Origin of the sequence: Cyclobacterium plantarum, assembly GCF_011290685.1 — a bacterium.
GTDB classification, from domain to species: domain Bacteria; phylum Bacteroidota; class Bacteroidia; order Cytophagales; family Cyclobacteriaceae; genus Cyclobacterium; species Cyclobacterium plantarum.
In genome coordinates this window covers 115,344-173,014 of sequence record NZ_JAANYN010000001.1, presented here as the reverse complement: position 1 = coordinate 173,014, position 57,671 = coordinate 115,344, and the positions used below count along the sequence as shown (strand labels likewise).

Here is a 57,671-nt window from a genome sequence, read left to right as displayed (position 1 = left end):
TGTGAAAGCCATCGGCGTAGGAGAATGTGCCGGTGTAGTGATCGATTTGGTGTCCACCTTGCTACTGGAAGCCCGGGAAAAGCTGGCTGATGCGGAAGATAGCCTGAAAGCAGAGAAATGGGCGGACGGAATCTACCAGTCCTACACAGGGATGGTGAATGCCGCCAAAGCCATCTTAACGGCTGAGGGAGTAAATACCAACAGCTACGCCAATATCGTCACTGAATTCGAAAACCATTTTATCGAGAGCGGTAAAATCAACCTGGGTGCTACCTTTTCAGAGCTGGTATATCAAATCAAACAAAATCCACCTACCGCATCATTTGCAGGTGAATATTATAAAACCGCAGAAAAGGTATTTGAAGCGATCAGCGAATTCAGGTCAAAAGAAGTACATGCATGATGAATGAGATCAGACCAAGGGTGACATTGGTAGGTGCGGGTCCGGGAGACCCGGAATTAATAACATTGAAGGGAGTCCTCGCATTGAACAAGGCCGATGTGGTACTGTATGATGCGCTGATTGACAGGGCACTGCTCAACCATGCTCCGGATAAAGCCATCAAGGTTTTTGTAGGAAAAAGGCATGGCAGCCGGCAACATCCCCAGGAGGATACCAATAAGCAATGCGTGTATTATGCCCAAAAATATGGTCATGTGGTGCGGCTGAAAGGAGGAGACCCTTTTGTTTTCGGAAGAGGGGCAGAGGAGTTGGATTATATCCAGCAGTTTGGAATTGCTACGGATGTAGTGCCGGGCATATCATCTACGGTTGCGGTGCCTGCATCTGCAGGAATTCCCGTGACCAAAAGAGGAGTTTCGGAAAGTTACTGGGTGATTACCGGTACTACTTCAAGTGGAGCCTTATCGGATGATTTGAAATTGGCCAGCAGGTCCAAAGCCACGGTGGTATTATTGATGGGCACCAGAAAGCTGGATGAAATTGTAGGTGTTTATGAGGATGAGGGCCTGTCCGACAAAGCCATTGCCATCATAGAAAGGGGCACTACCCGTGAGGAAAGGGTGGTAGCCGGTACCATCACGAATATTCAAAAGAAAGCAAGAGAAAGCAAAATAGGTGCTCCGGCCATAATTATTATTGGTGAAGTAGTAAAGGAAAGTCCCCAATTAAAAGCGATATTTGAAGAGCTGGTGTGCGACCACAAAATGATTTCCTGAACGTATGAATGAATTGTATCCGATCTTTCTGAAAGTACATCAGCTGGAAACCTTACTTGTAGGTGCAGGTTTTGTGGGCCTGGAAAAATTAACCTTTCTGCTCAAGTCAAGCCCTCAGGCCAAAGTGACCGTCGTTTCCATAGAAATATCCGATGAAATCAGGGATATAGCTGAGAAAAACCCCAATATTCAGCTGGTTCAGGCAGCATACCACCCCGACTACCTGGAGCGCAAGCACATGGTGATTGCTGCTACCGATGACAAAGCGGTCAACAAGACCATATACCAGGATGCCAAGAGCAGGTATTTGCTGGTCAATGTGGCAGATACGCCTGAATATTGCGACTTCTATTTGGGAGGCATCGTGACTAAGGGAAATGTGAAAATTGCCATCAGTACCAATGGCAAAAGCCCAACTACTGCCAAACGTTTAAGGCAATTGCTGGAAGAAACCATTCCGGAGGACATCAACGAAATGGTGGAGAACATCAACAGGTACAGGGATACCCTGAAAGGAGACTTTGAATACAAGGTGGAGGCGCTGAATAAGTTGACAGAAGGATTGATCAAAAAAGATTAAATAAAAAAAGAAACAAAAAAGGGGCATTTAGCCCCTCTTTTGTTTCTCACTTTTTAAATTTTTGATATATGTTTTTATCAATTTTAATTTTTCGTTTTCATTCAGCCTTAGATTCTGCTGAAAAAACGTATCTAGACTCCAATACATCTTTTTAAATGTTTAATTAACACCTAATATAAACTATTTTTAGATTTATTTGTTTAAAAAACCGAAAAAAAATTACAGAACAGATTACACGGATTAACTCAGATAAATAAAATGCTACCGGGTGCCTATGCCAATCACCTCGTTATTTCCGGAGTTATAAAGAGATAAAACTTGTAAAATGCCGCTTGTATTGCTAAATGTGTACGTTTTAAACAACGTTTATTTTACGGCTGGTTTTTGGTTTCCGGCATTACAAATGCCTCGTTCACGTAACTCATCGGATAACTGGGATGTAGATGCACCTACACCCAGTCCGGAAATTTTTATGAAGCCACCCATCCTTTTGAAATGCTTAGTACCGAGTGAAGTGGGCCACTTCATCTCAATCATAAACAAGTAAAACCCGCCAAAATACCACTTGGACCTGTCAAAAAGGTACACCACAGGTCCTCTGTGTTTGTAAACTGAATGATGGCGGTAGAATGGCCCCTTAAATGTTCTTATATTCCTTATATGGTTTCAAACTTTTAACCAAAAATAAGTTTAGAAACCCTTAAAGCTCATCCAACTTTTCCAGATACCTTTCCGCCTGCTCCAGGATTTCGTCCTTTTGCTTCATTTTCGATAGCGTATTGTACACGAATCCGATGCGGGGGTTATTTTGCAGTTTTTCCCGATTTCGCTCGTAAAAGGCCCAATACAAACTGTTGAAGGGACAGGCCTTATCACCGGTCTTTTTGGTTTTCGAATAATGGCAGCTACCACAATAGTCACTCATTTTGTCGATATAGTTGGCCGAAGATACATAGGGCTTGGTGCCCACTATGCCTCCATCAGCAAACTGGCTCATCCCACGGGTATTGGTGATTTCAACCCATTCGATGGCATCAATATAAATTCCCAGGTACCACTGATCCACCTCATCCGGATCCACACCAGCCAGCAAGGCAAAATTTCCGGTCACCATCAGGCGCTGAATGTGGTGGGCATAGGCATGATCCAGGGATTGTTTGATGGCATGGTGCAGGCAATTCATTTTGGTATTTCCATCCCAGAAAAATGCGGGCAAGGCCCTCTTATGGCCAAAGAAATTCGTGAGGGCATAATCCGGCATCTTTGCCCAATAGATTCCCCGCATAAACTCCCTCCATCCCAGAATTTGACGAATAAAGCCTTCGACCTGGGCAATGCCATATTTTCCCGGTGCCTGCTTTTGGCAGGCAGCAGCATTTTGGATCACTTCCAGGGGATGCAGCATTTTGCTGTTTAAAGCAAAACTGAGCCTGCTGTGGAACAGGAATGGGTTTTGGGAATGCATGGCATCCTGGTACCGGCCAAAATGTGGCAATACCTTATCGCAAAAATGCGCCAGCAATTCCAGGGCTTCTTCCCTGCTACAGGGCCATTGAAAGTTTTTAGGGTCCACCTCTCCAATGGTTTTGATACCTGCTTTTTTGATGGTTTCTAACAGAGGACCAATGTCCCTATTAAAAACGGGTGGCGGGGGGATTTTGGTCTCTTCCCGGAATTTGTTCCTGTTTTCATGATCAAAATTCCATTTCCCCTCCGCCGGCCTTTTGCCATCCATCAAAATGTTATATTTTTCACGCATAGACCGGTAAAATGATTCCATCAGGAATGTTTTTTTACCCGAAAAGAAAGATTTTACCGCTAGCCTGTCGCTTAAAAAATGTTCTGCATCGTAACTCTTGGTTTCGATTTCCAGCTGTTTACAGATATTCCTGAGTTGCGTATCCAGCCTGTATTCATCAGGGAGGATATAATTAAAATGTTTGAAATTATACTTTTTGATTAAAAAACGGATATTTTCCCCCAGCTCCTGCCGGTTTTCTTTGTGATCTATGCTCAGGTAAATCACCTGATGTCCCTCCTTTTCAAGCCATTGAGCAAACATCCGCATGGATTGAAAAAAGGCCAACACTTTCTGTATATGGTGTTGTACATAATCTGTTTCCTGCCTTATTTCCATCATCAGGTAAACCACCGACCCCTCCTTCTTTCCAAACCAGGAGTGTTGCTGGTTGAGCTGATCACCTAAAATGAGTCTTAAGGTTTTTCCCATAGTTGCATTTATTGTTTCACCAATAAAGCAGTGTTTCTACTCAAATGTTTACATAAAATTGGGTTTTAGCGCATTTGGATAATTACTAAAAATCAGGAGCTCATCCTGTGATCAGAATCAAGTAGCTCAATGTAGTCACTGAAATAGTGATTGAAAGTGATGATCAGGTGATTCAGATCACCGGATCTCATTTCTTGCTGGATGCTTAAGGTATCCATTCCCAACGCATCACTTAATGTTTCAGCATACTCCAGCAGGTCTTCCCCAATAATACTTACATCTTTTTGGTCAAGATGGATCTGCATGATTGCCTTTGTTTTGGACGCCATCATTTCTTCGCTTTGTTGAAAGTTAAATTATTTGTTATTATCTCACCTCTCGGGCAATGCCTACCCAAACCAAAATCTACCAATCAAAAAATTGATGGTTTTTTTACTTTAAACGCTAATTATTGTTTTATATAAAACTTTTTTTGCAATTGACTTTTTGAAATATTATTTTATGCGATTAGAATACATATTTATGAAATGCTTAAAACATGTTTTATTTTGATAAATAATAGAATAAAATTTGAATTTGCAAATTGTTTAAAAAAATAATTTTCTTGTGATTTAATAGTAAAAAACCATCCTTTATTTGGTGGATGCAAAAATGAACTTTCTCCCTTAAATTTTGAACTAAATACCAAAAAGTAGCCCATAAAAAAGGCGAAAAATTTTCGCCCTTTTTTGTTTTACAGATTAATTGATTCCTGATTCCTGAGCAGGTCTTCAAACTTTTCCCTTCGCCGTATCAGGTGATCTTTGCCGTCGAGCAGCAGCACCTCAGCCGGTCTGAATCTTGAATTGTAGTTGGAGGCCATGCTGTAGCCATAAGCGCCGGCATTTTTGATGGCCAGAATATCACCTTCTTTTACCTCTTTGAGTTTTCGGTCCGCAGCAATGGTGTCTGTTTCACAAATATAGCCCACGATGGTATACACCCGCTCAGGGCCATCCAGTTTGGAAATATTCACCACTCCATGATAAGCATCGTACATCATGGGACGCAGCAGGTGATTCAATCCCGAATCCACGCCTACGAAAGTGGTGGCCGGAGTAGGCTTTACCACATTGGCCTTTACCAGGAGGTAACCACACTCGCTGACCAGGAATTTACCAGGCTCAAACCAGATTTCGAGTTCCTTCCCGTATTCCTTACAAAACTCTTTAAATGCCAGAGATACCTTCTTGCCAACCTCTGCTATGTCTGTGGTGATATCACCTTCCTTATAACCAACTTTAAATCCCCCACCAAAATCTAAAAATTCCAGATGGGCAAATTCCCTTGCTGCATCAAACAGGATTTCTGCGCCCTTTAAAAAGACTTCTGCATCCAGTATATCAGAACCGGTATGTACATGCAAACCCACTACATTCAGCTCATAGGCCTGTACGATTTTAAGTACATGCTTTAGTTGCAAAATTGAAATACCAAACTTACTGTCAATGTGTCCTACCGAAATTTTAGAATTGCCTCCAGCCAGAATATGCGGGTTGAGCCGAATACAGATAGGTACGCTATTTCCGTATTCCGTTCCAAAATGTTCCAGCATGGGTATATTGTCCACGTTTACCATCACGCCCAGATCTACTGCCGCTTTGATTTCCTCAAAATCCACACAATTGGGTGTAAACATGATATCGCTGGGAAGGAAGCCGGCATGCAGGCAAATTTTAACCTCCTCAATGGAGACAGCATCCACCCCTGTACCAGCTTTTCGCATCAATTGTAAAATACTGATATTGGATAAAGCTTTGGTAGCGTATTTGATTTTCATATTCACAGTGGAAAATGCATTTTTTAGTGCTGCTACCTGCTGGAGGATTTTCTGCCCGTCATAAATATAAACAGGTGTATCGTATTTACGGGCCAGATCCAGGAGGGAAATCCCCTGAATGCTGTACTGCTGGTTTTTGATTTCCATAGGATTTTATTTAGCAGGCAAATATAGATAAAGCAGGTTAAACTTAAAATCAAATTCGACTGCAGCTTTGGGCGGGGAATTTTGGGCTGGTAAAATGGGTTATTACCCAAAAGGAGAAAATTTGCTCTTTCCTGCTGTATTGTGTTAAAAAAAGTTAAGGAAATGATTTAGAGCAGGATATCATTTAGATTTGTACCATGTCAAAAGCCAGCATTAAAATCATTGTCTTCCTGATGTCTTTGGCCAGCTTGGGACTGATTGCCTTTCAGTTTTACTGGGTGGGAAATGTGCTAAAGATCAACGAAGAACGGTTTGAACAAAATGTATTTCAGGCCCTTGCCTCCACCTCAGAACGATTGGAGAAAAGTGAGACCAGCGATATTCTGCTGAGTTCCCTGGCCCGGGATACCTTGTTCCAAAAAGCACTGCTTGAACCCATAGAACCCATTCAGGTACAGGTAAGACACCGGCAGGTGGCTATCAATCGGCCATCGATGGTGGATTCATTATTTGAGCTAAACATACCACAAATTTCGTCCACGTTTAAAAAGCTGATTGCTTCCAAGGAGGGAGAGCCCAAAAGTTTCAGCCAGATAGAAAAGTATTTTTACATGTCTCCCTCCGTGGCATCCACCCTTTTTACCCCTGATGAATTGGCCATTTTACTCCAGGAAAAAGAGCGTTATCTGGAATTTCTCAGCAAACAAGACAATTATATCAGCAAGCGTCAATATGCCCATAACCGACAGAATTATATCATTGAGGAATTCAATGTTTCCAGAAATGTAGCAGAAAGCATTGTACAGGCCAACATGAAAATTGAGTTGGTTGAAGTGGTGATTCACCAATTGCTCTCTCAGGGGAATCAAAATATTTTGAATCGAATTGACACTGCCCGTGTGAGAAGGGAAGTAAGGGATCAATTGGTCAATAGAAATATCGACCAGCCCTTTGAACTGGGTATCATCAATGGGCAGGACAATATCTTTGGCATAGGTGAAGTGACTGACCTGGATTTTCTTAAAACAAAAGGGATCAGGGCAGAGCTTTTTCCCAGTGATCTTTTGGGCCTGGAAAACTTTCTGGTGATCCACTTCCCGGACAAGGAAAATTACCTGATGCAGCAGGTGTTTTTACCCTTGTCCAGTTCTTTGTTATTTATGGCGATTATCATCATTTGCTTCATTTATGCCATCAGGGTCATCATCAGGCAAAAGAAGATCTCTGAAGTCAAAAATGACTTTATCAATAACATGACCCATGAATTCAAAACTCCCATTTCTACCGTAAGCCTGGCTATAGAGGCACTACAGGACCCTGACCTTTTTGATCAGACCTCAATCCGGCACAGGTATCTTGGCATTATCAAAGATGAAAATTCCAGATTGGGTAAACAGGTGGAGCAGGTACTGCAAGCCGCTACCCTGGATAAAAAGGACTTTAAACTGGAAATAGAAACCATCAATCTGATCGATGCGGTGGAAGAAGCCAAACGACACTTTGAGTTGTTGGTCGAAAAAAGAGGAGGCCTTATCTCTACCGATTACCAGGTGAAAAATGAAGAAATAGCCGCAGATCCTTTCCACTTGAATAATATTATCAATAACTTACTGGATAATGCGAATAAATATTCCAAAGATGCACCCAGAATCATTATTTCTATCCGGGAAAGCAGGGGGCAGTTTACATTGACCATTCAGGACGCAGGGATAGGAATGAACAAGGAAGTCCAGAAAAAGATATTTGATAAATTCTACCGGGTCCCAACAGGAAACATCCATGACGTCAAAGGCTTTGGTCTTGGGCTATCCTATGTAAAAACCATGGTGGAAGCTCACCACGGAAATATTATGGTGGAAAGTGAACCGGGACAAGGCAGTATTTTTACCATCAACTTACCTTCAAAACAATGAGCAAGACCAAAATTTTACTGGTAGAAGACGATCCCAATCTGGGTGATATTTTGCAGGAATACCTCGGTGTAAAAGGATTTGATGTCACCTTGTGCCGGGATGGAGAGCAGGGCTGGAACAAATACAAAAAGGATTACTACCAGCTTTGTATACTGGATGTGATGATGCCCAAAAAGGATGGCTTTACTTTGGGCAAGGAAATCAGGAAAGTAGAGGAAAATATTCCCATCATTTACCTGACAGCCAAAAACCTGAAGGAAGATGTGATCCAGGGTTTTAGAATTGGTGCGGATGATTATATCACCAAGCCCTTTAGCATGGAAGAATTGCTCATGAGAATTGGGGCCATTTTAAGGAGAACCCACCACCAGGGTGAAAAAGTAGCCTTGAAAACGTACTCTTTTGGCAATTTTACCCTGCATTATGACAAGCAGCAACTGGAAGGGCCAGATGGTTTGCACAAACTGACCTCCAAGGAAAATGAACTTTTACGGCTGTTGGCAGCGGCCCAGAATGAAAATGTCAGCAGATCCTATGCCCTTAAACAGATTTGGGGCGATGACAGCTATTTCAATGCCCGTAGCATGGATGTGTACCTCAGTAAAATACGAAAATTGCTGAAATCAGATGAAACGGTGCAAATCATTACCCTGCATGGAGAAGGGTTCAAATTGGTGGCCAATTAGGAACTTTTTCCTGTAAATTGATAAATCCGGAGATAAAGTTTTACTTTGTGGTTCATTCTAATGTGTAGATACCATGGGTAAAGAAATCATACAGTCTTCAGAAGCACCTGAGCCTATTGGCCCTTACAGCCAGGCGGTAAAGATAAATGGTGTTCTCTATGTTTCCGGACAGATTGCATTGGATGCGGCTACCGGAGACTTGATCAACGAAAACATTACCGAAGAAACCCATGCGGTAATGAAAAATCTGGAAGCCATATTGAGAGCTGCGGGCCTGACTTTTGCCCATGTGGTCAAATGCAGTATTTTCGTAAAAAATATGGATGATTTTGGAACGGTTAACGAAGCCTATGGCAGGTATTTCAAGACCGCTCCCCCCGCACGGGAAACGGTGGAAGTAAGCCGACTTCCCAAAAATGTGAACGTTGAAATTTCCTGCATTGCCGTGGCTTGAACTTTCTCCTTTCCCCTTTGTTTTGAAATGGTGAGATTGGCACCTACATACAGCGAAACATTCGTGTCCGTGATGGATCAACATCAGGTGATGGAGCGATTGAACAGGGTTACCAAAAAGGTAAATTTCCTGGATGCTGTTATAGATCAGCCAGAGGAATCCATCCTCTTTAATGGAGAACTGAAAACCCATCAATTCACAATTTCAAAAAAAATTGATAAAGCCGACAGCTTTCTTCCAAGGATCAAAGGAGAGGTATCTCCTCTGGCAAAAGGGTCCCTTATATCTCTCGATTACTCGTTTTTTCCCTCCACGGTTTTTTTCCTGAGTTTTTGGGGTGTGATTACCTTTGTACTTACCGTTTTGTTTCTGGCAGTATTTCAGGATTGGAAGCTGGCGGCATTAAGTACCATGGCTGGAATGGCAAATTATGGATTTGCCTTTTGGCATTTCCGGCGGAAGGTCAAAGAAAGTCAGTTGCTTTTTCATAGCATGATGGACCTGAAAGCAGGCAGAGGAGCTCCCTGAACAAGGATAAAACCCGGACAGATTAATGGGAAGTATTCCAGAAGGATTTATGGATTATGCCCTGTCTGTCGTATTTTAGCAGTTCAATCGTTTTAAAAATCAAATCAACCATACATGGATTTCAGGATAGAAAAGGATACCATGGGACCCGTAGAGGTTCCCGCCGACAAATACTGGGGAGCCCAGACCCAGCGATCTGTCAACAATTTTAAAATTGGAGGGGTAAAACACCAGATGCCGATAGAAATAGTGCATGCTTTTGCCATATTGAAAAAATCAGCTGCCCTGACCAATGCGGATCTCGGAGTAATGGACCAGGAAAAGGCCGATATTATTGCCAGGGCTTGTGATGAAATTCTAGCGGGCAAATTGGATGACCAGTTTCCGCTGGTGGTTTGGCAGACCGGTTCCGGGACCCAGTCCAACATGAATGTCAACGAAGTGGTAGCCTACCGCTCTCATGTGCTTTTGGGGGGTAGCCTTCAGGATGAAAAAAAGAAAATTCACCCCAATGACGATGTAAATAAATCCCAGTCCTCCAACGATACCTTCCCCACCGCCATGCACATTGCGGCCTACAAAATGGTGGTGGGAACTACCCTTCCGGGTGTGCAAAAACTCAGGAATACCCTTAAGGCAAAATCCGATTCATTTATGGAGGTGGTCAAAATCGGCCGAACCCATTTTATGGACGCTACCCCACTAACCCTTGGACAGGAATTTTCCGGATATGTAGCCCAGCTTGACCATGCCATGAGGGCGATAAAGAATACGCTGGAACACCTCTCAGAACTGGCCTTGGGTGGCACGGCTGTCGGTACCGGATTAAATACGCCGGCCGGTTATGCTGAAAAAGTGGCAGAAAAAATCGCCCATTTTTCCGGCAATCCATTTGTAACTGCTCCCAATAAATTTGAATCCCTGGCAGCCCACGATGCCATTGTAGAAACCCATGGTGCATTGAAGCAACTCGCAGTCAGCCTGATGAAAATAGCCAATGATATCCGCATGCTTTCCTCTGGCCCCAGATCAGGCATAGGCGAAATATTGATTCCGGAGAATGAGCCGGGCTCTTCTATCATGCCAGGAAAAGTCAACCCCACGCAGGCCGAAGCCATGACCATGGTATGTGCCCAGGTGATTGGAAACGACACTGCGGTATCCATTGGCGGCTCCAACGGTCATTTTGAGCTGAATGTATTCAAGCCCATGATGGTCAATAACCTGCTTAACTCTGCCCGCCTGCTGGGAGATGCCTGTGTGTCTTTCAATGACAATTGTGCCATCGGGATAGAACCGAATAAGCCTTTTATTCAGCGCCACCTTGAAAACAGTCTCATGCTGGTGACGGCCTTAAATACCCATATCGGCTATGAAAATGCGGCAAAAATAGCTAAAAAAGCCCATAAAGAGGGAACAAGTCTTCGGGAGGCGGCCATTGCCCTGGACCTCCTGACCAGTGAGCAATTTGACCAATGGGTCAAACCGGAAGACATGATCGGGAGCCTGAAATAACTTTCGGTTATATAACCAAAAAGCCCCTTCAGCAAATCCTGCGAAGGGGCTTTTATCCTACTATTCAACTGTTTCTTTCTCTTCCTCGTAAACCTCCGTAGGAATACAGCTACACATCAGGTTTCGGTCTCCGTAGGCAGCATCTATTCTTCCTACTGAAGGCCAGAATTTATTTTCCTTCACAAAGGGAAGCGGATAGGCTGCCCTTTCTCTGGAATAGGGATAGTTCCAGTCATCAGAAATGATGGTTCCGGCGGTATGAGGTGCGTTTTTAAGCAAATTGGACGATTTATCTGCCGTCCCTGCTTCTATTTCCCTGATTTCCTGACGGATGGAAATCATGGCCTCACAGAAGCGGTCCAACTCATCTTTCGATTCGGACTCGGTGGGCTCTACCATCAGGGTTCCTGCGACCGGAAAGGATACCGTCGGAGCATGGAAGCCATAGTCCATCAGCCTTTTGGCAATGTCTTCTACCTCCACTCCACATTCTTTAAAGCCCCTGCAATCCAGGATCATCTCATGGGCTGCCCGGCCCTTGCTTCCTGTATACAGAATGGGGTAATCCGCTTCCAGTCGCTTTTTGATGTAATTGGTATTCAAAATGGCCACCTTGGTAGCCTTGGAAAGTCCCTCCTCTCCCATCATGGCAATATAGGCATACGAAATGGGCAGTATACTGGCACTTCCAAATGGAGCTGCCGAAATCGGACTGATGGCCTCCGTGCCACCTGTGCGGATATAGGGATTGCCAGGCAGGAATGAAGTCAGGTGTTTGGCCACGCAGATGGGGCCCATTCCCGGTCCTCCACCTCCGTGGGGTATGCAGAAGGTTTTGTGCAGATTCAGGTGACACACATCGGCTCCGATCATACCAGGACTGGTCAATCCAACTTGTGCGTTCATATTGGCCCCGTCCATGTAAACCTGACCACCGTATTCGTGAACAATACCACATATTTCCTGGATGGATTCTTCAAAAACCCCGTGTGTGGATGGATACGTTACCATCAATGCAGCAAGCTGCTCTTTGTATTCGGCAGCTTTGGCTTTGAATGCCAGCACATCTATGTTGCCTTTATCATCACAGGGGATGATGACTACCTTCATGCCAGCCATCACTGCAGAAGCCGGATTTGTGCCATGAGCAGAGGAAGGAATCAATACAATATTTCTGAAATCCTCTCCCCGGCTTTGGTGGTAGGCCCGGATTACCATCAGGCCCGCATACTCTCCTTGCGCTCCGGAATTGGGCTGCAGGGAGGTATCCGCAAAACCAGTGATTTCACTGAGCCAGTTTCTCAATTCCTGAAACATCTCATAGTATCCAGCCGCCTGGTCCTGAGGCACAAAGGGGTGCAACTGACCGATTTCCGGCCAGGTAACAGGGATCATTTCTGCGGTTGCATTGAGTTTCATGGTACAAGAACCCAGGGAAATCATGGAATGCACCAGGGAAAGGTCTTTGTTTTCCAACCTTTTGAGGTAACGCAACATTTCGTGTTCCGAATGATACCGCTGAAACACCTCATGCTGTAAAAAGGAAGAAGCACGTTGCAGGGTCTCAGGGATGATGGCATCTATCTGATCAGGTACATCAGGAATTTCTACCTGAAGGCGATTGGTGGATTTGGCAAAAACCTCATAGATCTCCACTACGTCAGCCCTGTTTTTTACCTGATCAAAGCTGAGGAGAATGTAGTCTTTTTCATACCGGAAATTTAACTTTTTTGACAAGGCAAATGCCCGTATTTTTTCCTTTTGCACCTCATCTACCTTGATGCGGATGGTGTCGAAGAAGGTTTCGTTAACCTGTTCGTAACCCAGCCGGGACAACCAGTCTGCGGTCATGACAGCCAGACCATGGGTGCGGGAGGCAATGGCTTTAAGTCCTTTCGGGCCATGGTAAACGGCATACATGCCGGCCATCACGGCCAAAAGTACCTGAGCGGTGCAAATATTGGAAGTGGCCTTTTCTCTTTTGATATGTTGTTCGCGGGTCTGCAGGGCCATGCGGTAGGCATTTTTGCCCGATTTGTCTACAGAAACGCCGATAATCCTGCCAGGGATTTGCCTTTTGAATGATTCCTTTGTAGCGAAGAAAGCTGCATGAGGACCACCAAAACCCATAGGAACGCCAAAACGCTGACTACTGCCGATCACCACATCAGCGCCCATCTCTCCCGGAGGCTTCAGCAAAGTCAGACTCAACAGGTCGGTGCTGAAAGCGGTAAAAATACTGTTTTCATTGGCGGCTTCTACCAGTTTGCTGTAATCAATGACTTCCCCATCTGCATTGGGATATTGCAGGAGCAGGCCAAAGAGTTCCGGATCCGTCAGATCCAGGTCCTTCAGAGAACCAAAAACGAGTTCTATGCCCACGGGAATGGCCCGGGTCTTAAGGATTTCCCGGGTTTGGCCAAAAACTTTCTCATCCACAAAAAAACGATTGGCCTCCTTTTTTGACCTTGGCTTGCTCGCATGCAACATGGTCATGGCTTCACCTGCAGCGGTGCCTTCATCCAGCAGGGAGGCATTGGCCAGCTCCATACCCGTCAGTTCGCTGACCATGGTTTGAAAATTGATCAGGGCCTCCAGCCTGCCCTGGGCTATTTCAGCCTGATAAGGGGTGTAGGCGGTGTACCAACCGGGGTTTTCCAGGATATTGCGCTGAATCACACCAGGGACAAGGGTGTCATAGTAGCCCAGTCCGATATACGATTTGTATAGGGTGTTTTTTCCTGCTGTTTTTTTAAATTTCTTAAGGAAAGCCGTTTCTGAAAGGGCTTTTGGCAGTTGAAGTGGTTTTTTCAGGCGTATGCTCTGAGGGATGCTTTCGTCGATTAAAGAATCCAATGAAGAAACACCTATGGTTTCTAACATGGATTTAATATCGTTATCCGAAGGAGCAATGTGCCTGTTTTTAAATTTTTCCGAAGAAGCGAGGTTGATTTTCATATAAAGATAAAATATGATTATTTTTGGCCGAACCAAATTATCCTGAATCGAACCGCAAAGGTAGAAATATTAGCTAATTTAGGTGTTTATTTTAACCTTAAATATCTTCTTATAAACCGTTTGGGCCAGGAATAGGTTTACAGTTTACCATATTTATAATCGTTTAAACAGTCATAATGAAAAATAGACCGATGATTGCAGCAATTTTGCTGTTTACCGGGCTTTCTTTTTCCCTTTTGGGACAGGAAGACCTTTCTTTAAAATATGCCGCTACCATACAGGCAGGGGATTTGGAAAACCACCTGACTTACCTGGCCTCTGATGAGCTGGAGGGAAGGGATACCGGGGAAAAGGGGCAAAAATTGGCAGCCGAATACCTGGTGGATTTTTACCGGAAAAAGGGCCTGACCGGCCCATTGTCCGGAAGTTTCCTGCAATCTTTTGAACTCTCCAGTGTGCGTTGGGAGAAAGTGGAATTAAGAGTGGGGAAAAGGGATCTGATCCTGAATGAGGATTTTGTGTTTATTGGTGACGGGGATATGAAAAAAAGAATCAGAACCGATTTGGTGTTTTTGGGCCTGGCCTCTGAAGAAAACCTGGAAAAAGTAGCTGTGGAAGGAAAGCTGGTAGGCCTTTGGGCCATTGGTGCACGTTCTGCAGATGCCGTCAAAAAGGTGATGGATGCAGGAGCTGAGGGAGTAATTATTGTGACCATGGAAGGCCAGGCCAATTTTGACCGGATGGCCAACCGATACAAAAATCTTTCGGGCCGGGGCCGTTTGGGATTTGATCGCCCTACCGAACACAAACCGGTATTTATGGTCAGCTCCGAACAGATGGGCCAGTTGTTCGAAACCCCAGTAGAAGAACTGAAGGAGGCCGCAAAAAACAACCCGGAATCCATTGCATCCCGGAAAGTCAGGTATCGGGTACAAAAAGACAAGCAAATTGTAGGTACGGAAAATGTGCTGGCTTACCTGGAAGGAACGGATAAAAAAGAAGAAGTGCTTGTCATCTCTTCACATTATGACCATGTAGGAATCAATAGCAAGGGAGAAATCAATAATGGTGCGGACGATGATGGTTCCGGAACTGTGTCAGTGATGGAAATAGCTGAGGCTTTTGCCAATGCCGCCAAAGAAGGCAACAAACCCCGGCGCAGCATTTTGTTCCTGAATGTAACCGGAGAGGAAAAAGGACTGTTGGGTTCGGAATATTATGCGGACAACCCGGTGTTTCCCCTGGAAAATACAGTGAACAACCTGAATATAGATATGGTCGGACGCATTGATTATGAATACCAGAATGCAGAAAATCAGGACTACGTCTATGTGATTGGCTCTGAAATGCTTTCTTCCCAGCTTAAAATCATTAATGAATACAATAATATCACCTACACCAACCTGATCCTGGATTACCGTTACGATGCGGAAGATGATCCCAACCGGTTTTATTACCGCTCCGACCATTACAATTTCGCCAAGCACAATATCCCGGTGATCTTCTTTTTCAACGGCGTCCATGACGATTACCACCAGCCAACGGATACGGTAGACAAAATCGAGTTTGACCTGATGGAGAAGCGGGCCCGGTTGATCTTCCATACTGCCTGGGACCTGGCCAACCGGGAGCACAGGACTCCCGTGGATGGTACCAACACCCGTTTGGACAGGTAAAGCCTGTAAGTGGAAAAAATTCAATTGCCGCCGGATTACCTTCGGCGGCTTTTTTATTCCATTTATCTGCCAGGAAAGCCAAATGATAGATCTATCTTTTTTACTTTTTCTTCATTTTTATAAAAATTGCCCTTATATTAAAGACTTATAGACAACCAATAAACAAACGCTACTTGACCATGAAAAACCTTTGTTTACCCCTTTTTGCCCTGATGCTTTTTTTTCATGCCGAAGCTCAGCAAATCCCTTCCAAAGCGATGCAAATAAAAACTGCCGTTCTGGCCGCTCCCGAGGATTTGAGGGATGGAGCCATGGTATACGGTTATGATGCGGGGGGCACCTGGACCGTACTGCGGGAAGGCAGCAATGAGCTGGTCTGCATTGCAGATGATCCCCAGGCGGAGGGTTTTAACGTGGCTTGCTACCACAAGGACCTGGAGCCCTTTATGGAACGGGGCCGGGAACTGAAAAAGGAGGGCAAAAATTTCAAGGAAATATTTGACACACGGGAGAATGAGGCGAAGGCAGGCACGCTCAAAATGCCCAAAGAAGGAGCTACCCTGTATGCCCTGACTGCAGCGGCAGAGGATTATGATGCCATGCAAGGAGAGGTCAAAAACACCTACCTGCGTTATGTGGTGTATATCCCCTGGGCCACCCAGGAAAGTACCGGTCTGGCACTCAAGCCGGAGGCCCCAGGTATGCCCTGGATCATGGATCCCGGCACCCACCGCGCCCATATCATGATCAATCCTCCGAAGGAATAGGTATTTTAATTTATTTCCACCTTTGCCATGGTTATCTTGAGAGACTGGCTTTGGTGAAAATGGGTTGGTGGAATTTCTTGAAAGATTTCACTTTGAATGATTTTAAATTAATAATTTAACTTTTTCATTTCAATCAATCCCGGTAGAGTGGATAAAACACTTAAAAAATATCTTCTTGCTTTTAAGAAACTAAGAATAGACAGGGCGCATGGTATTGCACCTCATAAACCTATTTTATTAATCTCTTTATTACAAACGTTTCAATACGGTGTCAACGATTCCAACGAAATCAGGATAACTCCTGAATTGGTTGCATTTTTCAAGACGAACTGGTCATCGTTGGTTACCACAAATCACCATAGCCAATTTGCTTTACCCTTTTATCATTTAAAAAGCGAAAAATTTTGGAAGCTGGTTCCGAAATTGGGATTCGAAAAAATCATTCATTTATCAGCTTCCATGCGAAGTTTTTCCAATTTAAATGTAGCGGTTGATTGTGCTATTTTGAATGAGGATTTATATTCATTAATGAAAGATCCCAAAAAGAACTTTTTATTACAACAGTTTTTATTGGATGAATATTTCCCCACCAGGAGTAGTGATTTCTATTTGTCTTTAGAAAAGCAAGAACAGCTTTTTGTTGAGATTGAAAGTAAGATTTTAAATGAATCTGCCGGACAATATAAGATTGAAATTCAAAGTCTGATTCAGCAACAAGATGAGGAGGAAATATTCATTAGAGGAAATCTTTTTAAAAGAGAAGTTCCAAAAATATACGATCACGCTTGTGCCATTTCTGGGATGCGGATAGATGCTACCTTAAACTTATCCATGATTGATGCTTGTCACATTGTACCATTTAGCAAAAGTTTTGATGATACAATAAAGAATGGAATAGCTTTATGTCCAAACCTTCATCGCGCATTTGACAGGGGGTTGATTGCAATTGATAATGATTATCGGGTCCTGGTATCAGAACGCTTTAGTGAATATCAATCGAACTATGGGATCAGGGAGTTTGAGAACAGACCAATAAACCTTCCTTTAAGGAAAGCTTATTGGCCTTTAAAAAATAATTTAATTTGGCATAGAGAAAATATATTTCAGAATTAGGTTTAAAAACCCATCCAAAAAGCCTTTTCTTTGAGCCAATGGAACCAGTGAAAAGCAATTAGGAAGCAAATACCGATTACCTGCTTAAATTTAACCACTAACCAATAAATATGCACAAGCAATTAGCAGCCTTTTTTCCGGCTCTCATTTTGTTATCCGGATTATTTTCCAGCACCTGGGCACAAAGCAATCCCGATCAAATTATCTTCAAAACAGGATGGGTAACCACTTATGGTGTCTCTGTAAAATATCCCCGCTATGCCCGCAACTAAATTCCTGCTGACCCTGTGGTGGCCCGCTTGCTGGCAGATTCTCACCCGGATTTTGCCTATCACGAATATCCGGGAGGAGGACATTGGTTTGGAAATATTTCTGCTGACTGGCCGCCGCTGTTTGATTTTTTGAAAAATCATGAACGCCCCAAAGCAGCTGAAGTAGTTGAAAAGGAATACGAGGCCGTTGCAGGAGCCGGTTTCTTTGGGAATGACTGGAGTATGGAGCTGGGGGAATTTGTATGGGACTAGCTGTAACCCAAGCCAGGCAAGGGATTAAACATCAAATGCCAGACTGACCAGTCTGGCATTTTATTTTTTCATTTCGCTTAAAGTATATTATTCCACATCCAGAACCTCACCAATAGGCTGTCCGGAAGCTCCATTTGGCAATCGGGTATGCAACAACATGGATAAGGTAGGTGCAATATCGGTAATGGTGGCATAACGGCTGCTGCTTCCTGGCTTGATACCCCAACCATAAAACACTATAGGTACATGGGTATCATAAGTATAACCTGTGCCATGGGTGGTCCCTCTTACCGAGTTGCTTAGCCAGGCGGGCTCCAGAATCACCATCACATCACCCGATGCCTTGTGATTGAAACCCATCTGCAAAAGGCTTTTCCTTCCTTTGGTGTATTCCAGGCGCCTGAGATCTTCACCGGTATAAGTTTCCTTGATGCCATCAAAACGCAACATAAAATCCGCCACTGCTTTTTGCAGCTCCCCAAATGACAAACCTTTTTCCTCTGCCAGGTAGCGGTTTAAGAATACCTGTTCATTGGAATAGTTTAAAATCCAGTTTCCTTCTCCAAAATGCTGATTGGTGAAACCCCGGAGTTGCGTCAGCACAAAGCGGGTATCCAGGCTTCCGGCAGCTACTCTTTCACTTTGCATGTATCGCACCACATCCGCTACACCATGATCTGCGGTCAAAAAAACCAGGTACTCGCCCTCGCCAATTTCCTTATCCAGGTGATCAAAAAAATCAGCCAGTCCCCTGTCCAGCCGGAGGTAATTGTCTTCTACCTCCACCGATGAAGGTCCAAACCTGTGTCCGATATAATCGGTAGAAGAAAAACTTACCGCCAGAAAGTCTGTTTCTCCCCTTTTGCCCAACTGCTCTCCTTCAAGTGCCGCATAGGCCAGGTCCAGGGTTAGGGTATTACCATATGGAGTAGTACTGATCAGGCCCAATCCGCCGTTATTTTCTTTCAAAGCAGCCAAATCATAGGGGAAGGTGGGCGTTTCCATGCCTATAAAAGGGGATTCAAATTCATTATTATCAGGAGCTCCTTGTACGTAGCTTTCCAGAGGGAAGAGGGTTTCCCAGGTCTCAGACAGGTATTTTTCCGGAAGTTTTCTGGAATTAAAGGCTTTTGCCCAATCAGGCAATTCATCATAATAATAAGTAGATGTCATGAATTCCCCGGTTTTGGCATCATACCAATAAGCATCACCCAGGTGTCCTGCCGGTAAGGCAGCTCCCCGGTCTTTGATGGCAACGCCAACGACTTTTGAGCGCTTTCCGGTAGCGAACATGAGTTCGTCCGTAATGGTACTGCTCAATAGGTTTCTGGGGGAAATTTCTCCACCGGAGGGGCTACCGGCCACCCCGGAAACAGTACTGTCTTCTGCACAGTAAATGGTTCGTCCCAATGACCGCACATACCAATCGTTACCGATGATCCCATGGGTAGCAGGTGTAGTACCTGTATATACCGAAGCATGGCCCGGGCCGGTATAAGTGGGGATGTAGTTATAATGCCCGTTTTTCATCATAAAACCCTCATTCATCAGGCGCTTGAAACCACCCTCCACAAACCTGTCCTGATAGCGGTAAAAATATTCCTGCCTCATTTGGTCTACTACTATGCCAATAACCAGTTTTGGTCTTTCCTGGCTTATGGATTTACTGTCTTGTGAAAAAACTGAATGAGACAAGATCAGGAAGGCCAGAACAAATAAATTTTTCATGTTTTTAGATTTCTTATTTCGGCAAATATACCTTTTTGATTTATTTGAAATAAATAGATGATGACCATCTCATCTGAAAAGTGATGAGCGGAAAAATTTTAAGCGGAGCTTTACACAGTTCATTTGATGTGTTTATACCTTTTTTTTGAACGGTCACATAGCTGTCGCTACTCTCGGGAGAATCTCGCCAGAATAATCATATCACTGTGTGACGCTTTCGCCTTGCCTGATTTCAGTCCCTGTTTTTCAGGTCTCCGTTTTTTATCGATTTGATAAACTGGGCCCAGGCAAAGGGGTTAAGTAGCGGCAAAGGCCTTGGACCATACCTGTCCAGGGTTTGTTGGGTTTGCTGGTTGGTAAATTGCCTGAAATTCTCATTTCCCGAAGCAGGCATTTCTTCAGCCCACTTTAAAAGTAATTGCGGGCTGAGGTTGCCCCTGTTAAGGGGTGGTTCTGCATCTACATTTACAGCCAGAATGGCATTTTTAAATTCTTCCTCGGTGGGATAGGGCATCACTTTCACCTCCTGAAGCGCTATTTCATCCTGTATCATGGTCAGTATATAGCTGACCTTGTCTTCGGTTATATCCGCAGGAATTTTGAGGGTCTGTCTTTTAAGTCCTATGTAGGAAAAAACCACACTGTCCCCGGCCACCACCGGCATGGAAAAATACCCAAACCGATTACTGCTGGTGCCGCGACCCTTTTTGGGAACGTAAATATTTACACCCGGAATCGCAGTGGTACTGTCAGCATTCAGGATCACACCAGATAACTGCACTACTTTTCGATCAGGGGTGTCCTGAGCTGTGGCAGACTGGTGAATTCCTAAAAACCCCACTACAAAAACGGCTAGTATTGCGATAAACTTTTTCACTTCTTTTATTTTTCAGTAGGCCTTTCCTTTTCATTTACGGGAGATAATCAAGCCTGTTTGGTTACAAAGCCAATGATTTCACGATAATAAGTGAAATACAGCTGAATTCATTAACTTCAACATGTTTTATTTGTTAAAGTTAATTAAATGCGCTTAAAAAACATAAGTTTAAATTATGGGATGCGGGTATTTAAAGCCCTTTCTGAGGAAGCAAGGGTGAGAATCCTGCACTTGTTGATGCAAAATCAGGAATTGTGTATATCGGATCTGGAGCATATCCTGGATTTTACCCAAACAAAAACCAGCAGGCACGTAACCTATTTAAAGCATGCGGGTTTAATAGGCAGTAGAAAAAAGGATCAGTGGACATTTTATTATGTATTGGAAGAAGCCCAGGAAATACTAGGTCAGATTTTAAAATTCATCCAAAAAGACCAGAACCTCTTGAGAGATCAGGAGATTTATGAAATTCTCTACTCCAACAGGGAACTGGCCAAAAATAAAATTCAAAACAATCCATATAGAAAATAAAATAATCAGTGTGAAAAAGTACCAACATATTTTTTTTGACCTGGACCATACTTTATGGGATTATGACAGCAATGTCAGAGACACGCTTCTGGAACTATTTGCCCGTCACCGGTTAGCAGAGTTGGGGGAAATCACGTTTGAATCCTTTTTTGAGGCCTTTCTTACCACCAATTATGAACTTTGGGACCTGTTTAACCGGGGCAAGGTAAATCAATCCGATATGCGAAAAATCCGCTTTATCAAGGTTTTTTCCAGGGCAAAGTTGTCAACCGACCATATTCCCAGCACCTTCGAGAAGGATTTTGTCTCCCAAACATCTTCCAGATCCAAAGTCATGGACCATACTTTCGAAATTCTGGACTACCTGAGTAATGCATATGCCCTGCACATCATCACCAACGGCTTCAATGACAGTCAATACGCCAAATTAAAATATTCCGGATTGGCGCCATACTTTAAATTAATTGTGACTTCTGAAAGCTCCGGATTCAGAAAACCGGACAAAAGAATTTTTGTCCATGCACTTGAAAAGCTTGGCAGCAAGCCTGATGATTGTCTGATGATTGGGGACAATCCAAACTCCGATATACTGGGTGCCAGGAACGCAGCCATCGATCAGGTTTATTATAACCCCCGGGGAATAACTGATCCGGTACAATCTACCTTTACCATCAGACACCTATCCGAACTAAGAGCCATCCTGTGAACCCTCCTTTCGGCTAAGCCGTTGTTTATTTGTATATTTGTTATAAATAAACTAACCAGGTAAACAACACAATTGTATGCTAAAAGGCTTTTTTAATGTACCGGAACCAAAGAATGAACCAGTCAGGAACTATGCACCAGGATCAAAGGAACGGGCCTCCCTCCAGGAAGCCATTGCCTCTGCGAGATCCCAGGTAGCAGATATTCCCATGTATATAGGAAGTGAAGAGATAAGAACGGGTAATACATCTTCCCTTCATCCACCGCATGACCATCAACATCTGTTGGGCCATTATCATGAAGGTGATAAGGGTCATGTAACACAAGCCATCAATTCAGCTTTGGGAGCTAAGCCTGCATGGGAAAACATGCAATGGGAACAAAGAGCTGCCATCTTTTTGAAGATCGCCGATCTGTTGTCAGGCCCATACAGGGATAAAATCAATGCCGCCACCATGTTGGGGCAATCCAAAAATGCCTTCCAGGCGGAAATTGATGCCGCCTGCGAGTTAATTGATTTTTTGCGATTCAATGTGAAATTCATGACGGAGATCTATGCCCAGCAACCTCCTATCAGTGGAGAGGGTGTCTGGAATCGACTCGAGCAAAGACCATTGGAAGGCTTTATATTTGCCATTACTCCTTTTAATTTCACAGCCATTGCCGGAAACCTTCCTACAGCTCCTGCCCTGATGGGAAATACGGTTATCTGGAAGCCAGCACATACCCAGATTTATGCAGCCCATGTATTGATGCAGGTTTTTAAAGAGGCCGGACTTCCTGATGGAGTAATCAATCTGATCTATGTGGATGGACCGGAAGCAGGTGAAGTGATCTTTTCTCATCCCGATTTTGCCGGATTACATTTTACCGGTTCTACTGGTGTTTTCCAACATTTGTGGAAAACCATAGGGAACAATATTTCACGGTACAAAACTTACCCCAGAATAGTAGGTGAAACAGGAGGAAAGGATTTTGTCATTGCCCATAAATCTGCCCATCCAAAGGCCGTTGCCACGGCACTCAGCAGAGGAGCCTTTGAATACCAGGGACAAAAATGCAGTGCAGCATCCCGGGCCTATATTCCCTCAAATATCTGGGAAGAGGTAAAAGAATATTTGTTGCAGGACCTGGCTTCCATGAAAATGGGGGGAACCGAGGACTTTGGAAATTTTATCAATGCGGTAATTGATGAGAAAGCTTTCGATAAAATAAGCGGATATATAGACGCAGCCAGAAAAGCCTCCAATGTGGAGATAATCGCGGGAGGAAATGTGGATAAATCAAAGGGTTACTTTATTGAGCCTACGGTCATATTGGTCGAAGACCCACTTTATAAAACCATGGTGGAGGAAATTTTCGGACCGGTATTGACCATTTACGTCTATCAGGGGGACCATTTTGAAGAGGCCCTGGAACTGGTAGACCAGACCTCTCCCTATGCCCTTACAGGAGGAGTGTTTTCAAGGGATCGTTATGCCATAGAGATGGCTACCGCCAAATTGCGCCATGCGGCAGGAAACTTCTACATCAACGACAAGCCCACCGGTGCGGTAGTGGGGCAGCAGCCCTTTGGAGGCTCCAGGGCTTCCGGAACCAACGATAAGGCCGGGTCTATGATCAACCTGCTGCGTTGGGTTTCTCCGAGAACCATCAAGGAGACCTTCGTCAGTGCGACTGATTACCGATATCCTTTCCTGGGAGAATCCTGATATTATCCTGATATTATCCTGAATCAAAGCACTGTCTGGATTGGCAGTGCTTTGATTTTTTACCAATCATCTAAGTTCGGTTTAAATTTTTTTGGTGATTCCACTTGTTTTATAAGTCAATCGCCGTCTAACCTGAATTCAGTTTTCGGTGGCGTTCATTTGATTAATCTTTACGCATTTTAAAAAAGACACAGAAAAAGCAGATCAGTTGAATCCCCCTTTTTAAGGGGGAGAGGGAGATTTTTTCGCAAACGCACCAAAAATCAATGTCCAATGAGTTGAAATCCCTCACCACTTCTGTGATCTGGGGCGTTTTAAAGGAGGAGTTGCTGAAAATTAAGATTTGGGTTGATTATTTGACGCTTTACATTATCAGGAAATTATCCGTTTTCTTAGGAAAGGATCAGAACCCATATTAAGTACTTTTTATTGGTCGAACTCAGGTTACCAAACGGACCTTAGATAATGTAGCTGATTTTCGTTTTCAAATCCCTCCAGGTATAGCCGGGTATACCTTTCCCTGGGAAAAACCAGATCCGTCATCACCAGCTCCCCATTATTGATGAAAATTTCAATGGATGACCGGTCCAGAAAAATGCGGAGTTCCTCTATTTCCAGGCCATCGACAGGTGCACCGTGTCTGGCAGGAAATCCCTCATTGAAATCTACCAGACCCGATTCGGTTCTGTCCACAAACAATGTTTCTCCCTCCTTTTCAATGATTACCCGCTCTCCGGCCGAGTTGCTGAATTCAATACTGAAATCGGCAGCACTGCTCTGAAGCTGTAGTTCTATCAGCTCCTGCTCCAGTATAATGTTTTGCCCGGAAATTACCTGACTTTCTTCCCTGAGCATTTCCAATTCCTTTACCGGCCGGGAAGCCAGATGGTATTCCTGATCGATGGAATACAACTCAAGACTCCTGGGCAAGGTATTGGCGGAGCGCCAGACCTGCGTGGGCACTACATTGGCATACATCCAGTTACTCATCCAGCCTATAAACAACTTTCGTCCATCAGTAGCCGGGACATTGGACCAGGTGACACCTGCATAATTGTCCGCTCCATAATCCAGCCATTTCACGGCCCTTTGTTCGGTAGTAAACTTTTTACCATCAAAATCTCCGATAAAGTATTGTGTGGCTGAGCCCCCATTAGGTCCTCCGGGATTGATGCTGACCAGTAAAACCCATTTTTGCTCCCCTTCAGGTGTTGTCAAAGGAAACAAATCAGGACATTCCCAAACTCCACCATAAGCGGCCCAATCCGGGTTAAAATCACTTAAATGCTCCCATCCAAGCAAATTATCCGAAGCATAAAAGCTGATTTTGTCCTTTACCGCCAGGGACATGATCCACTTCCCCTGATCGATTTGGGTCACTTTCGGATCGCGAAAGTCTTTGATACCGGGGTTTTCCAGAACCGGATTGTTTTGGTATTTCTCCCAGGTACGGCCATTATCCAGGCTGAAAGCAAGTCCCTGTGTTTGATAATCATCCTTTCCCGCTTCAGCTCCAACCGGATCATGATAGGTGTAAAGGGCCACCAAAGGAGGGTTTTCCGGAGATCCTAGACCACTGCTATTGGCAGCATCAAAAACTGCCGATCCTGAAAATATCCATCCCAGGCTATCTGGTTCAATGGCCACAGGCAAATGTTCCCAGCGGACCAGGTCCTTTGAAACGGCATGTCCCCAATGCATGGGGCCCCAAACATTGCTATCCGGATAATATTGGTAAAACAAATGGTATTCGCCTTCATGAAAAACCATTCCATTTGGGTCATTCATCCAGTTGGCTTCGGGGCTGAAATGATACTGAGGCCGATGTGGTTCATTATAAATTCTTGAATCATTGGTGTCTTCAGATTCAAGGGGTACGCCAGAATCGCATGAAGCAACCATGGTGGTGATGAATAACAGGCTCCAAATGATGTATCTGTTCATAATGATTTTTTTAATGGATTATTCACTACTGTCCCTTACGCCCAACAACACAATTCTAAAGGTAGTCCCTTTTCCCAACTCTGAGGCATTTACAAAAATCCTTCCCTTGTGATAGCCTTCAATAATGCGTTTGGCAAGGGTAAGCCCAAGGCCCCATCCCCGTTGTCGGGTGGTAAAGCCTGGATTGAAAACCTTGGCAAACATTTTTTTCTCTATCCCTTTGCCTGTATCATTGATATCTATCAGGACATATTTTTCACTTTCTTTGACAATATTTATCCTAATGGCACCCTGCCCTTTCATGGCATCCACGGCATTTTTACAAATATTTTCGATCACCCATTCAAACAATGAGCGGTTCATCTGGGCATAAATATATTCTGCATGGGAGTTGAGCTCAATGGATACCTTACTGGATATACGGGGTCTCAGGTAATTGATCGCATCACCAATCACCTGATGTACATTTTCGGGTTTGATGACGGGGCTGCTGCCAATGTTGCTAAACCTCTCGGTCACCATGCTTAGTTTTTTGATGTCCTTTTCTATTTCGATGATGACTTCCTGATTTTCATCGAAAACAGGGGAGTTTTTCAGGTAATCAATCCAGGCCATCAAAGAAGCCAGCGGGGTACCCAACTGATGGGCAGTCTCTTTGGTAAGGCCTGCCCACAGCCTGTTCTGCTCGGCCACCTTACTTTGGTTGAAAAAAGCATAGGCAAGTATTCCAAACACCAAAATAACAGACAGCTGCACATAAGGATAATATTGCAGGCGGGTCAGGAGGTCAGAATTTCTATAAAAAATAAAAGCATCGTCAGAAAGCCGTATGGGATCATACAAGGCTTTCATCGTTTCCAGCTCCTCCAGCAATTGCAGCCTTTGTTCCTCTTCGGTGCTGTTTTTCCTGAAATTTATGTTTTTATACTCAATGGGCTCTCCCTCAGCATTAACGGTGATTACCGGTATGGATTTATTTTCCTGAATGATCACCTGAAAAACAAAGGTCAGGTTATCAGAATTGACAGAAGCATATTCCAATGCTTCTGCATAAAGATCCACCTGCCGCTTTTCCCGGATTTTGAGTTCCTCCACCAGGGTGTTGGTATAATAAATGGATCCGAGTCCAATGATAACAGAAAAAGCGAACACGCCCCATTTCACTTTTCCCCTGTTTTGGTAGAGGTCCAAAGATGTCAGGTCTTGAAATTTTTTATTCATTGCAAAATAATGATTCCGAACTTAAGGAAGTTCATAATGAGAAACAATATTAAACTCTCATTATTGTATCGGGAAAAATAAAAAATGATTATCAGTTTGGGAAATTGGAGCAAAGCAATCGGCCGGACACCATTTCATGGCCTGAATAAAGGGTTTTGGCGTTAATTTAAGCGATGGGCTAGCTGTATGAGTCTTTAGACAACAATGAGATGGCTCATAAGATACACCCGATAAAAACAACTTTAGCTATTATCCTTCAACCATTTCCACAATACCTTATACCCCACTTTAGAACCATGGACCAGAATGCCGATGCGGTAAATTTTTCCTGCCAGCCAGGTAGTAAATAAAAATCCTGCCACCAATAACCCAATGGAAATGGCCAGCTGCTCCCAGGGCACCCCAAAACTCACCCTGCCCATCATGGCTACCGGAGAAGTAAATGGAATAATTGAAAGCCAAAAGGAAACATTGCTGTTGGGATCATCCAGGACAAAAATAAACAGGCCCATATAGGCAATCAACAAGGGAATGGTTACCGGAAACATGAATTGTTGTGCATCAGAAGGACTGTCTACTGCCGCACCTATGGCGGCAAAAAAGGCACCATACAACAAATACCCACCCACAAAATAGATTAGGAAAGTTAGGGTAAGCTGAATGAAATCAATTCCCTGCACCATTTGCAGGATTTCTACCATACCCTCCTGACCTGCTCCAGGGAGAAGGTCCTGCTGTCCGGACATTTCCATCAATTCCTGTTGGGGCATTTTCATGCCGAAATAGCCTACCACTAATGAGGATATGGCACTGATCAGCAGTATCCAGATCAAAAACTGGGTCAGTCCCACAGCCCCTATTCCAATTATTTTCCCCATCATTAACTGGAAGGGTTTTAAAGAGGATACCAGGATTTCTATGATCCTGCTGGATTTCTCTTCGATGACTCCCTGCATGATCTGATTGCCGTACACAAAAATAAAAGTATAAATCAGGATTCCGGCCAAAAACCCCACAGCGTAATTGACCACTGAGTTGGAAACACGTTCACCACCGGGCTCGCCTAAGATAACGGCGCTTATTTTTATGTTGGTTTTAAGGGAAGAAAGTACATCGGGGTCTATGCCAGAGGCGAAAAGCCTGAATTCCTCAATTTTATTTTTTAGTGCCGCCTCCAGACTTGTGATCATGGAAATGGGAGCAATTTCCTCGCTGTAAAAGGTAATTCCTGTGGGTTGGTCCAGGTTCAATTCAGGGATATACAAAAAACCAAATCTATCCCCATCATTCACCAGTTCCCTGGCTTCTTCGCGGTTTAATCCGCCGTAAGAAAAAGTAAAAGACTCATTATTTTCTAAAAAATAAGCATTGTTCTCGTCTACCACTTCTATGAATTTTCTGGATTCAGGGGAAACATCAGACATGGCAATCCACAAGAACAATCCCAGAATGGTGGGAAAAATTAATGGGGTAATGATGGTTGCCAGTAAAAAAGACCGCTTTTTCACCCTGGCCAGGTATTCTCTCTTAATGACTAAAAAAATCTTACCCTTCATCACTCTCGTTTATTTTTTGGATAAAAATTTCCTCTATACTGGGTACAATTTCTTCGAATCCCAGTATTTCTCCATACTGCATGAGATTGGCCAGGAGTGCATTGGGTTGCTGCCCGTTGAGACTTATGGTAAATTCCACATGCCCTTCACCTGCCACCACATCTCCCCAGGGGGGCACATTTGTCTGGTCTTCTACCGTCATTTTCACCCTAAACTGGTTGGTTTTGGCTTGGTTCTTAATGGTTTTGACCGGTCCATCCAGAATTTTCCGGGACTTGTTGATCATGGCGATATGGTCGCAAAGCAATTCAACCGATTCCATTCTATGGGTAGACAGGATTATAGTGGTACCCTTCCGCTTCAGTTCAAGAATTTCATTCTTTATGATTTCGGCATTTACCGGGTCAAATCCCGAAAAGGGTTCATCCAAAATCAGCAAATCGGGTTGGTGAATAACAGTTGCTATAAACTGCACCTTTTGGGCCATTCCTTTGGAGAGGTCCTGAATCTTATTGTCTTTCCATTGGATCAGGTTTAACTTTTCCAGCCAGTTGCTTATCCTTTCGATTGCATCCTGCTTGCTCAGGCCCTTAATCCGGGCAAAGTAAAGCAACTGCTCCTTAACTTTCATGGTTTTGTACAGGCCCCTCTCTTCTGGCAAATAACCAATATTCCTTACATGCCGCATTTTTAGCGGCTGCCCTTTAATCAATATTTCCCCGGAGTCCTGGTCAATGATCTGATTTACAATCCTGATAAAAGTAGTTTTGCCTGCGCCATTGGGGCCCAAAAGCCCGAAAATAAGGCCCTGATCCACAGAAAGGTCGAAATCTTTCAATGCCACATGTGTCCCGTAAGACTTATTCAATGATCGGACGCTTAATATTTCCAATTAGCTAGTTATGTTTAATACAGGCAACTAAAACAAAAAAAGCCCCAGAAAGGACCCTTACTCCAAAGATACTGAACCCACAGAAACATCTATCATGAAAGTCATTAGATTTTGGGCATCTGCCTGGTATCCCTTACTTACATATGTTTTTTCGCCAATTTCCCTCAGGTGGCCGGGCACTTTGGTCCTGCACATGGCAGTGGATTTAATTTTCACCACGTAGGGTAGATTTGCGGAAGGCAACTTAATATTTACCGCTCCGGCCCCAACCATGGCATTTACGGTAGTGGCAGCTGCCATGGTATCCCCAAAGGATAAGTTTACTGAGCCGTAGTTGACATCAAACATCAAATGCCTGGCATTGGACATTTGCAAATCTTCGGCATAAAAGGACCCCATATTTATGGCTACCGACAAGGTGTCCATAGTGACCGAATTGGGTACCTGTTTGGAGTAATTTAAAAAAACATCCGCCGAGGCAGTCTTTACAAAACAATTGGAAACAGGCAAATTTGACAGGTCAAGCCTGGCTTTTCCAATCCCAAAATGAAGCCTTAGGTCATACAGGAAATTGGCATCCAGACCAACTTTCCATTTGTGATCAAAATCATCATCCCCGCTGGAAAAAAGTCTGTAAGAGAGGTTTTTGCTCAGACTTTCAGACTCTACGTTTTTATGCTCAATAAGGGCATAAAGCACTCCCTCGGAATAATTGTGCGTGAATGTGGGGAGGATATTTACCTTTCCCAATTCTGCATCGGCAATCAATGGAAAGCCTTTGTATTCTCTTTGAATGGTAGACACCCCTTTATAGCTGGAAAAGTTAAGGTGAACCAGGTTGATTCCCTCCCTTTCTTTCACCTCAAAATGCCTTAGAATTTGCGCTTCGGAGGAAATTACGAGACAAATGATCAGACAAGTGGCAAAATTCAATTCCTTAAACATACCGATTAAATACGGTTGGGATATCAAAAGGTTTTTTAAAAAAGAAAAGCCGTTAGCCGACTATCTCTTTTAAAAGAATTCCTTGACTTTATCAAAGATGCTTTTTTCTGATTTCCCTGGATTAGGCTTAAAGTTCTCTGAATCTCTAAGCGATTCCAGCTTTTCCCTTTCCTCTCTGGTTACTTCTTTAGGAGTCCAGACATTGACATGAATCAGTTGGTCGCCTCTGCCGTAGCCATTTAATTCCTTTATTCCTTTCCCTTTTAAGCGCAGTATTTTACCCGCCTGAGTACCGGGTTCAATTTTAATTTTGACCTTTCCATCAATGGTTGGTACCTCAAGGGAGGCGCCAAGCGCCACATCCACAAAACTCAGGTACAAGTCATAGACCACATTATTGCCATCCCTTACCAATACTTCATCCGGTATCTCTTCCACAAGGATCAACAGATCTCCGGGAACTCCTCCGGGAATTTCATTTCCCTTGCTGGAAAGGCTCAACTGCATACCATCAGCTACTCCGGCGGGGATATTGATAGGGATGATTTCTTCTTTGATGATAAGCCCTCTGGAATCTGCATTTGGAGGCCTTTTGTCGACGATTTGTCCACTTCCCTCACAGGCAGGACAAGTACTGGCAGAAACCATCTGACCCAGCATGGTGTTGACTACTTTTTTTACCTGACCACTTCCCTGACAGGTAGAACAGTTTTTAAAAGTAACGCCGTCGGCGATCATGTGGCGTTTCACTTTGATCTTCTTTTCGACACCGTTGGCCAATTCCCTAAGGTTCAATTTGAGTTTAACCCTGAGATTGGTGCCTTTCTTCGTTCTTCGTGAACTTCTTCCGCCGCCTCCGAAGAAGGAGTCGAAGCCTCCACCTCCAAAAATGTCCCCAAATTGGGAAAAGATGTCATCCATGTTCATGCCACCTCCTCCGAAGCCACCATTGCCTCCAAGGCCCTGGTGACCGAATTGGTCGTATCTTTGCTTTTTCTCCGCATTACTCAACACCTCATAGGCTTCAGCTGCTTCTTTGAACTTGTCTTCCGCTGAGGGATCGCCGGGATTTTTGTCCGGGTGATACTTGAGGGCCAACTTTCTGTAGGCCTTTTTTATTTCTTCCGGGCTGGCATTTTTATCTATGCCCAACACCTCATAATAATCTCTTTTCGCCATAAATCTTTATTTTCCAATTACCACTTTAGCAAATCGAACCACTTTACCTCCCATCGTGTAGCCTTTTTCAACCACATCCACAATTTTACCTTTCAAATCTTCTGACGGGGCTGGGATCTGCGTGATTGCCTCGTGGTATTCTGCATCAAAGTCTTTGCCCACCAGGTCCTTCATAGGTTCCAATCCCTTGGAAGTAAGGACCCTCAACAATTTGTTATAAATTAACCTGCTCCCTTCCTGTTTTTGATCATCCTCTCCGGCATCTGCCTGGGCCTTAAACGACCTTTCAAAATCATCAATAACAGGCAATATTTCCTGAATCAGCTCCTGAGATGCCGTATTGACCAGGTCAAGCCTTTCTTTGGCAGTTCTTCTGCGGAAATTTTCAAACTCAGAATACAACCTGACATATTTGTCCTTCAATTCCTGATTTTCCTTTGACAAATTGTCTTCAGGTGTTTTGGCTTCCGGATCTTTTTCTTCCTGAACATCCAAATCGGCATCCTTGTTCACATCTCCCTCGTTTGTAGGGTTTTCAGCTGTTTCTGTTTGTTCCAGGTCCAGATCCTTTTCTTCTTTTGTTTTATCTGTCATGTTTAAATCCGTTTTTCAAAAATCCTTTTGATGAAAACAATTAACTTGCCATTTTATCAATGTATGCCATTCTGACACAATTACTGCAATGACTTCCAAATCAAGTCTTTGAGCAAAGGCAGCTGAAAGCCACTCACAGCTGACAGAAACAAATGAGGAATGTCCTTTGGAATTTCCGATTCCAGTGCTTTCATCAGTTCGGCATCCAGCAAATCTGCTTTGGATATGGCCAGAATGCGCCTCTTATCCAGAAGTTCCGGATTATAGCGTTCCAGTTCTGCCAATAAAACCGCATACTGCTCGCCGATATGGGCTGCATCAGCAGGGACCAAAAACAGCAAAATGGAATTTCTCTCAATATGCCGCAAAAACCGCAGGCCAAGTCCTTTACCTTCTGCTGCACCTTCAATAATGCCCGGAATATCGGCCATTACAAAAGATTTTCCATCTCTGTAGGCGACCACTCCCAGGTTGGGCACAAGTGTGGTAAAGGCATAATCTGCAATTTCCGGCCTGGCTGCGGATAAGCTGGCGAGTAGGGTGGATTTTCCGGCGTTGGGAAAACCTACCAAACCTACATCTGCCAAAAGTTTTAATTCCAGAATGATCCATTCCTCTGTTCCCTCGCCACCGGTCTGGGCAAAATGAGGGGCCTGATTGGTGGCTGTTTTGAAATGGTCATTGCCCAGACCTCCCCTTCCTCCGGGCGTTAGTACAAATTCCTGCCCGTCTTCCGTGATCTCACACCTGAACTCCCCGGTTTCGGACTCCCTGGCTACTGTACCCACAGGGACTTCCAGAACAACATCTTGTCCATCAGCACCTTTTCTTCTTCCCCCTTCTCCATTTTTACCCCGCTCAGCTATGACATGTTTCTTGTATTTAAGATGAAGCAGGGTCCAGAGCTGTGCATTGCCTCTCAAAATGACATGGCCGCCTCTACCCCCATCACCACCGTCGGGGCCTCCCTTGGGTACATGTTTTTCCCGCCTAAAATGGACAGAACCATTTCCTCCTGCCCCCGAACGGGAGCAAAATTTCACATAGTCAATAAAATTTGATGCTGCCACTCTATCCTTGGTTTTTTTCTGGTCTCCATATTTATTTTACCGGAATTCTCCTATAAAATAAAATAGCTAAGCCGTTACGCTTAGCCATAGTACTACATCCTCAAAGGTACGAATTAATATTCATCTATTACAGCACAAATCTTTCCGAAAATCTCATCTATGGCTCCTACACCATGGATTTTAGATAATTTACCCTGCTTTTGATAATATTCAGCCACCGGTAATGTTTCTTCTTTATATACCTTTATCCTGTTGTTGATTTTTTCTTCATCCTGGTCATCAGACCTTCCGGATGTTTTTCCCCTATCTTTAATGCGCAGCTTTAATTCCTCTTCAGGAACTTCCAGAGATATCATTCCGGAGATATTTGTTCCTTTTTTTAGCAGCAATTCATCCAATGCCCTTGCCTGTGCCACTGTTCTAGGGAACCCATCAAAAATAAAGCCCTTAAGATCGGTAGAGGAATTGATCTTGTCATCCACCATACCAATCACTACCTCATCAGGAACAAGGTTGCCATCATCCATGTATTTCTGAGCCAATTTACCCAGTTCAGTACCCTCTCCCAAATGCTTTCTGAATAAATCTCCGGTGGATATGTGATCCACTTTATATTTTTCAATTAATTTTTCACTTTGGGTCCCTTTGCCTGCTCCGGGAGGGCCAAACAAAACAATATTTAACATAGATTAATTTTTTTTATGAAATGGAATTTTATTTTTCTCTTTTTTGATACAAATGTCTGAGATTTCTCCCCTTGCCGCAATAATCCAGGCCGTACCCAACGACAAAAAGGTCCGGGATGTCAAAACCCCTGTATTTTATGGTTACACTTTCTGTTAAGGCTTCCGGTTTTACCAACAAACTGACAATTTCAACACTTTTAGGATTTTCCTTATTGATCAAATCCAGTAAATAAACCATACTTTTGCCAGTATCAACGATGTCCTCTATAATGACCACATCCCGGTCTTTCAAAGATTCGCTCAATCCCAGCAAAGGGGTAATGTTACCTGTACTTTTTGTCCCTGAATAAGAAGCCAATTTAATAAAAGAAACATCCGCTGTCAGGTTGATTTCCTTGCAAATATCAGACATAAACATAAAACTACCGTTCAAAACCGCCAATAAAATCGGATTTTTTCCATTATAGTCTAGATTGATAGCTTTGGCAAGCTCTTTTACCCTGATCAAAAGCTTGTCTTCCGGAATAAAAAGTTCAAAATCCAAGTCCTCAATTTTAATCATACCAGGATATTACGTTCACAAAAACAATTAATTTCGGAGTTTATATTCGTTCGAAGAAAAGACATTTATTAATCCATTACAAATTTCGCATCAAATATTGGTACAATTTTATCAAGTCCTCCACATCTTTTAAACTGGCTTTTTCCTGTGGGGTATGAGGGTTTTCCTCTGCTACACCTATAAAGCACCAATCAACCGGATATGGGCTCATTTGAATTTCCCTGCCATCACTTCCTCCATATGCCTCTACTTCCAATTGATACGGCACTCCGGATGCTTCTGCCAACTCCAAAATACTATCCAGAAACTTTTTCCTGGGAATGAAGCTATCGCGCATAGAGATAACGGCTCCTTTATTAAAATGAACCCCTTCGGTAATCCAGGTAACATCTGCCACCAAAGCTTGTCTAATGCCCCAGTTTTCAAAAATAAACCGCGTCAGAAAGGGCATGGATCCACCTCCATGTTCCTCATAAGTACTGAATACAATAATACCGTCAGTTAAAGTTTCACATAACCTTATCATTGCATACATACCAAGCCGATTGTCCAGGTAGGCTGCCTCGATGAATTCATTGTCTGCCTTAATCTGCTGCTCAAATGAAAGCATGGTACCTCTTTGAATACCCCTGGGAAAATCATGAAACACATTTCCATCCTTTTCATGGGCTTTGCATCGTATGGGTCCTACCAGGTCCGTTCCCTGAAGCCAGGCCCCATCCCCTATTTCCGGCCCCCCTATCGGTACAAGTTGGTTTTCATACCTCACAGAAAAACCTACCGTATCCATATGAGCAAAAGCAGCGGTTTTGGGATTACCGAAAACTAGTAGTATATTATCATGGAATTCTTCTCCAGAATAAATTTGGGGTGAAACCTTCCAGGAGGATCTTCGTTTCAGAATTAAGTCAAGAAGAAAAGAAGCCATTCTTGATTCGTCACTGGAAACGCTATTGATCTCAAGAATTTCTTTTAATAAAATGTCCATTGGCATAGTTTATGTTAAATAATTTTATAAATTTCGAGTTCAAATTCGATTTTATTGAAACAATTGAGATAGATGTTTAAAGTTCCCATAAATTAATATACATTTGTATCATATAACCGAGTAATAACTAATAGCAATCAAAATCAATTAAAACACTGAATGTTGTAAAAAATTTTTTATCATGAAAAAAATAATACTATCAACACTAATGGTTGGTGCTTTAGCTATAGGTGCTAATGCTCAAGACGATTTCAACAAATGGTCCGTCGAAGTTAACGGAGGGTTTAATAAACCAATGGCGCCAATAACGCCTGGTTATTTTTCTCCTACGCTAAACTTGGGCCATGCAGACCTGGGAGTCAGGTACATGTTTAACGAGAAATTTGGGACCAAGTTGGATTTTGGTTTTGGTGGCTTCAGCAATGCAAGTGACACTCCTGATTTCTCCTCAAACTACTACCGCCTGAACCTACAGGGAGTGGCTAATCTTGGCAGGATCATGGATTGGCAAACATTCTCTCAAACTTTCAATTTGTTGGGACATTTTGGTGGGGGAATCGGAAGACTTACCCCTCAGGAAAACCAATGGGCTGATTTTCAGGACAACCAATACAATATCATTACCGGGTTGACACTTCAAGTCAAACTTAGTGACAGAATCGCACTTAACGGTGATATCAGCAATATAGTAGCAGGCCGACAAGATGTAGCATTTGACGGTGCTTCATCTATTAATCCTGCAACTGAAAATGGATATTACGGTGCAAATTCCGTTTGGTGGACAGGTACTGTTGGGTTAAGCTTCTACCTTGGAAGCGGAGATTCGCACGCAGACTGGTATTTGAGAGAGAACAAATACGCTACCAAAGAAGAATTGGCTACTCAAATCGGAGAGATCAAAGACATGCTTAAGGATTCTGACGGAGACGGTGTACCGGATTATTTAGACAAAGAGCCAAACACACCAGCCGGAGCAAGAGTTGATTCACAAGGAACCACTATGGATTCTGATGGTGATGGCATCCCTGATCACGTTGACAAGTGTCCTTTCGTTCCTGGTCCTGCCTCTTTAGATGGCTGCGCACCTGACGATACTGAAGAAATTGATTACTTGGCAAAAGCCATCAACGACGGTTATGTAAATGTGTATTTCGCATTTGACAGTGCCAAGCCACTGGGTTATTCAGCATCCTCTGCTCACTATGTTTCTAACTTTATGAAGAGAAATCCAGGAGTACAGGTGGAACTTAAAGGTTATGCTGATGAGCTGGGTCCTGATGACTACAACATGAAGTTGTCTGAAAGAAGAGCAAAATCAGTATATGATCTTCTGATAGCTTCTGGCATCTCTGAATCCAGGTTAAGCTACAAAGGATATGGTGAAGATACCAGTGTAGACAAATCATCTGCTGATGCCCGTCAAATGGCAAGAAGAGTTAGCTTCGAAATCAAATAAGCTTTTCAAGCAATAAATATTAAAACCCGATCTCAAAAGATCGGGTTTTTTTGTTTTACTTTGTCTTGCCATGTTTATCCTAAACCAAAAAAACTCAATCGCTAACCATTTTCTCGCAGAGCTCCGGGATGTAACGGTCCAAAATGACAGGATGCGTTTTAGGAAAAACCTGGAACGCATAGGGGAGATTTTAGCTTATGAAGTTTCCAAATCTCTTCCCTTTTCAAAAAGAAAAATTGAAGGGCCTTTTGGAGAAATCAGTACTGCACTCATGCAGGAACAGCCTGTTATCATCTCTGTGCTGAGGGCTGCTGTACCCTTTTACCAGGGTATTATTAATTTTTTTGATCATGCTGATAGCGGGTTTATAGGAGCTTATCGGGAAGAAGTGCAGGAAAAAGGAGAACCTGTGACCATTAGTCTAAATTATATGGCAGCTCCGGACATTACAGATAAAACCATCATTTTGGTAGACCCCATGTTGGCTACCGGCAAATCATTCATGAAAAGTATACAACATCTCCTGGCCAATGGGACTCCCAGACGAATAGAAATTGTCAGTGCCATTGCCGCTCCCGAAGGCGTTGCCCATATCGCAGAAAATCTTGCGATCCCCCACAGGATCTGGACAGGGGCATTGGATGAAAAACTTAACTCAAACTCCTATATTATCCCTGGTTTGGGCGATGCAGGAGACCTGGCTTTCGGCCCAAAAATTTAACCCATTTTCAGAAAATGAGCTATTTGCTATTGATTTTGGGTTTGGTTGTACTGCTGCTTGGAGGTAAGTTCCTGGTAGATGGCGCATCAGCTATTGCTGCCAGGCTGGGATTAAGTCCTGGTTTGATAGGGTTAACGGTTGTGGCATTTGGCACTTCAGCCCCGGAACTATTGGTGAGTATTACTGCCGCACTACAAGGTTCCAGTGACATTGCCATAGGGAATGTTGTAGGTAGCAACATTTCCAATATAACCTTGGTACTGGGCATAAGTGTGGTGATATTTCCCATTTATATCCAAAAATCCACACTGAAACTTGATTACCCCTTTACGGTGATCAGTTCTCTGATGTTTTATGTCTTCGCTTTCAATGGTTCCATTTCCCTGGTGGAAGGTATTATTCTATTGATATGTTTTGTTGCATTAAACATATATTTTTTTAAGACCATTGAACGGGTGGAATTTTCAGAAGAGGATGCTGCCAAAATGAAAAAACAACCTGTGGGGCTGGCCATACTACAGTTGATTGGGGGTGCGGCCGGCTTGTATTTTGGATCCGACCTGGTAGTAGGTAATGGAACTAGCATTGCACAGGCATTGGGGGTAAGTGAGAGGATCATAGGTGTAACCATTATTGCTATAGGCACCAGCTTGCCCGAACTGGTTACATCCGTGTTGGCTGCTTTGAAAAAGGAGACAGAATTGGCCCTGGGAAATATTTTGGGAAGCAATATCATGAATGTTTTTTCGATAATAGGTTTTACCGCTTTGATCAAGCCCATCGGTGTGGACTCAGCATTTATTAATTCAGACTTCATCTGGATGTTGGGCTTCACCATCCTTTTGTTTCCGCTCATGAGGATTAATTATGTGATCACCAGGTTCAATGGGATTGTTCTTCTGTTTGGATATTTGCTCTACTTATATTTCCTGATTTGATGAGTGATTACCTGATTACTTTTTTAGGCATTTACTTCCTTTGTCTTTTTAAGTTTATTGCCGGGCCGCTATTGGGCATAGCCGCAGGTTATGGCTTATGGGAAATTGTAGTAGTGACTGTCTCGGGAATGATGACTTCCGTTTTGTTTTTTACTTTTTTGGGAGAATGGTTTAAAAAAAACTGGTCCGGTTTCACCAAAAAGGAGAAAAAGAAGTTTACCAGAAGAACCCGGGGCATTATTAAGGTATGGCAAAAATTTGGCGTGTTCGGAATAGCTTTTCTTACTCCGGTAATATTGACCCCAATTGGCGGCACTGTGGTACTAACTTCATTTGGCATTAAAAAGCGAAAAATTATTTTGAGCATGTTGATCAGTGGGCTATTCTGGTCCATCATTATGGGAATAAGCATTGAAAAACTCCTTGAAATACCACTGTTCAAAAACTTATGGACATAAAAAAAAGCCCGTAAACGGGCTCTTTTTTCCTTCTTTACTGGATGGCCAGCACCTCTCCTTTAAACCAAACCGGAGTAAATGGCCTTATCAAGTCTATCTGCTCACCTTTTTCAACCAAATCCAACCTGATGTCTTCAGGAAGAATTTGAATGGAATTATCATAAGCAGCAAATGAAGTCGCCAGAATTTCTACTTTCTGTTCAGGTAAAACCCCTTTTAACCCTTCATCCAAAAAAAGCAAGCCCGAATTTCCTATGGAAAAAGTAATGGGTTGGTTCGAAGAATAAGAATCGAAAGTAGGCTCAGTAGCCCCTATTTCAAATAACTCAAAATCTATAGAAACATTACTTCCCAGTTGAGATTCAGATTTAGAATCATCACCTTCCTCTATAGTCCGGAAAAATATCCCATCGGAAATTTCTTCAAATCCTTCCAGGTTATTTTCAGCTATAAAATTTTGTATCATTTCTTCCTCCCTTTGCTGAAGCTCCTCTTCAGTAAATTTTTCAACAAATTTCAATTGAATCACCAGGTTTGAGGCTGGCAAAATTAACTGTTCATATCCATAATTTCCAAAAGCAAGGTAGGATGGGACATACAAAGTCATTTCCTCTCCTTCCCGGGCCAATCCGGCTGCGTAGGTGATGGCTATGGGCCACAAGCCATCCTGGCTGTATTTAAAATATTTAGGCTCTTTGGACTCATCCAGATAGGAATCGATCAGCTGTCCGTCTATGGTCTTAATTTCATAATAAATGCCAATATAATCCGCATTCATAAATTGGGGGGCATCCGGCATACTAAGGGTCTTTTCATAATAAAAGCCGGACTGTGCCTTAGTAGCCTGAATGTCATTGGAAGCAATGTAATCCTCCATTATGAGGTTATCCCTGTTAATTGCCCTATCCAAATCTGTTTCCGATTCCTCTATGCAGGAAGCCATTAAAATAACCAGCCCAATGAGCCAGCCTGTTTTACGCGTTTCAATCATGGTAATTTTTAAATTTAATACTACTTGGTTTATTTATTTTTCAGGTTAAAATTCATGCGCAGGTTTATTCCTCCGATCGAGAATTGCTGGTCTGCAAACGTGAGCCCGCCCAACGGTAATTTATAAAAAGGTTCAAAAGAAAGGTAAAATTCATTGTTCAATTGGTATTCATAGCCAATTGAAAGATTGAGCAAACCTGCCATGTCCGTATTGCTCTGCCCTGATTGGGGTGAGATTACATTGCTGAATTTTTGGACATTCGGGGCGTATTCCAGATCTCCACTAAAGCTGTTGGTACTGAAAAGAGACTGTGCTTCTATGGTTTCAACTGAATTTTGATCCAGATACACCATACTGGAAAGACCGGTAATCAAATAAATGCCCGTTTGCTTCTTGTCATAGACCCTGTATTTCAGGTTTACCGGAATATCAAGGGAAGCAAAATTCAATTGATAATTCGTGTCGATGATATTACTGCTTGCCCTCAAATCAAATCCGGGTGAGGCATTTTGAGGCATGGGCTGCATGTTTTGATGAGAAAGACTTTGGTTGGCATAGGCAAGACCAAAATCCAGTTTAAATTTATTTGAAAGAGAAATCTCAGACATGATACCCGCCCCAAGATTCATACCCGAAACCGGATTTGAATTGGCCTGGGGGCTGACCATCACGCCCAATTTAAACGGCCTGCTATCTTTATCCAGATCCTTGGTCTCCTTCTCCACTTCACCAGATTTCCACTCTTCAATGATCTTTACCGCATCATTTTCAGTCATGCTCAGGTTTGCCGGCTGATCCAAAATGTCCTGCTCTCCAAAAAGAGGTAATTGCTTCAGCTTTTCTACCATTACCGCCTGGAAGTCCTCCCAGGATTCAGCAAATGGTTTGATTAAAGAAGGCATGGCCGACACCTCCGGCAAAACTTCTGATTTTCTGTTGGAGACAGGGCTCTTTGGGGTTTCAGCATCTGTGTCGATTCCTGCAATTTCCTCAGGGGAACCCAATGCAGGTTTTTCTACAGCTTCTGCCATAGCCTCCAGTTCGGCCTGATCATCTTCATTTGCTGTATCTTCTTCCATTTTGCTTTGAAAGGGAGCGTCGCCGATAGTAATGGAATCAGAAAATGATTTTACCTGCTGATCAATCCTTTCCTGCTCCGGAAAATAGATAAAGAAGAAAAGCAGGCTTGCCGCAACCCCTGCCGTAAGAAATGGCCAGTAAACCAACCAAGCCTTTTTCTTGGGTTTAAAATAGGCACGGGAAAACTTCTCCCAGGCCTGTGGGTCAAAAGGCTCCTCATGCTTGCTGAAGGAGTCTTTTATTTTCTCCGCAAGTTTCTTATCGAACTGCTCCTTCATTCCTTATTTGATTAATAGCGATAATTTTCTCTCTCAATTTTTCCTTTGCCCTGGCCAGGTAAGTCCTGCAGGTACTGGCCGGTATGCCAAGTTTTTCACTGATTTCATTGTGACGATACCCTTCGATTTCATACATGTTGAAAATTACCCGCAATATTTCAGGCAACTCTCCAAGGGACTTTAAAATATCCTCCTTTGACAATTCATCAATGATATTTGGATCAAATGTCTCCGTTTCGGCTTTTTCGATATTCATAGCGGAATAATGTTTAAAATTCTTCCTGTAATAATCCACCGATGTATTGATTATTATCCTTCTGAACCAGCCCTTAAAGGAATTTTCGATAGAAAACTGCTCCAATTTGTCAAAGGCTTTCATAAAACTGTCATTGACGATCTCGCAAGCTTCCTCCCTGCTTCCGGAATACCTCAGAGCAATGCTCATAGCATAGCCATAAAAATGCTTGTAAAGCTTTTCCAACGATTTTTTATCTCGCTTTTGCGCTTCCTGTATGAGATCTTTCTCCAAAAGCCTTTCTTTAATATGGTAGGTTCTCTACCCTGACGATAAACTTGACCCAAACGCTACAAGGCATCTGATTTTTTTTTGATTTAACCATTTACAGGAAATTCATCAAAACCGGTACTGCCTGTCAATACCCAATCTCGATTGGATATCTCCGGCTCTGGCATTACTCCGAAGAAAAAGAAATTCCCGGCTCCCATGTTTTTGTTTGTTGGCATAATCTGATTATTTTTAATCCTGCAATGGTAACAATGCACACAAATTTAGCGTTAAAATCAAGATCATATATGACAAAGAATATGAAATATTACATTTTCCTGATTTTGATTTTTGCCGGTATCAATACCTCATTTGGCCAAAGGGGCGATGCAGGCGATTATGATTACGATAAAGAAGTCCTTTTTGGGATCAACAAGAATACAAATGGGGGATTGATCGGAGGAGTCAGCTTTAAGTTGGGGTCCAGAATAAATGATAATTTATTCCAATTCTTCAACCTTGAACTGGCCAATGTAAAAAATCCAAAAGAAGTAAGGTATACCACCGTATTGGGCAACAGCTTTATCTTCGGCAAATCAAATTATCTTTATGCCATCCGCCCACAATACGGAAGAGAAGTTTTGGTTTTTAAGAAAGCTCCCCATCAGGGCGTGCAAATCTCACTTTTGGGGGCCATTGGTCCTTCTATAGGTCTTATTGCCCCTTATTACATAGAATATTCCTTAAACCGTACTGAAACAGTAAGAGAACAATATGATCCCGAATTACACCCTAGCCCCAGATTCAATGCATTAGGGCCGGGTAGGCTTTTTGAAGGTATAGGAAATTCGGAAATCGCCTTCGGCGCGAATGCAAAAGCAGCCATGGCATTTGAATTCGGATTTTTCAAATCAAACGTCACCGGCGTGGAACTAGGATACCAACTAGAGGGTTTTACCAAAGAGATCGTGCTCATGCCCACCACGGAAAACAGACAGGTATTCCAGTCTGTGTACTTTACCCTGTTTTATGGGTTTAGGAAATAGGGGGACAACATAGAGCTATTCGTGAAAAACCATTAATTTTGACTGGAATTAAATCACCGATATGATAGAACTACCGGTAATATCTAAGGAACAAACGAAAACAAAAAAGCCTAACTGGTTGAGGGTTAAACTTCCGGTAGGTAAAGAATATGCTAAAGTCCGCAAGTTGGTAGATGAACACAAGCTTCATACCATCTGCGAAAGTGGCAATTGTCCCAATATGGGAGAATGCTGGGGTGCTGGTACGGCAACATTCATGATTTTGGGAAATGTATGTACGCGGTCCTGTTCATTTTGTGCTGTGGCTACTGGCAGACCTCCCGAATATGATAAGGATGAGCCTCGGCGGGTGGCAGAAGCCATTCAACTAATGGGTGTAAAACATGCCGTAATCACCTCTGTCAATAGGGATGAATTGAAGGACAGGGGGGCTGACGTTTGGTACAGAACCGTTACCGAAACCAAAAAACTTTCTCCGGAAACTACCATTGAAACCTTAATTCCCGATGTAAAAGGAAACTGGGAGGCATTATACAAGATGATCAGTGCCGGGCAGGAGGTCGTATCCCATAACGTGGAAACGGTGGAAAGGCTGTACAGAAGAGTGAGGCCACAGGCCAAATACAAACGCTCTTTGGAACAAATTAAGCTTACCAAGGAATATGGAAAAAGAACCAAAACCGGCATCATGCTGGGGTTAGGGGAAAAAGAGGACGAAATTTACAGAGCCATGGATGACCTTGTGGCACATGGCTGTGATATTTTGACTTTGGGCCAGTATTTGCAGCCTACCCGCAGACACATTGAAGTGGCTGAATTTGTTCACCCTGAACAATTCGATATTTACAGAGAGGAGGGATTAAAAAGAGGACTCAAATATGTAGAGTCCGGTCCTCTTGTCCGATCTTCCTATCATGCCGAAAGGCATGTCAATGTATGATTGGGGTGGGTTTCTATAATTGGAAGCCCACCATCCATGTTTTTTTGTTAAAAAAAAGGATAATGGTTTATTTTTCGTAATTTAAGGATGTCGTTGATTTACATAAAAACAAAGTTTAAAACAGGCATCGAAATGGCTCTAATCAAAACGTTTTTAGTATTGGGAATCGCAGGTTTCCTTTTTAATTGCTCTCCCAAAACCATGGGTGGGCTAAGCAAGGAAGAATACGACACCTGGAATCAAAGAAAAAAAGAAATGAATCCTGAGGATTTCAAATCTCTAATTGAAGAAAAAGAAAGGCTGGCAGAGGCGCAGTCCGATTTATCGGAAAAAGAGGCCTATCTCAGTCAGGTAATTGAAAGAAAAGACAATGAAATCAACCGGTTGATGGACCAGATTTCAAAAATAAAAAATTCTATGGAATCCCTTAATACCACATCAAATCAAGTCCAAACCGACGACTGGGACAGAGGGGTGGTATTTAAGGTTCAATTGGCTGCTTTTGATGATTTTGATTTGCGTGATCTGACGGAAAATGGCAGTGACCTGGAAATTATTGATCAGGACGGTTATATCAAATACATCCTGGGTCAGTTCAGAGATTATGATATGGCAGATAAATTCAAAAAGAAACTCCGCAAAGTTGGGGTTAAGGAAGCCTGGATCGTCCCTTACAAAGACGGAAAAAGGGTCCCGCTAAAAGATGTTTTGACGGAGGCTATTGAATAATAGCAATAGGTTCATAACCTGACATATAGGTAAATCAGAAACTTTTTCTCGAAAGGAATCAAAATTTTTTCTCTTTAAACACCTGTTTGTTTTGTAATTTACACCATATGGATTTTAGATGGAAGCTTAAGGACAAAGCAAAACCCGAATCAGTCGCCTACCTCAGTCATGAAATAAATGTAAATACCACCCTGGCCAATATGCTGGTCAACAGGGATATACACGATTTTCAGCAGGCCAAGGACTTTTTCCGTCCCGATTTGGATAAACTTCATGACCCTATGCTCATGAAGGACATGGATAAGGCGGTTAAAAGGCTGGTGGATGCCATTGAAAATAAAGAAAGCATATTGGTTTATGGAGATTACGATGTAGATGGGACCACTTCGGTGGCCTTGTTTTATGGATTCATCAAAGCATTTTATGATAAGGTAGCATTTTATATTCCGGACCGCTATAAAGAAGGTTATGGGATATCTGAAAAAGGCGTAAGATATGCTGCTGAAAACGGTTTCAGCCTGATCGTTTCATTGGATTGTGGAATAAAGGCCATTGATAAAATTAACCTGGCCAATGAATTGGGAGTTGATTTTATCATTTGTGATCACCACACACCGGGAGAGCAATTACCGGACGCGGTAGCTGTACTGGACCCAAAGCGAAAAGACTGTCCCTATCCGTACAAAGAGTTGAGTGGATGTGGCGTAGGATTTAAATTGGTACAGGCTTTTTCGGAATATACCCAAAGGAGTGAAGCCAACCTCTACACCTACCTGGACCTGGTGGCTATCAGCATTGCCTCTGATATTGTACCCATATCAGGTGAAAACCGAATTTTAGCCTACTATGGACTGGACCGGCTAAACAACAATCCCCGGCCGGGTATCAAAGCACTCATTTTAAAGGGGAAAATAGAAAAAGATCTCAGTATCACAGATATTGTCTTCAAGATTGGACCCCGTATCAATGCTTCCGGAAGATTGGAACATGCCAAAGCTTCGGTGGAATTATTAATTTCCAAAGATCTTGATGAAGGCGTCAGAAGGGCTGAATTGGTGGAAGATGTCAATGCGGCACGGAAAAATTTTGATGAAAACATTACAAGGGAAGCACTGGAGATGATCGAAATCCAGGAACAAACGGGGACTTTTAAAAGTACCGTCCTGTTTAAAGAAGACTGGCACAAGGGAGTAATAGGCATCGTCGCTTCCCGGTGTATAGAAAAATACTACAGGCCTACCATCATTTTAACCGAATCCAACAACAAGGCCACTGGAAGTGCCCGTTCGGTTTTCGATTTTGACATCTACGAGGCCATAGAAGCCTGCAGTGAGCTACTGGAACAATTTGGAGGGCATAAATATGCTGCAGGCCTTACGCTTCCTGTAGACAAGGTACCTGCTTTTCAGAAAAAATTTGAAATGGTGGTCAGTGAGCGGGTGAGGGAGATTCACCTGAAGCCCATACTTGAAATTGATGATGAGTTGATATTGGATCAGATCAACTATAAATTCTATAATATATTAAGGCAAATGGCTCCCTTCGGACCCGGCAACCCAGAGCCGGTATTTTGCGTCAATCAGGTACACGCTGAAAACGTCAGAATTTTAAAAGAAAAGCACCTCCGATTTGAAATTATCCAAGATGGGCAAAATACAAGGCCGGTTTGTATTGGTTTTGGCTTTGCAAAATACTATGAATTGCTAAATAGCAAAATGCGTTTTAATATCGCATTTGAAATCAGAGAAAATACCTTCAGGAACACAAGCAGCCTTCAGTTGTATGTGAAAGACATCAAATTTGACTAAAATGATTTTAAGGGCAGAGAACCTGATAAAAATATACAAGAAAAAAAAGGTAGTCAACGACATTTCCGTATCCGTGTCACAAGGGGAAATAGTAGGCTTGCTGGGGCCCAATGGGGCCGGTAAGACGACCTCATTTTACATGATAGTAGGGTTGATCAAACCCAATGGAGGAACCGTATACCTGGATAATGACAACATTACCCCTCTTCCCATGTACAAAAGGGCTAAACTGGGGATAGGTTATCTGGCACAGGAGGCATCGGTATTCAGGAAACTCACAGTGGAAGAAAACCTTTTGGCCGTTTTGGAAATGAGCAAAACCCCTAAAAAAGAACAAAAAGAAAAAGTGGACCAGTTACTGGAGGAATTTAGTCTTACCCATGTGAGAAAAAATCTCGGCATGGTACTTTCGGGGGGAGAGCGGCGAAGAACAGAGATCGCAAGGGCACTTTCGGTAGACCCAAAGTTTGTACTTCTGGATGAACCATTTGCGGGTGTTGACCCCATTGCTGTAGAGGAAATCCAATTCATTGTAGCCAAACTAAAAGATAAAAATATTGGCATTCTAATCACAGATCACAATGTAAATGAAACCCTTTCCATTACCGACCGCGCCTACCTGATGTTTGAAGGAAGGTTGCTTAAAGCCGGTACTGCTGAAGAACTAGCGGCAGACGAGCAGGTAAGAAAAGTTTATCTCGGTAAAAACTTCGAGTTGAAAAGAAAAATTTAAACAGAAACCCTTAATAATGGAAGTGATCAATACTTTTATGACCTGGATATTTAAAAACCGGATAGGTCAAATTGAAAAGTTTAAGAATAATCCGCTGGAAATACAAAGGGAAATTTTGTTTAAACTTATCCATACCGCCAAAGATACAGAATTTGGCAAAAAACACCATTTCAGACAAATTTCATCTTACAAGGATTTTAATCAATGGATTCCTGTACACGATTATGAGGCCATCATGCCTTATATACAACAAACCATGAAAGGCAGACAAAATGTTATTTGGCCTACACCCATTAATTGGTTTTCCAAATCTTCAGGCACCACCGGGTCGCGAAGTAAATTTATACCCGTCTCTCCTGAAAGCCTGGAGGATTGCCATTTTAAAGGTGGAAAAGACATGCTTTCTTTATATGTCAACAATTATCCCGAAACGAAATTATTTACCGGAAAAAGCCTTTCTATAGGAGGAAGCCTGCAAACCAACCCCTTGGACGTCAACAAAAACAGCTCCTCCGGAGACATATCCGCAGTGATCATGCGCAATTTGCCCAAATGGGCTCAACTTGCCCGGACACCAAGTCTGGAAGTGGCCTTAATGAGTGAATGGGAAGAGAAAATAGCCAAAATGGCCCAGGAGACCATAAAGGAGAATGTTACCAGCCTTACCGGGGTGCCCACCTGGACACTGGTATTGATCAAGAAGGTCTTGGAAATAACCCATAGTGACAATATTCTCGAAATCTGGCCAAATTTGGAGGTCTTTTTTCATGGGGCAGTAGCATTTGGACCGTACAGAAATCTTTTCCAAAACCTTATCCCCTCAAAAAACATGCATTATATGGAAACCTATAATGCTTCTGAAGGCTTCTTTGGCATACAGGATCAGAAAAACAGTGAGGAATTGTTGTTGATGTTAGATTATGGCATCTTTTATGAATTTATCCCCATGGAAGACTTCCAAAACAACGATCCGGAAATCATTCCGCTTGATCAGGTGGAAACTGGTAAAAATTACGCCATTTTAATTACCACCAATGCAGGATTATGGCGCTATAAGATTGGAGATACGGTAAAATTCACCTCCACCCGTCCATACCGTTTTAAAATTTCCGGAAGAACCAAGCATTTTATCAATGCATTTGGGGAAGAGCTGATTGTGGAAAATGCAGAAAAAGCCATTGAAAACACCTGCAAACGCACAGGCACAAGTATCAGCAATTTTACGGCGGCCCCGGTATATTTTGGTGAAAACCAGGAACAAGGTACCCATGAATGGATCATAGAGTTCGTTGAATTACCTAAGGATAATGCTTTTTTCACCAGCGTATTGGATGAAGAGTTGCGTATGGAAAATTCAGATTATGATGCCAAACGCTACCGTGATATGGTACTCAAAATACCCATCGTCCACTTTGCTGCTCAGGGATTATTTGAAAAATGGCTGAAATCAAAAGGTAAATTGGGGGGACAAAATAAGGTACCCAGACTATCCAATGACCGGGAATATCTGGAAGAAATCTTAAAATTACTGTAGCGGAAGTTCCATATACCACGTCCGCTGTCCCCACAAACCCGGCTTCCTCTTTATGCATATTTCACCAGAATGGCTAAGGATTGCCTTGGCCAGGTGGCAGCAAAGTGGTTTAATTTGACTTAAATCAAGGAATGAAAAAAGCAAACGTTTTTTATCCACATTTACCCAAACTTATCCACACAGGCTTCCCGTAAAGGCTTATTTTATTGATTGTTAAACGTTTATAAAAACTTAAAAAAATACAATTTGTGGACAAAGTCAAAAAAGGATATTTGTAACACCCTCTGCTACAGGTAAATTACCAGCCTTTTTTGGCAATAGGTTGTTAATTTATGAACCAGATCTATTTCTTTCAAACGGTTCGCTTTTTGCTTTTTCCCAATGGACATCCATTTCGGCCAGGGTCATATCAGCCAGGGATTTTCCAGTTGCTTTTGCCGCTTTTTCAAGATACTGAAAGCGATGGATAAATTTTCTGTTGGTTCGTTCCAGCGCCTCTTCCGGATTCACCTCAATAAATCTGGCATAATTGATCAATGAAAAAAGCAAATCACCAAATTCGGATGTAGCTTCTTCCTTATTCAGGTCTTTATCATTTACACCATCAAAGGCCTCTTTAAATTCCTGCATTTCCTCCTCAACCTTCTCCCATACTTGTTCTTTTTCCTCCCAATCAAAGCCCACACCCCTGGCCTTCTCCTGAATACGCATGGCCTTGATCAATGCGGGCAATGATCTGGGTACTCCTCCCAACACGCTTTCATTGCCTTTTTCTTTCAATTTGATTTTCTCCCAGTTCTGTTTGACTGCTTCTTCATCATCTGCCCGCACATCCCCATAAATATGAGGGTGCCTCCTGATAAGCTTTTCATTCAATTGTTGGATTACATTCCCTATATCAAAGGCATTTTTCTCAGATCCTATCCGCGCATAAAAAACAATATGCAGCAAAATATCTCCCAGTTCCTTGCCAATGGATTCCAGGTCATGATCCAGGATGGCATCAGAAAGTTCAAAGGTCTCTTCTATGGTCAGGTGCCGCAGGCTTTCTATGGTTTGCTTTTTATCCCAGGGACACTGCTCCCGGAGTTCATCCATTATGGTCAGTAAACGGTCGAAAGCAGCCAGCTGGGATTTCCTTTTTTCGGACTTGTTCATAAATTGACAGGAAACTTAAAATTAGGTATCAACGTTCTGAAAGTAATACGTAAATTTGCAGAAATAATATTGATATGACAACTGTATATTTGACATTGGCTTTTCTGGCATTGTTTTTCGTTTTGATGTCTGTAAGGTTGATCTTTCTTAAAAACGGGCAATTTAAAGGTACTTGTGCCTCTCAAAACCCATATCTAAACAAAGAAGGGGAAACTTGTGGCTATTGCGGCAAAAAAGTGGATGCTGATGCTTCTTGTGGTAATCCCGACAACGAAGTAGACAAAGTGATGGCCAAATTTAAATAAATCATACCCATCTTAGCCAACTTTTATATTTTCTTACCAAATTCTTTTACGTGGCATTAATCAAATCAATTTCTGGTATCAGGGGTACCATAGGGGGAAAACCCGGCGAAGGCCTATCCCCTTTGGACATCGTTAAGTTTTCAGCAGCATACGGTGCTTGGGTTTTGGAAAACTCCGAGAACAAAAAAATCGTCATAGGCAGAGATGCAAGACTATCAGGCGAAATGGTTTCCAATCTGGTAGCCAATACCTTACAGGGCATGGGCATTGATGTAGTAGACCTGGGACTCAGCACCACCCCTACAGTGGAACTGGCAGTTCCCAAAGAAGCTGCAGGAGGCGGCATTATTGTCACCGCCAGTCACAATCCCATTCAGTGGAATGCCCTGAAATTGCTTAATGCAGCAGGGGAATTTATTTCAGATCTTGAAGGCCAGGAGGTTTTGAAAAAAGCCGAGGCTGGAGATTTTCAATTTGCCGAAGTCCGGAAATTGGGAAGCTATAGCCTGCAGACGGATTACCTTGACTATCACATACAACATGTTCTGGATTTAGAGTTGGTGGACAAGGCAGCTATAGCCGAACGAAAATTTAAAATAGTAGTGGATTGTGTCAATTCCACGGGAGGTTTGGTGGTACCCAGGTTGCTTCAAGCCCTGGGCGTGGAAATCATTGAAGAGATGTACTGTGAAGCCGATGGAAACTTCCCGCATAATCCCGAGCCCCTTCCCGAGCACCTTAGAGATATCTCTTTAAAACTAAAAAACGGAAGTTTCGATTTAGGTATTGTGGTAGACCCGGATGTGGATCGACTTGCTTTCCTGAATGAGGATGGAAGTTTTTTTGGAGAAGAATATACGCTTGTAGCCGTAGCGGACTATGTACTCTCTCAAAAGCAAGGCAACACTGTTTCCAACCTGAGTTCCACCAGAGCGCTAAGGGATGTAACTGAAATGCGCAAGGGCAGGTATCAGGCAGCAGCCGTAGGGGAAGTAAATGTGGTGAATCAAATGAAAGCCACCAATGCCATTATAGGTGGAGAAGGGAATGGAGGAATCATCTATCCAGCATCACATTACGGGAGAGATGCTTTGGTGGGCATAGGCTTATTTCTCACGCACCTGGCCAAATTCGGCAAAACAGCCAGCCGCCTGAGAGCCACCTATCCCAATTATTTCATTTCAAAAAATAAAATAGAACTGACTCCGGGCATCAATGTGGACCACATTTTAGATAAGGTCAAACTCAAATACCAAAAATACCCGATCAATACCATTGATGGGGTCAAAATAGAGTTTGATAAAGAATGGGTTCATCTTAGAAAATCGAATACAGAGCCCATCATACGCATCTATTCAGAATCCGAAACGGCCTCAACTGCAGATCATCTGGCCAATAAAATCATGTTGGATATCAAGGAAATTATAACTGAAAAAGATTAAAACTTCTTTTTTTTATGTCAGATCTGCCATCCATATATTTTGATAATGCGGCCACTACCCGAATGGATGAAAGGGTCCTGGAATCCATGATGCCTTACTTTACCTCCAATTTTGGTAACCCATCTTCCGTTCACAGCCACGGTAGAAATGCCAGGGTAGAATTGGAGAAAGCCAGAAAGAAAATTGCCGGACTGCTTCATGCCAGTCCCGGGGAAATCACCTTTACTTCTGGTGGCACTGAAGCAGACAACACGGCCATTCTGGGGGCCATTGCCGCCTATGATATCCAACACATCATTACTTCCCCTCTGGAGCACCATGCTGTACTGCATGTGGTGGAGCAGGTTGCCAAAAGTAAAAACATCCGGTTAAGTTTGCTCACCGTTGATAAGAATGGAACTATTGACCTGAATGAATTGGAAGAATTGCTTCAGAATAAGGCCCGCACAATGGTAAGCCTGATGCACGGCAATAATGAAATAGGAAATGTATCGGACCTCAAAACCATTGCTGACCTCTGTCAGCGCCATTCAGCTTATTTTCACTCTGACACCGTACAGACCGTAGGACATTATCCATTGGATTTACAAAGCCTCCCTGTCCATGCGATTGCCGGTTCTGCCCATAAATTTCACGGTCCCAAGGGGGTTGGGTTTTTATATACAAAAAAAAACAAAAAGATACCTCCAATGATCGCAGGAGGGTCTCAGGAAAGAAATATGAGAGGTGGTACAGAAAACATTGCTGCCATCATCGGAATGGCCAAGGCCTTGGAGATTGCTGTTCATCATCAGACCCTTCACCGGGAGGAAATCGTGGCTTTAAAAAAATACTTTAAAAAAGAAATTTTGGCAGCCATCCCCGGGATTGTTTTCAATGGCCTATCAGGAGACCTGGAAAACAGCCTCTATACCGTGTTAAATATCAGCTTTCCCCCATCAGACACCAATCAGGGCATGTTGTTGTTTCATCTTGATTTAGCGGGTATTTCTGCTTCAGGAGGGTCGGCCTGTAGCAGTGGTGCCAGGTTGGGCTCACATGTTTTACAGGGGATTGGCGCTGACGCTTCCCGGGAAAATGTCCGATTTTCTTTTAGCCGTTTTAATACCAGGGAGGAAGTTGATTATACCGTGAATCAATTGAAGGAATTATATGCCTGAAACTATTTTCAAAAAGCTATTTACTTAAACGGAAGCCTGGTCAAATCCACATTTCCTCCAGATAATATTATCCCCACCTCTTTGCCCTGAAAATGTGATTTGTTTTTCAATAAAGCCGCCAGAGGAACGGCACAACTGGGTTCGATCACAATCTTCATCCTTTCATAAATCAATCTCATGGCAGCTATGATCTCAGTATCATTTACGGTAAGGATATCGGTTACATATTTGGAGATAATTTCAAAATTGATCAGGCCCAAAGAGGTAAGTAGTCCATCGGCAATGGTATCCGGGCTTTCCATGGGAATTCTTTTTCCAGCCACAAAAGATCTTTTGGCATCGTCCGCTCCTTCGGGTTCGGCACCGATCACTGCCGTCCCGGGAGCATTATAATGGCTGGCCAAGGCTGTCCCTGACAACAGTCCCCCTCCTCCTACCGGTGCCATCAACACATCCAGGGACAATCCTTCCTCAAAAATCTCATAGGCACAGGTGGCCTGTCCCTCTATTACATCAGGATGGTCATAGGGTGGAATGAAGGCGGCCTTATACCTGGCAACCAATTCTTTCAGGCGCTCTTCTCTGGCCTGAAGGTTTGGGGCACACTCAAATATCTCTCCCCCATATTCTTTTACTGCCTGCTTCTTTATCTCCGGTGCATTAGCCGGCATGACGATGTAGGCGGGAATACCGGCCTCAGCAGCCGCTCGGGCAAGGGCCGCGGCATGGTTTCCCGAAGAATGGGTAGCCACACCATTTTTACGGTCAGAATCGGACAATTTAAGGACTGCATTCGCAGCACCCCTGGCCTTAAAAGCTCCTACCTTCTGAAAATTTTCACATTTAAAAAAAACCTGGCATCCTGCCAATTTATTGATTGCCGAAGAACGCAGCATTGGGGTCCAGTGGATCATATGATCAATTCTGGACCTGGTCTCCACTATGCTTTGCCTGTCTATGTCTTGCCAATTTCCCATTAACCAAAATTGCACATTATTTGGATAAGCAGCAATAGCAGAATTATTTTTTGCATTGAGGCAAAAAAGGCAATGCCGGGAATATCCTGATTTGACTATAATCCCTATATTGAAAATTCATTTTCAAACTACTGTATTGCTTTAAGGTAAAATGCCCGAAAACCCCACTCAGTTTTTTCCTATCATGGGAGAAAGCCTCAACGAAAAAAACGCAATGTACCTGGATATGAGTGCCCAAAATCAGGCATTGCAGGAAATTGATTTGATGGATAGCCATGCATTTTCATCTCATATTCAAGATATTTTAACGCATAAGCAAAAAAAATTCGCTTTGGGCGGCTATGCCGAAAACCGAGCCATTTACAGGCGAAGTCAGGTCTTTGCCCAGGAGGGTTCCCTATTCAGGAATATCCATCTGGGAGTAGACATTTGGTCAGGATCCGGCGCAATGGTTTTTTGTCCATTTGAAGGCCGGGTTCACAGCTATAAAGACAACATGGGTTTTGGAAATTATGGCCCTACCCTTATCTTGGAACACTATTTGGAGGGACAGGTGATATATAGTCTCTACGGACACCTTAGCAGGAAAGACTTGAAATACCTAAAGCCAGGACAGGTTTTTTTGGGTGGAGAAAAAATCGGACATTTGGGTGATACTGAAGAGAATGGTCACTGGCCTCCCCATTTACACTTTCAATTGATCCATGACATGGAAAACAGGAAAGGGGATTATCCCGGTGTATGTGCGGAAAAAGAAATTGAAAAGTACCTGAACAATTGCCCAGACCCCCACCTCTGGCTAGGGGTTCCGGTACTTTCTTTTTAAAAATTTAAAATGAATTGTTGATGAAGGATTCCGATAAGCTAAAAAAAATAATTGATTTAAGAAAAAACCTACACCGGAAACCTGAGGTTTCCGGAAATGAAGCCGGCACCTCTGCTATAATCAAAGCCTTTTTGAAAGAGTTGGAGCCGGATGAGATCGTTGAAGAACTTGGCCCATATGGACTCGCAGCAGTGTTTAAGGGGGAACAAAAAGGGCCCACTACCCTGATCCGAGCAGAGCTGGATGCACTGCCCATTCCGGAAACAGGAAAGATTGCTCATAAAAGTGTCCACCCGGGAATTTCTCATACCTGCGGGCATGATGGACACATGGCCATTGTTTGTGGAGTAGGACTGAATTTGTCCAAAAACCGGCCAAAGAAAGGAAAAGTGGTCCTTATTTTTCAACCTTCAGAAGAAACGGGTATGGGTGCCGCCCAGGTTATCAGCTCAGAAAATTACAAAAAGATTAAGCCTGATTATGCCTTTGCCCTGCATAACCTGCCAGGCCATGAAAAAAATGAAATTGTTTTAAAAAAGGGAGCTTTTACAGCAGCATCAAAAGGCATGACCATAGCGCTCAAAGGCAGAACCAGCCATGCCGCCCATCCAGAGGATGGGCAGAGCCCGGCTGAAGCCATGTGTAAATTGATTGTTGGCTTGCAGAAGTTGCCTGAAAACATACAGGATTTCTCGCTTGTCACCATCATTCATGCTCAGTTAGGAGAAGTAGCCTTTGGAACTACCCCGGGAAATGCCTTGGTTATGGCCACATTGAGAACCTTTGAAAATGAAACCATGGCTTCACTGACCCAATATGCAGAAAGGTTGGCTGAATTGATCGCCAAAGAAAGCGGGCTTGAGTTTTCCATCAGCTATTGCGAGGAATTTGAAGCCGTGGTCAACGACACGGAGCCCTGGGAACTGGTTAATGAATCGGCAAAGGAATTACAGTTAAAAACAAAACATATCCGCATTCCCTTTCGCTGGTCTGAGGATTTTGGCAAATTTTCCACCCTCACCAACAGCTTGCTATTCGGACTTGGCTCGGGGAAAAAACAACCCCAATTACACGAAGGCCACTATGACTTCCCTGATGAAATTATTCCGGCCGGCATAGCTGTTTTTACGAAGATTATCGAAAAACTAAACCACTGACCGCATGGTGCACACTTCATATATTGAAATCAGCAGAAGTGCCTATAAAAACAATATTAAATTCATTAAAAGCCAGGTTGGGTCCCATGTGACCATATCCTCTGTAGTAAAAGGAAATGCATATGGTCATGGAATAGAAAATGCTGTAAAAATAGCTGAAGGTACAGGAATAAGGCATTTTAGTACTTTCAGCACTGATGAAGCTATACGTGTAAAAGACGCTTCAACAAAAAAAAGTGAAATCATGATCATGGGCATGGTAGAAAATGAAAACCTGTCCTATTTAATCGATAATGAAATCAGTTTTTATGTTTTTGAAATGGACCGGCTTCAGGCGGCCATCCATACCAGTAAAGTATTGGGGAAAAAAGCAAAAATCCATGTAGAGGTGGAAACCGGCTTTCACAGGACTGGTTTTGAGTGGGAAGAAAGAAACGCCCTGGCAGACACAATACAAAAAAACAAGGAAAATTTACAGCTTTGTGGTCTTTGCACCCACTATGCGGGGGCAGAGAGTATCGCCAATTATGTGAGAATACAGGAGCAAATTAAGGTATATCATGAATTTAAACAGTGGTTTCATGAGAAAGGACTCTATTTTGACAAGTACCATACCGCCTGTTCAGCTGCATCGCTAAGCTATCCCGAGACCATCATGGATATGGTCCGGATAGGCATTGCCCAATATGGGTTCTGGCCTAGCCAGGAAACCTACATGCTGAAATTCAAACAACTTGCCCCAAATATGAAAAACCCGCTCAAAAGACTGATCAGCTGGAAAAGTCATGTTATGAGTGTCAAAAAAGTTAAAATTGGTGATTTTATCGGTTATGGGAACAGCTACATGGCTTCCAGAAACATGACCATTGCCCTGGTGCCCATCGGGTATTGTCATGGCTTTAGCCGAAACCTGAGCAATTTGGGCAAAGTCCTGATCCAGGGTAAAATCCTACCGGTAGTGGGTACAGTGACCATGAACGCCATTTCAGTGGATGTTACAGATTTGAAGTCTGTAACAAAAGGTGACGAAGTGGTCATTATTGGCAGGCAGAGAAGAAATGAAATTACAGTAGCTTCCTTTGGAGAATCAGTTCAACAAGTGAATTATGAACTGTTGACACGACTTCCACACGATATTCCCAGAAAAATAATTTCCTAATGCCTTTTTAGAATGGTATTTGTGGCATCATAGTGAGAAATAAATCGAATTGTATTTAAATAAACGACTAAATTATCATGAAATACCTTCAAATATCATTTGTATTGTTCACCTTCGTTACTCTTTTGGCTTCATGCGGTTCGGAACCTGTAGAATTATCTGATCATGAATGGAAGGTAACAGAAGTGACCGGATCATCCGCTACCAAGGAAACGATGGAGAACTTATCTCTTATCTTTAAGGAAGGACAGGAAATTGGAGGTTTTGCAGGATGCAACGACTACAGGGGAGGTGCGACATATAACCGGGAACAAATCAAGTTCTCCACCCTATATGCAGACAATGAATCCTGTGATGATAGCGGCCTGGAAAAAAGGTTTCTCTCTAACCTTGAATCCAGTGTCAGTTATACCTACAATGCCGGTAAGCTTATACTATATGATGAAGGAGGAAATATTTTGGTAGAAATGGAGAAAATCTAAAGCAGGGGTTGATTGAAACCCCTCCTCCACCACTCAGTAGATCCGGTTCATGTGAATATGATGGTCCTGTTACCGACCACTTTTATTTTTTGTACCAAATGGTATTTGATCGCTTTGGAGAGCACCACTTTCTCCACATCCTGGCCAATCTGAACCAACTCTTCTACCGTATTGTGGTGCCTGACCCTGGCGACTTCCTGCTCAATGATGGGGCCTGCATCCAGTTCTTCCGTTACGTAATGGGCAGTGGCACCAATAATTTTCACGCCACGTTTATAGGCTGCATGATAAGGTTTCGCACCCACAAAAGCCGGGAGAAAGGAATGGTGTATATTGATAATCTGGTTGGGATAGTTTTTGATAAAGTCAGCTGACAAAATTTGCATGTATCTTGCCAGGACAATAAAATCGATATTATTTTCCCTGAGCAATTGAATCTGCTTTTCTTCCTGGGATGCCTTGTTGGATTTATTTATGGGAAGGTGATAAAACGGAATCCCGAAAGCCTT

Annotated in this window: 57 protein-coding genes (2 of these 57 cut by a window edge); 33 read left to right on the top strand and 24 right to left on the bottom strand. The window is 43.0% G+C overall.

The genetic code is table 11. The features are described 5' to 3' along the window. The 3 genes in view from G9Q97_RS00750 to G9Q97_RS00740 are tightly spaced (at most 4 nt apart) and all read left to right on the top strand, a layout consistent with a single transcriptional unit that may run on beyond the window. Nucleotides 1-403, top strand: the final stretch of a protein-coding gene (locus tag G9Q97_RS00750) for a HEPN domain-containing protein (protein ID WP_166142166.1). 1,700 nt of this gene lie to the left of the window's left edge; 403 of the gene's 2,103 nt are visible here — the last part of the coding sequence; its start codon lies beyond the left edge, outside the window; its stop codon occupies nucleotides 401-403. After that, nucleotides 400-1,179 (top strand): uroporphyrinogen-III C-methyltransferase, encoded by a 780-nt coding sequence (gene cobA / locus G9Q97_RS00745; RefSeq protein ID WP_166142164.1) that lies wholly within the window; start codon nucleotides 400-402, stop codon nucleotides 1,177-1,179. Before G9Q97_RS00750 ends, cobA begins: the two co-directional genes overlap by 4 nt. A 4-nt stretch (nucleotides 1,180-1,183) precedes the next feature. After that, nucleotides 1,184-1,759: a precorrin-2 dehydrogenase/sirohydrochlorin ferrochelatase family protein gene (locus G9Q97_RS00740; RefSeq protein WP_166142162.1), complete on the top strand. Its 576-nt coding sequence runs from the start codon at nucleotides 1,184-1,186 to the stop codon at nucleotides 1,757-1,759. Nucleotides 1,760-2,459: 700 nt separating this feature from the next. Here G9Q97_RS00740 and G9Q97_RS00735 read toward each other — a convergent pair. The 3 genes from G9Q97_RS00735 to lysA all read right to left on the bottom strand — a co-directional run bounded on the left by G9Q97_RS00735 (nucleotide 2,460) and on the right by lysA (nucleotide 5,955). Then, nucleotides 2,460-3,989: a cryptochrome/photolyase family protein gene (locus G9Q97_RS00735; protein WP_166142160.1), complete on the bottom strand. Its 1,530-nt coding sequence runs from the start codon at nucleotides 3,987-3,989 to the stop codon at nucleotides 2,460-2,462. Between the two features lie 92 nt (nucleotides 3,990-4,081). After that, entirely contained in the window at nucleotides 4,082-4,294 is a 213-nt protein-coding gene (locus tag G9Q97_RS00730; RefSeq protein WP_246255306.1) for a hypothetical protein, read from the bottom strand. Between the two features lie 428 nt (nucleotides 4,295-4,722). Then, nucleotides 4,723-5,955 carry a diaminopimelate decarboxylase gene (lysA, locus tag G9Q97_RS00725; RefSeq protein WP_166142156.1) on the bottom strand — a complete coding sequence of 411 codons (1,233 nt, stop codon included), beginning with the start codon at nucleotides 5,953-5,955 and terminating at the stop codon, nucleotides 4,723-4,725. 197 nt (nucleotides 5,956-6,152) lie between these two features. On the opposite strand from lysA, the gene G9Q97_RS00720 reads away from it, so the two are divergent. The 5 genes from G9Q97_RS00720 to fumC all read left to right on the top strand — a co-directional run bounded on the left by G9Q97_RS00720 (nucleotide 6,153) and on the right by fumC (nucleotide 11,051). After that, nucleotides 6,153-7,868 carry a sensor histidine kinase gene (locus G9Q97_RS00720; protein WP_166142154.1) on the top strand — a complete coding sequence of 572 codons (1,716 nt, stop codon included), beginning with the start codon at nucleotides 6,153-6,155 and terminating at the stop codon, nucleotides 7,866-7,868. Then, complete coding sequence (locus G9Q97_RS00715; protein ID WP_166142152.1) at nucleotides 7,865-8,554, top strand: response regulator transcription factor; 690 nt, start codon at nucleotides 7,865-7,867, stop codon at nucleotides 8,552-8,554. Before G9Q97_RS00720 ends, G9Q97_RS00715 begins: the two co-directional genes overlap by 4 nt. A 73-nt stretch (nucleotides 8,555-8,627) precedes the next feature. Beyond that, the gene (locus tag G9Q97_RS00710) at nucleotides 8,628-9,008 is read left to right on the top strand and encodes a RidA family protein (protein WP_166142151.1); all 381 of its coding nucleotides are present in this window, start codon (nucleotides 8,628-8,630) and stop codon (nucleotides 9,006-9,008) included. Between the two features lie 36 nt (nucleotides 9,009-9,044). Continuing rightward, nucleotides 9,045-9,536 (top strand): hypothetical protein, encoded by a 492-nt coding sequence (locus tag G9Q97_RS00705; protein WP_222851886.1) that lies wholly within the window; start codon nucleotides 9,045-9,047, stop codon nucleotides 9,534-9,536. Nucleotides 9,537-9,650: 114 nt separating this feature from the next. Beyond that, nucleotides 9,651-11,051: a class II fumarate hydratase gene (gene fumC, locus G9Q97_RS00700; protein WP_166142147.1), complete on the top strand. Its 1,401-nt coding sequence runs from the start codon at nucleotides 9,651-9,653 to the stop codon at nucleotides 11,049-11,051. 60 nt (nucleotides 11,052-11,111) lie between these two features. On the opposite strand, the gene gcvP is transcribed toward fumC, so the two are convergent. Beyond that, nucleotides 11,112-14,009: an aminomethyl-transferring glycine dehydrogenase gene (gene gcvP, locus G9Q97_RS00695; protein ID WP_166142146.1), complete on the bottom strand. Its 2,898-nt coding sequence runs from the start codon at nucleotides 14,007-14,009 to the stop codon at nucleotides 11,112-11,114. A gap of 176 nt (nucleotides 14,010-14,185) precedes the next feature. Between gcvP and G9Q97_RS00690 the strand changes: the two genes are divergently transcribed. From G9Q97_RS00690 to G9Q97_RS00670, 5 genes are all read left to right on the top strand, one after another. Beyond that, nucleotides 14,186-15,685, top strand: coding sequence for a M28 family peptidase (locus G9Q97_RS00690; RefSeq protein ID WP_166142144.1), 1,500 nt, complete (start codon nucleotides 14,186-14,188; stop codon nucleotides 15,683-15,685). 179 nt (nucleotides 15,686-15,864) lie between these two features. After that, a complete protein-coding gene (locus G9Q97_RS00685; protein WP_166142143.1) occupies nucleotides 15,865-16,452 on the top strand; it encodes a hypothetical protein in 588 nt (195 codons plus the stop codon). 147 nt (nucleotides 16,453-16,599) lie between these two features. Further along, a complete protein-coding gene (locus G9Q97_RS25255; protein WP_166142141.1) occupies nucleotides 16,600-17,565 on the top strand; it encodes an HNH endonuclease in 966 nt (321 codons plus the stop codon). 110 nt (nucleotides 17,566-17,675) lie between these two features. Then, nucleotides 17,676-17,837, top strand: a complete 162-nt coding sequence (locus G9Q97_RS00675) for a hypothetical protein (protein WP_166142139.1) — start codon at nucleotides 17,676-17,678, stop codon at nucleotides 17,835-17,837. Nucleotides 17,838-17,852: 15 nt separating this feature from the next. After that, nucleotides 17,853-18,089, top strand: coding sequence for a hypothetical protein (locus G9Q97_RS00670; RefSeq protein ID WP_166141907.1), 237 nt, complete (start codon nucleotides 17,853-17,855; stop codon nucleotides 18,087-18,089). An 87-nt stretch (nucleotides 18,090-18,176) separates the two neighbouring features. On the opposite strand, the gene pafA is transcribed toward G9Q97_RS00670, so the two are convergent. Further along, nucleotides 18,177-19,817, bottom strand: coding sequence for an alkaline phosphatase PafA (gene pafA / locus G9Q97_RS00665; RefSeq protein ID WP_166142137.1), 1,641 nt, complete (start codon nucleotides 19,815-19,817; stop codon nucleotides 18,177-18,179). A 232-nt stretch (nucleotides 19,818-20,049) separates the two neighbouring features. Then, nucleotides 20,050-20,694, bottom strand: a complete 645-nt coding sequence (locus G9Q97_RS00660) for a carboxypeptidase-like regulatory domain-containing protein (protein ID WP_166142135.1) — start codon at nucleotides 20,692-20,694, stop codon at nucleotides 20,050-20,052. 147 nt (nucleotides 20,695-20,841) lie between these two features. Here G9Q97_RS00660 and G9Q97_RS00655 point away from each other — a divergent pair, with 147 nt between their 5' ends. From G9Q97_RS00655 to pruA, 3 genes are all read left to right on the top strand, one after another. Further along, nucleotides 20,842-21,225 carry an ArsR/SmtB family transcription factor gene (locus G9Q97_RS00655; protein ID WP_166142133.1) on the top strand — a complete coding sequence of 128 codons (384 nt, stop codon included), beginning with the start codon at nucleotides 20,842-20,844 and terminating at the stop codon, nucleotides 21,223-21,225. A gap of 10 nt (nucleotides 21,226-21,235) precedes the next feature. Next, complete coding sequence (locus G9Q97_RS00650) at nucleotides 21,236-21,931, top strand: YjjG family noncanonical pyrimidine nucleotidase (protein WP_166142131.1); 696 nt, start codon at nucleotides 21,236-21,238, stop codon at nucleotides 21,929-21,931. A gap of 76 nt (nucleotides 21,932-22,007) precedes the next feature. Next, nucleotides 22,008-23,642, top strand: a complete 1,635-nt coding sequence (gene pruA, locus G9Q97_RS00645; protein WP_166142129.1) for an L-glutamate gamma-semialdehyde dehydrogenase — start codon at nucleotides 22,008-22,010, stop codon at nucleotides 23,640-23,642. A gap of 444 nt (nucleotides 23,643-24,086) precedes the next feature. Here pruA and G9Q97_RS00640 read toward each other — a convergent pair whose 3' ends face one another. The 11 genes from G9Q97_RS00640 to G9Q97_RS00590 all read right to left on the bottom strand — a co-directional run bounded on the left by G9Q97_RS00640 (nucleotide 24,087) and on the right by G9Q97_RS00590 (nucleotide 35,285). Further along, nucleotides 24,087-25,586 carry a glycoside hydrolase family 32 protein gene (locus G9Q97_RS00640; RefSeq protein ID WP_166142127.1) on the bottom strand — a complete coding sequence of 500 codons (1,500 nt, stop codon included), beginning with the start codon at nucleotides 25,584-25,586 and terminating at the stop codon, nucleotides 24,087-24,089. Between the two features lie 18 nt (nucleotides 25,587-25,604). Beyond that, nucleotides 25,605-26,807: a sensor histidine kinase gene (locus G9Q97_RS00635; protein ID WP_166142125.1), complete on the bottom strand. Its 1,203-nt coding sequence runs from the start codon at nucleotides 26,805-26,807 to the stop codon at nucleotides 25,605-25,607. Nucleotides 26,808-27,049: 242 nt separating this feature from the next. Next, entirely contained in the window at nucleotides 27,050-28,363 is a 1,314-nt protein-coding gene (locus G9Q97_RS00630; RefSeq protein WP_166142124.1) for an ABC transporter permease, read from the bottom strand. Further along, nucleotides 28,353-29,255: an ABC transporter ATP-binding protein gene (locus G9Q97_RS00625; protein ID WP_166142122.1), complete on the bottom strand. Its 903-nt coding sequence runs from the start codon at nucleotides 29,253-29,255 to the stop codon at nucleotides 28,353-28,355. Before G9Q97_RS00625 ends, G9Q97_RS00630 begins: the two co-directional genes overlap by 11 nt. 57 nt (nucleotides 29,256-29,312) lie before the next feature. After that, on the bottom strand, nucleotides 29,313-30,200 hold the full coding sequence (locus G9Q97_RS00620; RefSeq protein ID WP_166142121.1) for a hypothetical protein: 888 nt from the start codon (nucleotides 30,198-30,200) through the stop codon (nucleotides 29,313-29,315). 69 nt (nucleotides 30,201-30,269) lie between these two features. Further along, the gene (gene dnaJ, locus G9Q97_RS00615) at nucleotides 30,270-31,379 is read right to left on the bottom strand and encodes a molecular chaperone DnaJ (protein ID WP_166142119.1); all 1,110 of its coding nucleotides are present in this window, start codon (nucleotides 31,377-31,379) and stop codon (nucleotides 30,270-30,272) included. Nucleotides 31,380-31,385: 6 nt separating this feature from the next. Further along, on the bottom strand, nucleotides 31,386-31,973 hold the full coding sequence (locus tag G9Q97_RS00610; protein WP_166142117.1) for a nucleotide exchange factor GrpE: 588 nt from the start codon (nucleotides 31,971-31,973) through the stop codon (nucleotides 31,386-31,388). Between the two features lie 80 nt (nucleotides 31,974-32,053). Continuing rightward, nucleotides 32,054-33,043: a GTPase ObgE gene (gene obgE, locus G9Q97_RS00605; protein ID WP_166142115.1), complete on the bottom strand. Its 990-nt coding sequence runs from the start codon at nucleotides 33,041-33,043 to the stop codon at nucleotides 32,054-32,056. 113 nt (nucleotides 33,044-33,156) lie between these two features. Next, nucleotides 33,157-33,729 (bottom strand): adenylate kinase, encoded by a 573-nt coding sequence (locus G9Q97_RS00600; RefSeq protein WP_166142113.1) that lies wholly within the window; start codon nucleotides 33,727-33,729, stop codon nucleotides 33,157-33,159. A 28-nt stretch (nucleotides 33,730-33,757) separates the two neighbouring features. Continuing rightward, the gene (hpt, locus tag G9Q97_RS00595) at nucleotides 33,758-34,291 is read right to left on the bottom strand and encodes a hypoxanthine phosphoribosyltransferase (protein ID WP_166142111.1); all 534 of its coding nucleotides are present in this window, start codon (nucleotides 34,289-34,291) and stop codon (nucleotides 33,758-33,760) included. A 76-nt stretch (nucleotides 34,292-34,367) separates the two neighbouring features. Next, complete coding sequence (locus G9Q97_RS00590; RefSeq protein WP_394352944.1) at nucleotides 34,368-35,285, bottom strand: M20/M25/M40 family metallo-hydrolase; 918 nt, start codon at nucleotides 35,283-35,285, stop codon at nucleotides 34,368-34,370. Nucleotides 35,286-35,460: 175 nt separating this feature from the next. Between G9Q97_RS00590 and G9Q97_RS00585 the strand changes: the two genes are divergently transcribed. The 4 genes from G9Q97_RS00585 (at nucleotide 35,461) to G9Q97_RS00570 (ending at nucleotide 38,852) form a co-directional block, all read left to right on the top strand. Then, nucleotides 35,461-36,735 carry an OmpA family protein gene (locus tag G9Q97_RS00585; protein ID WP_166142107.1) on the top strand — a complete coding sequence of 425 codons (1,275 nt, stop codon included), beginning with the start codon at nucleotides 35,461-35,463 and terminating at the stop codon, nucleotides 36,733-36,735. A gap of 70 nt (nucleotides 36,736-36,805) precedes the next feature. Continuing rightward, nucleotides 36,806-37,456 (top strand): uracil phosphoribosyltransferase, encoded by a 651-nt coding sequence (gene upp / locus G9Q97_RS00580; RefSeq protein WP_166142105.1) that lies wholly within the window; start codon nucleotides 36,806-36,808, stop codon nucleotides 37,454-37,456. Nucleotides 37,457-37,470: 14 nt separating this feature from the next. Then, nucleotides 37,471-38,394 (top strand): calcium/sodium antiporter, encoded by a 924-nt coding sequence (locus tag G9Q97_RS00575; protein ID WP_166142103.1) that lies wholly within the window; start codon nucleotides 37,471-37,473, stop codon nucleotides 38,392-38,394. Beyond that, the gene (locus G9Q97_RS00570; RefSeq protein ID WP_166142101.1) at nucleotides 38,394-38,852 is read left to right on the top strand and encodes a hypothetical protein; all 459 of its coding nucleotides are present in this window, start codon (nucleotides 38,394-38,396) and stop codon (nucleotides 38,850-38,852) included. Before G9Q97_RS00575 ends, G9Q97_RS00570 begins: the two co-directional genes overlap by 1 nt. A 34-nt stretch (nucleotides 38,853-38,886) precedes the next feature. Here G9Q97_RS00570 and G9Q97_RS00565 read toward each other — a convergent pair whose 3' ends face one another. The 4 genes from G9Q97_RS00565 to G9Q97_RS25130 all read right to left on the bottom strand — a co-directional run bounded on the left by G9Q97_RS00565 (nucleotide 38,887) and on the right by G9Q97_RS25130 (nucleotide 41,945). Next, complete coding sequence (locus G9Q97_RS00565) at nucleotides 38,887-39,843, bottom strand: FKBP-type peptidyl-prolyl cis-trans isomerase (RefSeq protein WP_166142099.1); 957 nt, start codon at nucleotides 39,841-39,843, stop codon at nucleotides 38,887-38,889. Between the two features lie 29 nt (nucleotides 39,844-39,872). Then, nucleotides 39,873-41,201: an outer membrane beta-barrel protein gene (locus G9Q97_RS00560; protein ID WP_166142098.1), complete on the bottom strand. Its 1,329-nt coding sequence runs from the start codon at nucleotides 41,199-41,201 to the stop codon at nucleotides 39,873-39,875. After that, complete coding sequence (locus G9Q97_RS00555; protein ID WP_166142096.1) at nucleotides 41,182-41,730, bottom strand: RNA polymerase sigma factor; 549 nt, start codon at nucleotides 41,728-41,730, stop codon at nucleotides 41,182-41,184. The genes G9Q97_RS00560 and G9Q97_RS00555 overlap by 20 nt, the downstream gene beginning before the upstream one ends. Nucleotides 41,731-41,813: 83 nt before the next feature. Beyond that, nucleotides 41,814-41,945 carry a hypothetical protein gene (locus G9Q97_RS25130; protein ID WP_262889445.1) on the bottom strand — a complete coding sequence of 44 codons (132 nt, stop codon included), beginning with the start codon at nucleotides 41,943-41,945 and terminating at the stop codon, nucleotides 41,814-41,816. Nucleotides 41,946-42,014: 69 nt separating this feature from the next. On the opposite strand from G9Q97_RS25130, the gene G9Q97_RS00550 reads away from it, so the two are divergent. From G9Q97_RS00550 to G9Q97_RS00525, 6 genes are all read left to right on the top strand, one after another. After that, nucleotides 42,015-42,752, top strand: coding sequence for a hypothetical protein (locus tag G9Q97_RS00550; RefSeq protein WP_187357693.1), 738 nt, complete (start codon nucleotides 42,015-42,017; stop codon nucleotides 42,750-42,752). 61 nt (nucleotides 42,753-42,813) lie between these two features. Continuing rightward, complete coding sequence (lipA, locus tag G9Q97_RS00545) at nucleotides 42,814-43,692, top strand: lipoyl synthase (protein WP_166142094.1); 879 nt, start codon at nucleotides 42,814-42,816, stop codon at nucleotides 43,690-43,692. Between the two features lie 132 nt (nucleotides 43,693-43,824). Then, complete coding sequence (locus G9Q97_RS00540; RefSeq protein ID WP_166142092.1) at nucleotides 43,825-44,421, top strand: SPOR domain-containing protein; 597 nt, start codon at nucleotides 43,825-43,827, stop codon at nucleotides 44,419-44,421. Nucleotides 44,422-44,528: 107 nt separating this feature from the next. Beyond that, nucleotides 44,529-46,229, top strand: a complete 1,701-nt coding sequence (gene recJ, locus G9Q97_RS00535; protein WP_166142090.1) for a single-stranded-DNA-specific exonuclease RecJ — start codon at nucleotides 44,529-44,531, stop codon at nucleotides 46,227-46,229. Between the two features lies 1 nt (nucleotide 46,230). Beyond that, on the top strand, nucleotides 46,231-46,962 hold the full coding sequence (gene lptB / locus G9Q97_RS00530) for an LPS export ABC transporter ATP-binding protein (protein ID WP_166142088.1): 732 nt from the start codon (nucleotides 46,231-46,233) through the stop codon (nucleotides 46,960-46,962). 16 nt (nucleotides 46,963-46,978) lie between these two features. Then, nucleotides 46,979-48,496: a GH3 auxin-responsive promoter family protein gene (locus G9Q97_RS00525; RefSeq protein WP_166142086.1), complete on the top strand. Its 1,518-nt coding sequence runs from the start codon at nucleotides 46,979-46,981 to the stop codon at nucleotides 48,494-48,496. Nucleotides 48,497-48,826: 330 nt separating this feature from the next. Here the strand turns inward: G9Q97_RS00525 and mazG are convergent, their stop codons facing one another. Continuing rightward, on the bottom strand, nucleotides 48,827-49,654 hold the full coding sequence (gene mazG / locus G9Q97_RS00520; protein ID WP_166142084.1) for a nucleoside triphosphate pyrophosphohydrolase: 828 nt from the start codon (nucleotides 49,652-49,654) through the stop codon (nucleotides 48,827-48,829). Between the two features lie 74 nt (nucleotides 49,655-49,728). On the opposite strand from mazG, the gene G9Q97_RS00515 reads away from it, so the two are divergent. From G9Q97_RS00515 to G9Q97_RS00505, 3 genes are read left to right on the top strand one after another with little or no spacing between them, the layout of a single operon-like run. Then, nucleotides 49,729-49,959: a hypothetical protein gene (locus G9Q97_RS00515; RefSeq protein ID WP_166142082.1), complete on the top strand. Its 231-nt coding sequence runs from the start codon at nucleotides 49,729-49,731 to the stop codon at nucleotides 49,957-49,959. 50 nt (nucleotides 49,960-50,009) lie between these two features. After that, nucleotides 50,010-51,401, top strand: a complete 1,392-nt coding sequence (gene glmM, locus G9Q97_RS00510; protein ID WP_166142081.1) for a phosphoglucosamine mutase — start codon at nucleotides 50,010-50,012, stop codon at nucleotides 51,399-51,401. 14 nt (nucleotides 51,402-51,415) lie between these two features. After that, nucleotides 51,416-52,561 (top strand): cysteine desulfurase family protein, encoded by a 1,146-nt coding sequence (locus tag G9Q97_RS00505; protein WP_166142079.1) that lies wholly within the window; start codon nucleotides 51,416-51,418, stop codon nucleotides 52,559-52,561. A gap of 20 nt (nucleotides 52,562-52,581) precedes the next feature. On the opposite strand, the gene G9Q97_RS00500 is transcribed toward G9Q97_RS00505, so the two are convergent. Then, entirely contained in the window at nucleotides 52,582-53,538 is a 957-nt protein-coding gene (locus tag G9Q97_RS00500; RefSeq protein ID WP_166142077.1) for a threonine ammonia-lyase, read from the bottom strand. Nucleotides 53,539-53,722: 184 nt separating this feature from the next. On the opposite strand from G9Q97_RS00500, the gene G9Q97_RS00495 reads away from it, so the two are divergent. From G9Q97_RS00495 to G9Q97_RS00480, 4 genes are all read left to right on the top strand, one after another. Continuing rightward, on the top strand, nucleotides 53,723-54,364 hold the full coding sequence (locus tag G9Q97_RS00495) for a peptidoglycan DD-metalloendopeptidase family protein (RefSeq protein ID WP_246255305.1): 642 nt from the start codon (nucleotides 53,723-53,725) through the stop codon (nucleotides 54,362-54,364). Nucleotides 54,365-54,384: 20 nt separating this feature from the next. Further along, complete coding sequence (locus G9Q97_RS00490; RefSeq protein WP_166142073.1) at nucleotides 54,385-55,521, top strand: amidohydrolase; 1,137 nt, start codon at nucleotides 54,385-54,387, stop codon at nucleotides 55,519-55,521. A 4-nt stretch (nucleotides 55,522-55,525) separates the two neighbouring features. Continuing rightward, nucleotides 55,526-56,680 carry an alanine racemase gene (alr, locus tag G9Q97_RS00485; protein WP_166142071.1) on the top strand — a complete coding sequence of 385 codons (1,155 nt, stop codon included), beginning with the start codon at nucleotides 55,526-55,528 and terminating at the stop codon, nucleotides 56,678-56,680. Nucleotides 56,681-56,757: 77 nt separating this feature from the next. Then, nucleotides 56,758-57,162: an META domain-containing protein gene (locus G9Q97_RS00480; RefSeq protein ID WP_166142069.1), complete on the top strand. Its 405-nt coding sequence runs from the start codon at nucleotides 56,758-56,760 to the stop codon at nucleotides 57,160-57,162. A gap of 47 nt (nucleotides 57,163-57,209) precedes the next feature. Here the strand turns inward: G9Q97_RS00480 and purU are convergent, their stop codons facing one another. Continuing rightward, nucleotides 57,210-57,671: the 3' portion of a formyltetrahydrofolate deformylase gene (gene purU, locus G9Q97_RS00475; protein WP_166142067.1), read on the bottom strand. It continues 393 nt past the right edge of the window; 462 of the gene's 855 nt are visible here — the last part of the coding sequence; its start codon lies beyond the right edge, outside the window — the gene reads right to left on this strand; it ends in the stop codon at nucleotides 57,210-57,212.

Excerpts from the sequence above, each read along its gene's own strand:
- cobA (WP_166142164.1), top strand. The coding sequence starts at position 400 with ATGATGAATGAGATCAGACCAAGGGTGACATTGGTAGGTGCGGGTCCG.
- G9Q97_RS00740 (WP_166142162.1), top strand. The coding sequence starts at position 1,184 with ATGAATGAATTGTATCCGATCTTTCTGAAAGTACATCAGCTGGAAACC.
- G9Q97_RS00735 (WP_166142160.1), bottom strand. The coding sequence starts at position 3,989 with ATGGGAAAAACCTTAAGACTCATTTTAGGTGATCAGCTCAACCAGCAA.
- G9Q97_RS00730 (WP_246255306.1), bottom strand. The coding sequence starts at position 4,294 with ATGCAGATCCATCTTGACCAAAAAGATGTAAGTATTATTGGGGAAGAC.
- lysA (WP_166142156.1), bottom strand. The coding sequence starts at position 5,955 with ATGGAAATCAAAAACCAGCAGTACAGCATTCAGGGGATTTCCCTCCTG.
- G9Q97_RS00720 (WP_166142154.1), top strand. The coding sequence starts at position 6,153 with ATGTCAAAAGCCAGCATTAAAATCATTGTCTTCCTGATGTCTTTGGCC.
- G9Q97_RS00715 (WP_166142152.1), top strand. The coding sequence starts at position 7,865 with ATGAGCAAGACCAAAATTTTACTGGTAGAAGACGATCCCAATCTGGGT.
- G9Q97_RS00710 (WP_166142151.1), top strand. The coding sequence starts at position 8,628 with ATGGGTAAAGAAATCATACAGTCTTCAGAAGCACCTGAGCCTATTGGC.
- fumC (WP_166142147.1), top strand. The coding sequence starts at position 9,651 with ATGGATTTCAGGATAGAAAAGGATACCATGGGACCCGTAGAGGTTCCC.
- gcvP (WP_166142146.1), bottom strand. The coding sequence starts at position 14,009 with ATGAAAATCAACCTCGCTTCTTCGGAAAAATTTAAAAACAGGCACATT.
- G9Q97_RS00690 (WP_166142144.1), top strand. The coding sequence starts at position 14,186 with ATGAAAAATAGACCGATGATTGCAGCAATTTTGCTGTTTACCGGGCTT.
- G9Q97_RS00685 (WP_166142143.1), top strand. The coding sequence starts at position 15,865 with ATGAAAAACCTTTGTTTACCCCTTTTTGCCCTGATGCTTTTTTTTCAT.
- G9Q97_RS00675 (WP_166142139.1), top strand. The coding sequence starts at position 17,676 with ATGCACAAGCAATTAGCAGCCTTTTTTCCGGCTCTCATTTTGTTATCC.
- pafA (WP_166142137.1), bottom strand. The coding sequence starts at position 19,817 with ATGAAAAATTTATTTGTTCTGGCCTTCCTGATCTTGTCTCATTCAGTT.
- G9Q97_RS00655 (WP_166142133.1), top strand. The coding sequence starts at position 20,842 with ATGCGCTTAAAAAACATAAGTTTAAATTATGGGATGCGGGTATTTAAA.
- pruA (WP_166142129.1), top strand. The coding sequence starts at position 22,008 with ATGCTAAAAGGCTTTTTTAATGTACCGGAACCAAAGAATGAACCAGTC.
- G9Q97_RS00640 (WP_166142127.1), bottom strand. The coding sequence starts at position 25,586 with ATGAACAGATACATCATTTGGAGCCTGTTATTCATCACCACCATGGTT.
- G9Q97_RS00635 (WP_166142125.1), bottom strand. The coding sequence starts at position 26,807 with ATGAATAAAAAATTTCAAGACCTGACATCTTTGGACCTCTACCAAAAC.
- G9Q97_RS00630 (WP_166142124.1), bottom strand. The coding sequence starts at position 28,363 with ATGAAGGGTAAGATTTTTTTAGTCATTAAGAGAGAATACCTGGCCAGG.
- G9Q97_RS00620 (WP_166142121.1), bottom strand. The coding sequence starts at position 30,200 with ATGTTTAAGGAATTGAATTTTGCCACTTGTCTGATCATTTGTCTCGTA.
- dnaJ (WP_166142119.1), bottom strand. The coding sequence starts at position 31,379 with ATGGCGAAAAGAGATTATTATGAGGTGTTGGGCATAGATAAAAATGCC.
- G9Q97_RS00610 (WP_166142117.1), bottom strand. The coding sequence starts at position 31,973 with ATGACAGATAAAACAAAAGAAGAAAAGGATCTGGACCTGGAACAAACA.
- G9Q97_RS00600 (WP_166142113.1), bottom strand. The coding sequence starts at position 33,729 with ATGTTAAATATTGTTTTGTTTGGCCCTCCCGGAGCAGGCAAAGGGACC.
- hpt (WP_166142111.1), bottom strand. The coding sequence starts at position 34,291 with ATGATTAAAATTGAGGACTTGGATTTTGAACTTTTTATTCCGGAAGAC.
- G9Q97_RS00590 (WP_394352944.1), bottom strand. The coding sequence starts at position 35,285 with ATGCCAATGGACATTTTATTAAAAGAAATTCTTGAGATCAATAGCGTT.
- G9Q97_RS00585 (WP_166142107.1), top strand. The coding sequence starts at position 35,461 with ATGAAAAAAATAATACTATCAACACTAATGGTTGGTGCTTTAGCTATA.
- upp (WP_166142105.1), top strand. The coding sequence starts at position 36,806 with ATGTTTATCCTAAACCAAAAAAACTCAATCGCTAACCATTTTCTCGCA.
- G9Q97_RS00575 (WP_166142103.1), top strand. The coding sequence starts at position 37,471 with ATGAGCTATTTGCTATTGATTTTGGGTTTGGTTGTACTGCTGCTTGGA.
- G9Q97_RS00570 (WP_166142101.1), top strand. The coding sequence starts at position 38,394 with ATGAGTGATTACCTGATTACTTTTTTAGGCATTTACTTCCTTTGTCTT.
- G9Q97_RS00565 (WP_166142099.1), bottom strand. The coding sequence starts at position 39,843 with ATGATTGAAACGCGTAAAACAGGCTGGCTCATTGGGCTGGTTATTTTA.
- G9Q97_RS00560 (WP_166142098.1), bottom strand. The coding sequence starts at position 41,201 with ATGAAGGAGCAGTTCGATAAGAAACTTGCGGAGAAAATAAAAGACTCC.
- G9Q97_RS25130 (WP_262889445.1), bottom strand. The coding sequence starts at position 41,945 with ATGCCAACAAACAAAAACATGGGAGCCGGGAATTTCTTTTTCTTCGGA.
- G9Q97_RS00550 (WP_187357693.1), top strand. The coding sequence starts at position 42,015 with ATGACAAAGAATATGAAATATTACATTTTCCTGATTTTGATTTTTGCC.
- lipA (WP_166142094.1), top strand. The coding sequence starts at position 42,814 with ATGATAGAACTACCGGTAATATCTAAGGAACAAACGAAAACAAAAAAG.
- G9Q97_RS00540 (WP_166142092.1), top strand. The coding sequence starts at position 43,825 with ATGGCTCTAATCAAAACGTTTTTAGTATTGGGAATCGCAGGTTTCCTT.
- recJ (WP_166142090.1), top strand. The coding sequence starts at position 44,529 with ATGGATTTTAGATGGAAGCTTAAGGACAAAGCAAAACCCGAATCAGTC.
- lptB (WP_166142088.1), top strand. The coding sequence starts at position 46,231 with ATGATTTTAAGGGCAGAGAACCTGATAAAAATATACAAGAAAAAAAAG.
- G9Q97_RS00525 (WP_166142086.1), top strand. The coding sequence starts at position 46,979 with ATGGAAGTGATCAATACTTTTATGACCTGGATATTTAAAAACCGGATA.
- mazG (WP_166142084.1), bottom strand. The coding sequence starts at position 49,654 with ATGAACAAGTCCGAAAAAAGGAAATCCCAGCTGGCTGCTTTCGACCGT.
- G9Q97_RS00515 (WP_166142082.1), top strand. The coding sequence starts at position 49,729 with ATGACAACTGTATATTTGACATTGGCTTTTCTGGCATTGTTTTTCGTT.
- G9Q97_RS00505 (WP_166142079.1), top strand. The coding sequence starts at position 51,416 with ATGTCAGATCTGCCATCCATATATTTTGATAATGCGGCCACTACCCGA.
- G9Q97_RS00500 (WP_166142077.1), bottom strand. The coding sequence starts at position 53,538 with ATGGGAAATTGGCAAGACATAGACAGGCAAAGCATAGTGGAGACCAGG.
- G9Q97_RS00495 (WP_246255305.1), top strand. The coding sequence starts at position 53,723 with ATGGGAGAAAGCCTCAACGAAAAAAACGCAATGTACCTGGATATGAGT.
- G9Q97_RS00490 (WP_166142073.1), top strand. The coding sequence starts at position 54,385 with ATGAAGGATTCCGATAAGCTAAAAAAAATAATTGATTTAAGAAAAAAC.
- alr (WP_166142071.1), top strand. The coding sequence starts at position 55,526 with ATGGTGCACACTTCATATATTGAAATCAGCAGAAGTGCCTATAAAAAC.
- G9Q97_RS00480 (WP_166142069.1), top strand. The coding sequence starts at position 56,758 with ATGAAATACCTTCAAATATCATTTGTATTGTTCACCTTCGTTACTCTT.